Below are 54,493 nucleotides of genomic sequence, written 5' to 3'. Positions count from 1 at the left end.
TGGCCAAGTCCCTCGCCGGCGGCCGCGGCCACCGGATCCTGTTCACCGACCTCGACCTCACGGTGTCCCCGGGAGAGGTCGTCGGGGTGGTCGGGGCGAACGGCGCGGGGAAGTCTACGCTGCTGCGGTTGCTGGCCGGCGCCGACGCTCCCGCCGCCGGTTCGGTGCGCACGGCCCCCGCTGACGCGTTCGTCGGCTGGCTGCCCCAGGAGCACGAGCGGATCCCCGGGGAGACCGTCACTGCCTATCTGGCCCGCCGGACCGGGGCGACCGCCGCGACGGCGGCCATGGAGGAGGCGGCGGAGGCGCTGGGCTCGGGAACCCGCCAGGTGGAGGACACCTATGCGGCCGCGCTCGATCACTGGCTGGCCTCCGGCGCCGCGGACCTCGAGGAGCGCATCCCGCCGGTGCTGGCCGACCTCGCGGTGGGTGTGGCCCCGGACGCCCTCATGACCTCCCTGTCGGGCGGCCAGCTTGCCCGCGTCGCCCTGGCGGCACTGCTGCTCAGCCGCTTTGATCTAGTGCTGCTCGATGAGCCGACCAATGACCTTGACCTCGACGGCCTCGCCCGCCTTGAGTCCTTCATTCAGAACCTCCGCGGCGGTGTCGTGCTTGTCTCCCATGACCGAGAGTTCCTGGCCCGCTGCGTCACCACGGTGGTCGAACTCGATCTGGCCCAGAACCAGGTGGCCGTGTACGACGGCGGGTACGACGCCTTCCTCGAGGAGCGGGCCGTGGCCCGGCGCCACGCCCGGGAGGCCTACGAGGAGTTCGCCGACCGGAAGTCGGACCTCCTGGCCCGGGCCCGGACCCAGCGGGAGTGGAGCTCCCAGGGTGTGCGCAACGCCATGAAGAAGAACCCCGACAATGACAAGATCCGCCGCCGGGCCAGCATGGAGTCCTCCGAGAAGCAGGCCCAGAAGGTCCGGCAGATGGAGTCGCGCATCGCCCGCCTCGATGAGGTGGAGGAACCCCGCAAGGAGTGGCAGCTGCAGTTCAGCATCGGCGCCGCCCCGCGGTCCAGTTCGGTCGCGGCGACCCTGAACCAGGCGACCGTCCGGCGGGGCGCTTTCACGCTCGGCCCGGTGTCCCTGCAGGTCAACGGGGGCGAGCGCATCGGCATCACCGGGCCCAACGGTGCCGGGAAGTCCACCCTGCTGCGCCTCCTGCTCGGCCACGAGGCCCCCGCGGAGGGCACGGCGGCCCTGGGCGCCAGCGTGGCCGTGGGCGAGATCGACCAGGCCCGCCGTCTGCTGGACGAGGAGGCGCCCCTGGGGGACGCGTTCGAACGCCTGATGCCGCAGCTGAGCCAGGCCGAGGTGCGTACCCTTCTGGCGAAGTTCGGCCTGAAGGCTGACCAGACCGGGGCCCGGGTGGGCTCACTCTCGCCCGGCGAACGGACCCGGGCGGGGCTGGCGCTGCTTCAGGCCCGCGGGGTCAACCTCCTGGTCCTCGACGAACCGACGAACCACCTCGACCTTCCGGCCATCGAACAGCTCGAATCGGCCCTCGAGGGCTACACCGGGGCCCTTCTCCTTGTCTCACACGACCGCAGGCTGCTGGAGAACGTCCGCCTTGACACCCGGTGGGAGGTCGACGGCGGCCAGGTGCGGGTCCGCCCCGCCTGAGCCGGCCCCGGGACACCTCCGAGCGCGGGGTCCGGCTAGCTCTCCGGGTCGTACCCGAACTCGCGGAGCTCCTGCGGGCAACGGCAGACCACCGCGATCCTTCGAGCCCACTCGAGCGCGTCCCCGCGCGTCGGCAGTTCGAGCACGAGGAACCCGCCCGTGAGCTGAGAGCCCGGATAGAGTTCGGTGCCCACCGAGCCGTCGGCGGAGACCAGTACCGGATCGACCTGCTCGTTGATCCCCCCGCCGAAGACGTAGACTCCGGCATCCTTCGCCTCCTGGATCACGGCGTGGGATTCGGCGGAGACGATCGGGAAATCCTCGGCGCTGACCACCATGGCTTCGCTCGGGAAGGAGATGAGGTACTTGGTCATGTCCCGATGGTGCCCCGCCGGCGGGCCGCCCGCAACTGGTGGAGGCGCATCGAGGACCGGCGTCCGATGAGCCGTCCCTCTCCGCGTCGCGGGTACCGCTAGCGGCCGGGCTCGCGGGCGAGGGCCTTGTCATGCTCGGCGTGCGCCCTGCCGATGAGCTCGAGGAACTCGGTCTCGTTGCGGATCAGGCGCTTGTACTTCTCCGGAAGCCGCTTCAGGTCCGCCTCCTCGGCGCACAGCTTCGCGTAGATCCGTTCGCGCTCAACAATGTCCGTCTCGTAGTTGAGGTCGAGGTAGTCGGTGGCATGGCGCCGGGCGCCGGAGACGGCGTTCTTGGCCTTGCCCTTGGGGCTGTAGACCGAGGCCAGGACCGTCACCAGGAGGACTCCGAGGATCACGGTCAGGGACACCCCGGTGCCGACCTCCACCACAGGCACCTCCTCGCCGTCGTTGATGAAGGGGAGGTTGTTCTCGTGCAGCGCGTGCAGGATCAGCTTGACGCCGATGAACCCCAGGATCACGGCCAGGCCGTAGGAAAGGTAGATCAGGCGGTCAAGCAACCCGTCGATGAGGAAGAACAGCTGGCGCAGGCCCATCAGGGAGAACGCCGTGGCGGTGAAGACAATGAACACGTTCTGCGTGAGCCCGAAGATCGCCGGGATGGAGTCCAGCGCGAACAGGATGTCCGTTCCGCCGATGGCGATCATGACCAGCAGCATTGGGGTGAGGACCCGCTTGCCGTTCTCGATGGTGAACAGCTTGTCGCCGTCGTAGTGCTTGGACGCGGGGAGGAACCGCCGGGCCAGGCGCACCATCGCCGGCTCGGTGTCGTCGTCGTGTCCGCCGGGCTTCAGCAGGTTCCCGGCGGTGAGGAGCAGGATCAATCCGAAGATGTAGAACACCCAGGCGAACGAGTTGATCAGTGCCGCACCGAGGAAGATGAAGCCGGTGCGTGCGATGAGGGAGAAGACGATGCCGAACAGCAGCACCTTCTGCTGGTCGGCCCGCGGTACGCGGAAACTGGACATGATGATCAGGAACACGAACAGGTTGTCCACGGACAGCGCTTTTTCGGTGATGTAACCGGCGAAGTACTCGGTGCCCGCGGTGGGACCGCCGAACACCAGGACCCCCAACCCGAAAAGGACGGCGATTCCCACATAGATGGACGACCAGATCGCCGATTCCCGCAGCGTCGGCGTGTGGGCCTTGCGGACGTGGAAGAAGAAGTCGAAGGCCAGCAGGCCCACGATTCCGATGCCCGTGACGACCCAGACGAAAAACGGAACATCCATCCGTACGTGTTTCCTTCCCAGAGGCTGAGCGCCGGCTCACGGCCGGCAGGCTTCAACGATACTGGGACGGACTTACCCGGCGCCTCCGGATCGGGAAACATGACGGAGCCCGCAGGGGTGCGGGCACCGCTGCGGGCTCTGTTGGATGCCGGGTCCGGATGGGCCACCTGGGTGGAGCCGGAGGCGGATCACCGCCCCCGGCCGAACCCCGGTGCTACCACCGGTGGGCCACGTCGACCACGAGCCGTGAGCCGGTCCCCGGCGTGTCAAGGGTGAACACGCGGTAGGGAAGCCGGGCGCGCACGCCCAGCCCGAAGGTGGTCTCCCCTTCGAAGCTGCCCACGTAGGCGATCTGCCGGAAGGTGCTGTACCCGGCCGTGCTCACCACATCACTGCGGTTGAAGGGCCGGTAGGTTGCATTACCACGGGCGTCATAGGCGGGAGCCTTGACGCGGACCGAGAGGTCCGCCGCACCGCGGAGCGGTACGTGCGCACCGGACCCGGGCGCATGGACGCTCCGGGCATAGCGGACGTCGTAGCCGACCCGCTCCCCGCGCAGGTCGATCACCATCCGGTCAAAGCACGCGTGCCGGCCGGCACGCACGTTCGTGATCGGCGCCGTCGGTTGAGCAGCGGCCGTCTTGGGCAGTGAACCCCAAGTGATGCCGCAGTAGGCAGCCGACGCCGGCCCAGGAGCCGCGATCCCCAGCCCCGCCGCGAGTGCAAGCACTGCAAGCGCGGAGGACGATTTCTTCTTGAGATTTTTCATTACACACCATCTAAGGTTGCGGAATAGGTGCAATTATGGTATCTCCGCTCTGAAAGGAAGGATCTGCTGCCCGGCAGGTTGGCGCCGGATTGTTATTGTGGCTCAATGACCGAACTCCCCGTCGCCCTCGTCACGGGCGCCTCCCGCGGCATTGGCCGCGCCATCGCCGCCGAACTCGCCCCTACCCACCACCTCCTGCTGGGCGGGCGCGACTCCCGCGCCCTGACGGAACTGGCCGCCGACCTTCCCTCCGCAGGCATCTTCGCCGCGGATCTTCAGCATCCAGGGGAGGTGGAGCGGGCCTGCGCGGCAATCGGGCGGCTCGACCTGCTTGTGCACTCGGCAGGCGTCCTGCGGGTGGGCGCCATCGCAGACCTTCCCGACGACGCGTGGCAGGAAAGCTTCGCGGTCAACCTCTTCGCCGTGGTCGGCCTGACCCGGCGGCTTCTTCCGGCCCTGCGCGCATCGCGCGGCCAGGTCATTGCCATCAATTCAGGCTCCGGCTACTCCTCGGGGGCCGGATCGGCTGCTTACAGCGGCACCAAGTTCGCCCTGCGCGCCTTTACCGATGCCCTCCGCGAGGAGGAGCGCCGGCACGGGGTGCGGGTCAGTTCGATCCACCCGGGCCGGGTGGCCACCGACATGCAGGAGGAACTGCACCGGTTCGAGGGCAAGGAGTACTCCCCCGAGGCCTGGATCCAGCCGGCTCAGGTGGCCAAGGCCGTGCGGCTCGCCGCCGATGCCTCCCGGGAGGCGACCATCGAGACGCTGAGCATCCGTCCGTCCGGGATGGTCTGAGGCCTCGGCACCTGCGGCCCGCGTCGGTCCCGGCCGGCCCGGGCCGGCCGGGCGACTACTGCTCAGGCGCGCGCGGGTTCGGCCAGGAGGGCGTCGATCTGGCCCATCCCTTCCCGGACCCCCTCCTCCATGCCCATCTCCAGCATCTGCTGGAGCTGTTCGGCACTCTCGAAAACGGTCACCGTGGTCATCCGGGTGCGGCCCTCGACGGTCTCGAGGGTCATGACGCTGTGGGTGGCCCCCATCTTGTCGTCCGGCACGCCGTTCTCGTCGGCGAATCCGTCGTCGTACTCGAGGCGGCGGGGTGCGTCGATGGCCGTGATCTTCCACCAGCCGTGGAACTTCTCACCCTCGGGGCTGGTCATGTAGTAGTTGGCGGAGCCCCCAGGCACAAACTCATGCCGCTGGAAGGTGGCGGGGTAGGTGGGCGGACCCCACCAGCGTTCGAGCTGGCGCGGGTCCTCCCAGACCTGCCATACCCGTTCGACGCTGGCATCGAACTCGGCGACGAAGGTGAGGCTGAGCGCCTCCGGGTCCTGGTGCGAAGAGATGAATGTCATGGGACTACTCCTTTTCCTCAGCGAGAATGTCAGCGATCCGGTCCACACGCTGCCGCCAGATCAGCTCGTACTCTTCGAGCAGCCGCCGCGCCTTTTGCACACCCTCAAGATCAGGCCGCACGATCTGCTCCCTTCCGCGCTTCTCCTTCGTGACGAGGGAGGCACGCTCCATTACCGCGACATGCTTTTGTACTGCGGCGAAACTCATGGCGTAGTGGGCGGCCAACCCGGACACCGAGTACTCCCCCGTGATGACCCGGGCGAGGATATCGCGGCGGGTGGCATCGGCGAACGCCTGGAAGAGGCGGTCCAGCCTGGCATCGTCAACTTGATCTACAACCATTTGGTTGTAACTTACGCCGGCATCCATCCGGCGTCAAGGGTTTTTCCGGCACGGGGAACCCGGCCCCTCTCCGGGCCCGCCGCCGGAACTCCCGGCCTCCCGAACTGGGTCTGCACCCCTGGCGAAAAGAGCACGGACTCGGGCGGTCCCGACACCTCCAAGCCCGCCGCCGCCACCAGGGAATCCCGGAGGTGGACCACTTCGGCGGGAAAGAGGCGCCAGGGTTCATGCGTGTTGGGGACATACAGCGTGCGGCCGCCGAGCCCGGTATGCAGCCCGTACCGGGCGGTCAGTTCCAGCGAAAGGGGATCAGCCGCAGCCGCGGTCCGGTCGGGGCGCACCGAGAACGAGGAGGACGCACGGCCCCTGAACCGCCGGACGTCGTAGCCGAACCGCTCCCCGCCCACGGCACCGGCCTTCTCCCCTGTCGGGCGGCAGCGTGACCACACGTAGTTGATCCCGAAGGCCCTGGCGGCCAGCACCACGGCCAGACGCGACGCGTCGAGGGTGACGAAGACGACGCCTCGCACGCCGTCGGGCCCCCGTGAATACAGGCGGACATTGATTTCGGTGAACGACCCAAGGTAGGGAACGGGCATCCCCTGCCCCAGCCCGGCGCCGACCATGCGGAAGCCGATCAGGCCGACCCAGGTGGAGCCGTCGATCTCATCGGGTTCCACCCCCGGCGGCATGTAACGCGCGGCGGCTGCTACCGGGATCCTCCAGTGCAGGAAGACCGCGTCGGCCCAGAACTGGTCCATAATGAGCGGGCGCGGAAGGGGCGGCGGATCCGGCCAGGCGCTGGTGGGTCGGGAATGCTTGGAGGTCACCGCGCCGCCCTTCCGCCCGCTGACTGCCTGCCCGCCGCCTGCTCCCGGGGAGTTCCCGCGGAGCTGGCGCGGATCCGTCTCAGGTGGACGGAGGGGGTGTACGGTGGTTCGCCCGCGCCCGGTTGGTCAGGCTCTGCATCGCCTGGTGGCGCCGCGCCGAAAGGTCGCGCAGCAGCTTGTTCGACTCGGGGTTCCGCAGTGCCGTGGGCGAGGGTCGCTGGTACCTGCGCCGCCCAGGGGTTTCGGAGCCGCCCGACTCGGGCCGGATCATCATGGAAACGTCCTCTCCCTGAAAATGCCCACCGAGCCGCGCGAGTCGGCCGTTGCGGGGTGAATCGATTGTAGGGCCGGGGGGATACGCGGACAAGGAAAAATCCAACCGTCGTATGTGACCGGACTAGAAGGCGTAGCGGATGCGGCAGTACGGAAGGTGGCGCCCCATCAGTGCCCGGAAGTCGTCGAGGTAGCCGCGCTTTTCGGCGGCGGTGTACCGGACGTTGATGAATCCGTTCGACGAGCGCTTCTGTTCCTGGAGCTCGGGCCGCCACAGGATCTCCTCGGCGCGGGGGTGCCAGCCGAGGTTGACCTCGTGGAGCTGCTGGTTGTGGGTGAGGAAAATGACCTCCGCCGCGAGCTGCTCCTTGGCCCGCGGAGTCAGGACGGCGTCGATCTGCGCGAAAAGCGAGCGCCACTCCTCCTGCCATCCGGGCGTGACAATCACCGGGGAGAAGTTGAGGTGGACCTCGTACCCGGCCTCCACGAAGTCATTGACCCCGGCAAGGCGCTCAGAGATGGGCGAGGTGCGGACGTCGACGATCCGCGCCAGCCGCTCGGGCATGAGGGAGAACCGTACCCGGGTCCGGCCACGCGGGTCCCAGCCGAGCAGGTCCCGGTTGACGTATTTGGTGGCGAAGGACAGTTTGGCCGTCGGCAGGCTCCCGAAGAGATCGACGAGGTCCCGGACGTTGTCGCTGACCATCGCGTCGACCGAACAGTCGCTGTTCTCGCCGATGTCGTAGACCCAGGCGGTGTCATCGCACTGGTTGGGCTCGAGCTTCATGCCCTGGCGCGCCACGTGCCGCTCGAGATAGCCGCTGATCTGCTCGATGTTCGCGAAGACCGTGATGGGGTTGCTGTAGCCCTTGTGCCGCGGGACGTAGCAGTAGGCGCAGGCCATCGCGCAGCCGTTCGCCGTGGACGGCGCGATGAAGTCGGCGGAGCGCCCGTTGGGCTTTGCCGCCAGCGACTTCTTGACGCCCACGACGAGAGCCTCGGTCTTGATCCGCACCCAGCGCCGGACGTTCGCCTCGTCGCCGCTGAGCTCGGGGATACGCCAGTGGCTCGCCACTTCGACCACCTCGGCCTCCGGCCAGCGTGCCAGCACCTGCTGGCCCCGGGGAAGCGCGGCCGCCTCCGGTTCGATGTAGATACGGCTGACCTGCAGGAGTTTGCTCGCCTCAATCATGAATGCCTGGCTCCGGTTCGTGGGGGAATTCCACGCTATCGCGGCGCACCGACACTCTGGGGATGGCCCGGGCTGCGGCGATCCGGGCAACGAACGGCCCCGGCCCGGCGCGGCCTAGATGGTCTGGCGCACCCGGATGCCGGCGCGGCCCATGGCGTCGGTGTAGGCCGCATGGATCTCCTTGAGCCAGATCTCCTGGTTCGCCGGCGTCCCCTTGAAGGCCCGCTCGCTGGTGGAGCGCACCTCATAGATCTTGAAGCCGCGCTTGTAGATGGCCCGGTTCTCGAGTTTCATGAGCCGGCGGGCCGCCTTATGGGCGTCGGCGCCGTGGGCGATCAGGGCTGAGGCGCGCGGAACCTGCTGGAGGAAACTCAGGAGCGGTTTCACACCGTCGGCGATCTGATCCATCGACAGCGCCCGCTCCTTGCCCTCCTCGAGGAACCACGGGTACGCGTTCCACGGCATGACCTGCTCGGGGCGCAGGCCGGCGGACTCGTAGATCTCGGCGATCCGCACGGAGGCCGGATCGTCGTTTTCGAACGAGACGAACCCCGAGGGCAGCGATGAACCGGGACTCGAGAAAAGACTGACAATCTTACAGCCATCGACGTCGTGCACCGGATCGATGTACGGAACGGATGACCCGGGCTTGAGGGCCCCGAGCGAATCGCACAGCCGGTTCACGTCTTCAATGTTGGGATCGTAGCGCCGCTCCCATTGCTGGGCCTGATAGGTGGGGTCCGCCATACGTTGTGCCAATTCAACCTCCTAGCGGACATCGCCTGGAGTGGCACAAACTTGTCCGCAGATCTCCAGTTTACGCCGCAGGGGGCTTCGCCCCGGCGCAGGGGCCATAATCCCCGCCCCTCCGCGCCTCAGAAGGCCGACCGGGCCCGCCTTCACGGGGAAGTGCGGCGGCGTGTCGCAGCGGACACGCCGCCGTCCCGGAACTCATACGGAGGGAGCCGGGCGGAGTGCCATGCGATAGCATGGAGTGCGCTGTTCTCACGTTTATCGATTACTGTTATCATGAGAAGATGCCCATGACATATGAGGGCGGAGCTCCGGTCATCCGGGACTCTCCGGCCCTGGACCTCGCGAACACCTACTTCGCGGTACGCGGGAAGCCCCGGGAGGGACTTTCGACGCCGGCCGATGTGGCGGCCTGGGTCCTCGAAGTGGCCCCGCAGCTCGACGGGATCGAACTGCCCGCCGAGGAGCTCGCCGAGGCCGGGGAGGCCGACCTCGCACTGTTCCTCGAACTGCGGAGCGCGGTGCGGACCCTCGCCTCGGACCTCACCAAGGGTCTCAGCCCGGCCGACGGGCCCGTCGCGGTCCTGAACCGCGCCGCCGCGCTGGCCCCGGCATCACCGGTCCTGACCCTCACCCCGCAGGGTGCGCTGTCGAAGTCCACCCGGGCCCGGAGCACCGCTCCCCGGTCCGCGCTGTCGGCCCTGGCCCGGGACGCCGCCGACCTGTTCTCCGGGGAGCGGCTGCACCAGCTGCGCGACTGCCAGGCTCCGGGGTGTTTCCTGTTCTTCCTGAAGGATCATCCCCGCAGGGAATGGTGCACGCCGGCCTGCGGGATGCGCGTCCGCGCCTCGCGCGCCTATTACAAGCGCACCCATGCGGAGGAGGTGTCCCCGGGCTCGTAACCGCCCGGGGACACCGCCTCCAGCATCGGGAGCCGGCGCGCTCCCGCACTGGATCCGCCGCCGTACTGGCTTACAGCCCGTACTGTTCGAGGAGCCGCAGCCAGACCTCACTGACCGTCGGGAACGACGGGACCGCATGCCAGAGCCGCTCCAACGGCACCTCGCCGGCAATCGCGATCGTCGCCGCGTGGAGCATCTCAGCGACGTCCGGCCCGGCCAGGGTCGCACCGATGATGACCCTGCGGTCCTCGTCAACAATCATCTGCGCCCATCCGGTGTATCCCTCGGAGTGGAGGGCGGAACCGGCCACCGCGATCGGCAGCGAGACCTCCGACGCGTTGACGCCGTCGTTCTGCGCCTGCTCGAGCGTGCGTCCCACCATGGCGATCTCCGGATCGGTGAAGACCACCTGCGGCACCGCATACGAGTTCGCCGTCGCGGCATACTTGCTCCACGGCTCGACGTCATCACCGAGGGTACCGGCGGCCCGGGCGGTGATGGCATCACCGGCGGCACGGGCTTCGTACTTGCCCTGATGGGTCAGCATCACCTTGTCGGCGGCATCACCCAGGACATAGAGCCAGTCACCTGCGCTGCGGACCCGCCCCGTGTCATCCGAGGGAAGGCCTTGGGGGCTGAGGCCAAGATCCTCGAGCCCGAGCCCGTCCAGCGCCGGCCGGCGGCCTGTGGCCACGAGCAGCTTGTCGGACTCGATGGTGTCACCGCTGTCCAGGGTGACGGCCACCGAGTTTTCACCGTTCTTGGCAACGGTCCGGATGCCGGTGTCGGTCAGGACCCGGATTCCTTCCTTTTCCAGTGCGTTCTTCACAAGGTCGGCCGCCGGCGCCGGGAATCCCCGAAGGATTCCACTGCGGGCAATAATCGTCACCTTCGCCCCGAGCCGGGAGAAGGCCTGGGCCAGCTCGGTGCCGGCCACGCCTGCGCCGATCACTGTGATCGACTGCGGAACGTCCTCGGCGGAGACAAGCTCGCGGGTGCCCCAGAACGGAGTCTCATCGAGCCCCTCGATGGCGGGGACAACCGGCACGGACCCGGTGGCGATCACGACGGCCTGGCGGGCCTGGATCGTGGTGACCGTCCCATCCTGGGCGGTGACCTCAACCTCGCGCTCCCCGGAGATGCGCCCCAGGCCGCGGACCAGGGTGATCCCCTGCTGGGCCACCCACTTGACCTGGCCGGCATCGTCCCAGTTGGCCGCCATCGCGTCCCGGCGGGCGAACACCTGGGCGGCGTCGAGACTGCCGGTCACCGCTTCGCGCGCCCCCGGCAGGGACAGTGCGGCGGAAAGGGCGGCGCCGGAACGGATGAGCGCCTTGGACGGCATGCAGGCCCAGTACGAGCACTCGCCGCCGACCAGTTCGGATTCGACCAGCACCGCCGTCAGTCCGCCCCGGACCGCCCGATCGGCCACGTTCTCTCCAACCGGGCCGCCGCCGATAACGACAACGTCGGCTGTCTTTACTTCAGTCACAATTTTTACCTTCCACCATGTGGGGCCGGGAAAGCCGGCCCACCGGGCCCGGAAACAGACCCTGATCTTTATGCTGCCGCCCGGGAGGTCGACTCCCTGCCGCGTTGGTACAAGCGCGGATCCTCAGCGCCCCTGGCACGGCAGGCCGCACAGAGCCTGCCCGTCAGGATGGAAAGGCCCGCCCCGAACAATCCCGATGAGGGCTTGTTTCGTTGGGGTCTTCCGCATTCAGATTCTCTAACTGTTAGTACGCTAAGCTTTATTCCGCAGGAAGTCCTTTCACCTCAGGATGGAGCCATGGCCGCACCCGACGACGATCTGATGCTCGAGCGCCAGCTCTGCTTTGCGCTGTCCATTGCCTCACGGACGGTGGTCAACGCCTACCGTCCGGTCCTTGAGAGACTGAAGCTCACCCACCCCCAGTACCTGGTGATGCTCATCCTTTGGGAGCAGGACAACCGGTCGCTGCGGGAGATCAGCGAGATCCTCATGATGGAGCCGGCCACCCTCTCCCCGATGCTCAAACGCCTTGAGTCCCTGGGCTACATCACCCGGAACCGGGTGCCCGGGAACGAACGGACGCTGGCGGTGCGCCTGACGGAGACGGGAACCGCTTTGAGGGCGGAGGCCGTCGGGGTGCCGGGGACCATGCTGGAGCGGCTCGGGCTGACCCGGGAGCAGGTGGAAACGCTCAACGACTCAATGCGCGGAATTATCGCGGCAGCCACCCGGGCCGGCTCCGCCGCCGGCTAGAACCGGCGCCGGGCAGGGCTGCCGGGGTCAGCGCGACACCGGCTCCGTCGCTTCAAGCAGCGGGAGTTCGCTGCGCCTCGGCGTCCCCTCCCAGTCTCCGGGCACCAGACACGCGAAGGCTCCGGTGCGCACCGCCGTCAGCAGGCACTCCTGGGGCGGAAGCCCCCGCAGCCGTTCGGCGAGATATCCGGCGACGAAGGCATCACCGGCACCGACGGTGTCCACGGGCTGAACCGGAATGGCGGCCTGCTCGAAGTACTCTCCGTCCACCAGGGCCGCGCACCCCTGGGCGCCGCGCTTGACCACGACCTGCGAGGGCCCAAGCTCCGCGAGCGCGCCGGCGAGTTCCCGCGGCCCCTGGGCCGGGCCCACCAGCAGGGCGGCTTCGTCGTCGCCGGCGAACAGGATGTCGGCCCGGCCCGCAAGACCCCGGAGCACGGGTGAGGCGGCCTCGGGGCTCCACAGCGCCGCGCGGTAGTTGACGTCGAAGGAGACCGGGATGCCGGCTGCGCGCGCCGTCTGCACGGCGAGGTCGACGGCGTCGGCGGCCGACTCCGACAGCGCCGGGGTGATGCCCGTGACGTGCAGGAGCCCGGCGGCGGCAATCTCCTCCACCGGCACATCGGCGGGGCCGAGGCGGGAGCCGGCACTGCCTGCCCGGTAGTACCAGACCTTCTGGGTGTGCTGGGTGCGCCGCTCCTTGATCATCAGCCCGGTGGGCGCGGCCGGGTCCCGGATCGCGCGCACCTCGAGGCCTTCTGCACGCAGCTCGCGGACCACGAGGTCACCGAGGCTGTCCGCACCCACCCGGCCGAACCACGACACCGGGGCGCCGAGCCGGGCCAGGGCGATGGCGACATTGGACTCGGCACCGCCGATGCCCAGGCCCAGCTCGGAGGCGTGGGCCAGCGGCCCGGGCGTCTGCGCCCTCATCAGGGCCATGGTTTCACCGAAGGTGACCACCCCGGCGGGCCCGGCGGGGCTCCCGCCGGGCACCGCAGTCATTCCTCTGCTCCCCTCGGTGCGGGCACCGGACGTGACCGTGCCACCAGTTCGGAGACCTCGCGGGCCCGCCGGATCAGGCCCGCCGGGCTTCCGCCGGCGAAGGCGTCCTGCAGGAGCGGTCCGCCGAGGCTGACGGCGAGCGCACCGGCCTCGATCCAGCCGGGCGCGTCGGCGATGCCGATGCCGCCGCTGGGAATGACGGCGATGTCCGGGAAGGGCCCGCGCAGCTGGCCGATATACCCGGGACCCACGGTGGAGGCGGGGAACAGCTTGACCGCCGTCGCCCCCGCGTTCCAGCCGGCGAGCAGCTCGGTGGGGGTCAGGCCGCCGGGGTAGACCGGGATGCCCCGCTCAACGCACAGGCCCACCGTGGGAAGGTCCATCACCGGGGTGACGATGTAGGCCGCTCCGGCGTCGATGGCCTGGTGCGCCTGCTGGACCCTGGTGACCGTACCCACGCCGATTTCGGCTTCGGTCCCGAACCGTTCGAGGAGCCGCGGCAGCTGCTCGAGCGCGCCGGGGGTGCTGAGGGTCAGCTCGATCGAGGTGACCCCTCCGGCGAGGAGCGCGTCAATCACCGGGGCGTACTGGTCCGCGTGGCCCGCGCGGAGCACCGCGATCACGGGGTTTCGGAGCAGGGCCTCGCCCGCGGCCGGACGCTGGAGGGAGGCGGGAGAAGTCATCGGCCCAGCCACCCGCCGTCGATCGGAAGGATGGTGCCGTGGATGTAGTCGGCGGCACGCGAGGAAAGGAACACGACTCCTCCTGTCAGGTCGTCCGGTTTCCCCCAGCGTCCTGCGGGGATGCGCTCGAGGATCTGCGCCGAGCGGTTCCCGTCGGCCAGGAGGGCCTCGTTCATGTCGGTGGCGAAGTAGCCGGGCGCGACGGCGTTGACGTTGACGCCCCGGCCCGCCCATTCGTTGCTCAGCGCCTTGGTCAGCTGTCCGACGGCGCCCTTCGACGCCGCGTACGCCGGCACCCGGAACCCGCCCTGGAAGGTGAGCATCGAGGCGAGGTTCACGATCTTCCCCTCGCCGCGCTCCAGCATGGGGGCACCGAAGCCCTGGCACAGCTGGAAGACGGCGCGGGTGTTGACCTGCATCACGGTGTCGAAGTCCGCCAGCGGGAACTCAACGGCGTCGTGCCGGATCTGCGTCCCGGCGTTGTTGACGAGGATGTGCACCTCGGAGGCGGCCAGGGCGGCGGCGATCGCCCGGGCAATCGACTCCTCGCTGGTGAGGTCCACCGGGACAGTGTCGATCCGGCGGCCCAGCCGCGCGGCGGTCTCCTCGAGTTCGATGGAAACCGCGCTGCGCTGCAGGGCGATCACGTCCGCTCCCGCCTCGAGCAGGGCCCGGGCAGTGGCCCGGCCGATGCCGCGGGAGGCCCCGGTGATGGCGGCGGTGCGCCCGGTGAGGTCAAAGGGATTAGACATCGGCCGCCCCGCTCTCTTCGCCCGCTGACCCGACGAGGACCTTCAGGACCCCGCCGGCCGACATGGCCTTCGTGAAGGCCTCGGGCACCTCGCCGAGGCCGAAGACCTCGATGGGCAGCCGGTCCAGCTGCAGCACGTCGGCCTCGATCAGCCCGACGGCCCGTTCCATGTCCTGCCGCGTGTAGACCCGCACACCGATGAGTGTCTGCTCGGAGAAGGTGATTCCCTGGAGGTCGAGCTTCGCCGGTTCCTTGTACACCCCGACGAGCACGATGGTCCCCTGCACGCGGGCGGCCCCGGAGAGGGCGGCGGCGACGGAAGGGTGGGCCGCGGAGTCGAAGACAATATCGGCGCCCGCGCCTGCGGTCCTTGAGCGGACGGTGCCGGCGGGGTCCTCTCCCGGCGCGAGGACGGAGAAACCGAACCGCCCGGCCGCCTCCCGGCGGTCCTCGCTCGGCTCGATCAGGAACACCTCCCCGGCGCCGGCCTCCCGGGCGACAAGGGCCGTGAGCAGCCCGATCGGGCCGGCGCCGAAGACGGCGACGCGCTCGCCCCCCGACAGCCCGGACCGGGCGACGGCGTGCACCGCGACGGCCAGGGGCTCGGCGAGGGCGGCCTGCCGAGCAGGCACCTTCGGATCGACGGGCAGGAGCGCCCGCGCCGGGAGGGCGACATATTCGGCCAGCGAGCCCGGCGCGTCGATGCCGTAGAGGTTGAGGCGAGAGCACACGTGGGAATTCCCACTGGTGCAGGGGCCGCAGGTGCCGCAGGTGATCAGCGGCTCTACAACGACCCGGGTCCCCTCGGCCGGGCCGTCCGGTGCGGCGACGGCAACCGTGCCGGTGATTTCGTGGCCCAGGATCAGCGGCGGCGCGGCCCGCGGGTGGGTGCCGTGGTAGATGGAGAAGTCGGTGCCGCACAGGCCCGTGTACTCGACCCGGATCAGCGCCCAGCCGTCGGGCACCTCGGGCAGGGGAACCTGCTGCACCGCGACGGTCTCCGGCGCGGTGAGCACGGCGGCCTTCATTGTCGAATCGGAGGGGGTCATGAGAGCACTTTCGGGTTGAGGATATTGCGCGGAACGGTTCCGGAGCACACATCGAGCACGTTCTCAAGGGTCCGGCTCTTCAGTTCGCCGTAGGACTCCTCGCTGTACCAGGCGGCGTGGGGGGTGAGGACCGCGTTCCCGAGACCCAGGAGGGGGTGGCCCTCCGGCAGCGGTTCCTGTTCGAAGACATCGAGGCCCGCCCCGGCGAGCTGCCCCGACTCCAGGGCACCAACCACCGCCGCGGTATCCACGACCCCGCCGCGGCACGTGTTGACCAGCACCGCTCCGGGTTTCATGGCCGCGAGGGTTCCGGCGTCGATGAGGTGGTGCGTATCGGCGTTCAGCGGCACGTGGAGGGAGACGACGTCGGCGCGGGCAAGGAGTTCCTCGAACGCTACGACTTCAACGCCGTCGGGAGTGACCGAGCCCGGGGTGAGGCGGGGTTCGTAACCGATCACCGTGTACCCAATACCCCGGGCCTTGCGGGCCGTGGCCGAGCCGATGAGTCCGAGCCCGACGATGCCGAAGACCCGGGTGGCGGTCCGGTGCAGCGGCCGCACCGCGGCCAGGCTGTGTTCGCCGGCGCGCATGCGCCGGTCGAGCTGGGTCACTCCGCGGGCCAGGGTCAGGGCCAGCGCAATCGCGTGGTCGCTGACGTCTTCGGTCCCGTAGTCGGGCACGTTGCACACCGCGACGCCGCGGGCCGTGGCGGCGTCGACGTCGACCGTGTCGACGCCCACCCCGTAGCGCCCGATGGCCTTGAGCCCCGGAAGGGCGTCGAGCACCCGGGCCGTGATGGGCGCGTACTGCACCAGGATCCCGTCGGCTCCCGCGGCGGCGGCGATGACGTCATCCTCCGTGAGGCAGGAGGCCAGGGTGAGGGCGGCCCCGCGCCTGCGGGCGAGCTCCTCCTCAATGGCAATGGAGTCGTGGTCGCAGTCGGTGATGACGATTTTCAGCTGATCGGACATCTCATCCCTCCGTGAACTGGAATGCTAGTGCTTTTCCACCGGGTCCGAACCTCCGCGACCGTCATCCACGCACCCGTTCGAGGGACGCGAAGTCCAGCTCGACGCCGTGGCCGGGAAGTTCGGGCGCCACGGCGAAGCCGTCCTCAATGCGCAGCGGCGCGGCAAGGTAGGCGTCGAGCCCGAATCCGTGGGCCTCCATGTAGGTGCGGTTGGGCGCCGCGGCCAGGGCGTGGACGGTGAGGTCGTGCACCCCGTGCGAGGTGACCGGGAGGTTGTGCGCCTCGGCCAAGGCGCTGACCTTCCGGAAGGTGGTGTAGCCGCCGCAGTTGCTGACGTCCGGTTCAGGGAAGGTGATGGCGCCGGCGGTGATGGCCTGCTGGAACTCATACAGGGTGTGGAGGTTCTCGCCTCCGGCGATCGGCTGGCGGCCTTCGCGGACGATGCGGGCGTACCCGGCGAAATCGTCGGGGATTGTGGGCTCCTCGATCCAGACCAGGTTGAAGTCGGCGAGCGCGTGGGCGGCGCGGATCGACTCGTCGACACTCCACTTCATGTTCGCGTCGACCATCAGGGGGAAGTCCTCTCCGAGGTGCTCGCGCATCCGGGCCACCCGGGCGACGTCCTCACGCAGCTGCGGCCGTCCGACCTTCATCTTGATGGCACGGAACCCGTGCTCCTGGTAGCCGTCGGCCTGGGCGAGCAGGTCCTCGATCGGCAGCTGAAGGTCGATCCCGCCGGCGTACACGGGCACCTTGGGGTCAAACCCGCCGAAGAGGCGCCACAAAGGCTGCTGGGCCTTCTTGCCCTTGAGGTCCCACAGCGCGATGTCGATTGCGGAGATCGCCGAGGTCACATGTCCGCCGCGGCCCGCGTAGTGGAGGGCCCACCACATCTGCTGCCAGAGCGATTCGATGCGGTCGGCGTCCTGGCCCTGCAGCAGCGGCGCGAGGTAGCGGTCGATCATCACGGCCACGGCCGCGCCGCCGTGGTTGACGGTGTAGGTGTAGCCCAGGCCCACGGCCCCGTCGCTGTCGGTCACCCGTACGGTGATGAGTTCAAAATCCAGCATCACCCCGTGCATGCTGTCGGTCAGCGTCTGCTGCAGGGGGATCCGGTAAAGGTCCGTCTGCATTGTTTCGACTTTGGCCATGGTCACTCCTTTGGACGTGGGTACCGAGGAGCCGGCCATTCCCCGGAGGGCCGTCCGACGCCTAGAAAACCGGTTTTCCCCGGCGGCGTCCACCCTACGGCGATTCCAGGGTGAGGTCAACATCACATCTGCTGCTATGGCAGAATCAGACTGCCGCATGCATCGAAGGGAGGTCCAGTGCGCGACGCCGACGCTCCGCTCCACCCGAAACAGCGGTCCCGCCTCATTGACGTGGCAAACCATGCCGGTGTCACAAAATCGGTCGTTTCCCGGGTCCTGAACAACGACCGCACCCTCTCCATCCGGGAGGAGACCCGCACGCGCATCCTCGACGCGGTGCGGGACCTCGGCTACCAGCCGCACACCGGCGCCCGCGCCCTGGCCGGCGCCAGTACCCGCGCCCTTGCCCTGCTCATCCCGGACCTCACCAACCCGGTCTACTCCCGCATCACCCGCGGCGCCGTCCAGCAGGCGCGGGTCCGCGGCTTCGCCATGCTGCTGGCGGAGGACTCCGCCGATTCCGGCGTGGACCGGCAGTTCGCCGACCTCGTGGCGAGCCACCGGGTGGACGGGCTCCTCATCGCCTCGGCGCGCCCCGACCACCCGCTGTTGGGCATGCTGCCCGACTCCCGGATTCCGCACGTGTTCGTGAACCGGGTCGTCGCGGGCTCCGGGCGGAACATTTCGCTGCAGATCGAGGCGGCCAGCCAGGCCGCCCTCGACCACCTGCTCGCGCTGGGGCACCGTCGGATCGGCCATGTCTCGGGTCCGGAGCAGCTCGCGCCGACCGTCAGCAGGCGGGCCGGGCTGCTCGGCGCCGCGGTGGCGGCAGGGATTCCGGAACCCTCGATCGAATCAGGGGAGTTCAACGAGCAGGGCGGCTATGCCGCAGCCACCCGGCTCCTGGCGGACCATCCCGACCTGACCGCGATCTACGCCAGCACCCTGAACCAGGCGATCGGCGTCCTCTCGGCCGTCCATGCCGCCGGGCTGCGCATTCCCGAGGACATCTCGGTCATCTCCTATGACGACCTCCCCCTCGCCGGGTTCCTCCACCCTCCCCTGACGGCCATCGCCATGCCGCTGATGGAGCTGGGGCAGGCCGCCGTCGACGCACTCTGCGCCCAGCTCGAAGGAGCACCCCCCGAGGATGTGCTGGTGCCGGGCGCCCCCGAGGTGGTGGTGCGCGGGTCCACCGGGCCGCCGCGTTCGGGACCGTCCGCCGGCGCCGCAAACGTGCCGTCTTAAAGCGGATCCCTCCTTCGGGGGCGGCCCTTCGGCGGCCCCCAGGCGCTAGTCTTAGCGCACCGGACCGAAGGGACCCGCACCATGACGAAAACGATCTACAGAGCCGCCTCCTCCCTCAACGGATTCCTCGCCGACGGGGAGGGTTCGATGGACTGGCTCTTCGCCGTGGATCAGCCCGAGCCCTACCACCAGGGGCACTTCCTGGACGGCATCACGGTCCTGGTCCAGGGGTCGAAGACCTATGAGTGGATGCTTGAGGCCGAAGGCGTCCTCGAGCGCCCCGGACGGTGGCGGGAGTTCTACGGGAACCGCCCCGCGTTCGTCTTCACCAACCGGGACCTTCCCCGGCCGGACGGCGCCGATGTGCGGTTCGTCTGCGGCGAGCCCGGCGCCGTCTACCCGCAGCTCGTCGAGGCTGCGGGGGACAAGGACATCTGGCTGATGGGCGGCGGTGACCTCGCCGGCCAGTTCTTCGACGCCAACCTGCTCGATGAGGTGCAGGTGGCGATCGCCCCGGTCACCCTCGACGCCGGGGCGCCGCTGCTGCCACGCTTTATCCAGTCGGACCGGCTCAACCTGCGCAGCGCGGAGCAGCTCGCCCAGTTCGCCCACCTGACCTACGAAGTCACCCGCTGGCAGCCCAATCCCGCCTAGGCACCCGCCCAGGCCCGGATGCCGCGCTTTTCCTGTGCCTTTCCTGCGGATAATCCTCTGGTGCCGCTCTCCCGGCGGTTCGAGAATGGAGGGGAGGGCGGCAGCGAACCTGCCCTCCAGCGGCGGCTGCGGCCCCGCTTTCGACAAGGGCAAAACCGGTGCGAGCCGGTGACGCAAAGCCACGGGGCCTTTCCGGTCAGCCGGGCTTCCGAACAGCAAAGGTCTCTCATGCACGATGCCTCCCCGGGCACCGCCCTGCCCGCCCCCCGCCGGTTGGCGGCACGCCTGCTCCGCACCGCGCTCGCCCTCTGCCTTGCCGCCGTCGTTGCGGCGCTCGGACCCGGGGCGCTCCAGCCGGCGCACGCCGCCACGGCGTCCATCTCCCTCAGCGCCTCCAGCGGACCCGCCGGGACCCTGGTCACCGTCTCCGGAACCGGATTCCCCAAAAAGTCGAAGGGCACCCTCACCGCCGGTACTGCCTCCGTGCCCTTCACCGCCAACGCGTCCGGATCCTTCACCGCCGGCATTGTCATTCCCGACGCCGGCAGCCCGGTGCTCATCGAGGCACGGGCAGGCTCGGGCCTCGCCTCGGCGACCTTCACCCTGACCTACGCCCCGCCCGCCGGACCCGCCCCCGTGCCGGGGATCCGCACGGCGCCGCTGCGTTTCGGCACCGGGACCCCCGGCGGTCCGATGGCCGCCGGTGAGCTGGACGAGGTGGCCGTGCTCGCCGGTGAGGCGCCGTCGGTCGTCCTGTCCTACAAGGACTTCGCCCAGGCCCCGCCGCTGGCCGAGCTTGACGCCGTCCGGTCCCGCGGGGCCGTGACCCTGCTGACCTGGGAACCCTGGCTCTGGGGCGGCGGCACCGCCCAGCCCGCCTACTCCTCGGACCGCATCACCGCCGGGGACTTCGACCCGTACCTGCGCCAGTGGGGCTCCGCCCTGGCCCAGTGGGGCCACCCGGTGATGCTGCGCTTCGGCCACGAGATGAACGGCAACTGGTACCCCTGGGCGGAAGGGATCAACGGCAACGAGGCCGGCGACTACGCGGCGGCGTGGCGCCATGTGCACGACGTCGTGGCCTCCACGGGCGCCTCCAATATCTCCTGGGTATGGAATCCGAACGTGCCGTACTGGGGGTCGACGCCCCTGGATCAGCTCTACCCCGGAGCCCAGTACGTCGACGCCGTCGCGCTCGACGGCTACAACTGGGGCGCCTCCGCCTCGTGGAGCACCTGGGTGGAGCCCGATGCCCTGTTCGGAGAAGGGCTTGCGGAGCTGCGCCGGCTCGCCCCGGGGAAGCAGATCCTGATCGCCGAGACCGCATCGGCGGAGGCGGGCGGCTCGAAGTCCGCCTGGATCACGTCCCTGGTGCGCTACCTCGCGGCCCAGCCCGACGTCACGGCCCTGGTCTGGTTCCACTTCGCCAAGGAAGCCGACTGGCGCATCAACAGCAGCGCCGGTTCGGCGTCTGCGCTGGCACAGGCGCTCGCCGCCCGGCCTCCCGCGGGCTGAGCCGTCCCCGGGGCGGACCCGCCTTCCGCTCCGGGCGGTCGACCGGAGTGGAAAGCCCGGAATTTCCGCAATGTGGGGACTTCTAGTTCTCGACCCGCTCCGGGGCCAGCCGGTATCCCACGCCCCGGACGGTCACCAGCCAGGCGGGCTGGCGGGGATCTTCCCGGAGCTTCTTTCGAAGATTTCCGATATGCACTTCGACAGCCCGCTCGTCCACATCGCTAACGTAAGCCGCATCGCGGTACTGCTCGCCGCGCACGACACGGACTAAATCGGCTTTAGTGCGGACCGACCCGCCGCTGCGCATAAGGTCATGAAGTAAATCGAACTCGCTCCGCGTTAAACTGATTTCGGCGTCGAACAGTTTGGCCGTGCGGGTCTCCTGGTGGAGCACGAGGCCGTTGTGGCGCAGCACCGGCTGCTGCGGAGCCGCCCCCGCCTCGGGGGATGCGCCGGCCGGCCCTCCGGCCTCCCGCGGACGCCGGAGCATGGCAGCGACCCGGGCCCTCAGCTCGCGGGGCCGGAAGGGCTTGGTGAGGAAATCGTCGGCGCCGGACTGAAGGGCCATGAGGGTGTCCAGTTCATCGGCGCGTGCGGTCAGCATAATGACATAGCAGTCGCTGAACGCCCGGATGCGCCGGAGCACCTCGAAACCGTCGATATCGGGCAGTCCGACGTCCAGGGTCACCACCGTGGGGCTGTTGCCGCGCACCGCGAGGACCCCGTCACGCCCCGTCGCCCCTGAGTGAACCTCGAACCCCGACTGCTGGAGGACAGCGCTCAAGAGATTGCGCACATCTTCGTCGTCTTCAATAACGACGGCAGTCCCCTGCTCACCCATATTTTTCCCTTACGCCGGAGGCCGGGAGTGGTGAAACGTATTCACCCTCGTGCACCTTGAGACCCGTGATTGTTTTACAGGCTACAAGGGAAGTTCGTGTTAAGTAAGTTACGCAAGATTGCCGCAGTTTCTTTACCGAATTTCTGCACCTCATTGCCCGTACGGGAGCAATAATAGAGAAATGTCCTCTCTTCATACGGAACCCGCGCGTCCAGCCTTTCTGTATGAGCCTCCGCCCGTCGAGTCCACCCCGACCACAAAGACGAACCTCTACTTCCGGCGGCTCGGTCCGCGGGTCCGGATCGGCCTGTGCCAGCTGCCCCTGACGGTCATCGTCATCGGCATCGTGCTGGCCGCGCCGAGCATCTGGCCGGGACTGCTCAGCCTCCCCTGGTTCCAGCTCGGACTCGCCATCCACGCGGCGCTGTTCCTGGTCTGCTGGCTGATCCCCTGGGAGAGACTGCCCCAGGCCGCCCCCCTGCTGATCCCGGTCGGTGACCTGCTGGCGATTGCCGTGACCCGCAACAGCGGGCTGGAAATTCTTCCCGGCCTCGGTGCGCTCGCAGTTTTCCCGGTCATCTGGCTGGCCGCCGCGGGCATCCTCGGCTGGCTGGCGGTGCTCATGAGCTTCGTCGGGCCCCTGCTGATCGTAGGGTTTCCGCTGCTGGCCAAGCTCCCGGATGTCACCGCGGCCGAGCTGAGCGGCACGGTCTTCCTCCCCGTGACACTGCTCGCGGTCGCGCTCGCGGTCCGCTTCGCGACCGCCAATGTAGCCCTGCAGCAGCGGCAACTGATGAAGAAGGATGCCATCCTGCGTGAGCTGCTCAAGTCGAGCAAGGAGCGCGAGCGGCTCCTGCACACGGTGCTGGACACCATTGACGTCGGCGTCGTAGCGGTCAATGCCGAGGGCGAGACGATCCTCACCAACCACCAGCAGAACCTCCTCCACCGGCTCGCCCTGCCCTCCGGAAGCTCCGGCACCGACGAGTCGGCGCTCGCACTGTTCGGCCAGGATCAGCGGACGGTCCTGCCGGAGGCCAAGCGCCCGGTGCGCCGGGCGGTCGACGGGGAGTCCTTCGCGGACTACCTGATCTGGATCGGGCAGGGCAGCGACCAGCGGGCCCTCTCCACGGCGGCGCGGGCCATGAAGAGCGACTCCGGCGAGTTCAGCGGCGCCGTCATCGCCTCGAGCGACGTCACCGGCCTGGTTGAGGCGATCGCAGCAAAGGACGATCTGATCGCCAATGTCTCCCACGAGCTGCGGACGCCGCTGACCTCGATCCTCGGCAACCTCGAACTGGCGCAGGACTCCGGCGACGAGGTGCCGCCGCGCACCGCCTACTACCTGGACATCGCCCACAGCAATGCCGAGCGCCTGCTCGAGATCGTCTCGGACCTGCTGCTGTCGGCCTCCGCCGCGCTGAGCATCCACCCCCGCCGCACCGACATCGCGGGCCTTGTGGATTCCAGCGTCGGCTCTCTGAGCGCCCAGGCCCGCACCGGGGGGATCACCATCCGGGTGGATGTGCCCTCCCCGCTGTGGGCGCACACCGACCCGCAGCGGATCTCCCAGGCGATCGACAATCTTCTGTCGAACGCGATCAAGTACTCCCCGGAGGGCGGCACGGTCACCATCACGGCCCGGCCCGACGGCGACGAGGTGGTCCTGTCGGTCGAGGACACCGGCTCCGGAATGACCCCGGCGGACGCCGCGAGGGTCTTCGACAAGTTCTTCCGCGCCCGCTCGGCCCGGGAATCGGAAATTCCCGGCACGGGCCTCGGTCTCTCCATCACCAAGGCCATCGTCGAGGGCCACGGCGGAACGATCTCCTGCAGCAGCGATTTCGGCCGGGGCACCCGCTTCACCGTCACCCTTCCGGACCACCCGGCGCCGGCCGACCTTCCGGCCTAGCGGGGAGTCCCGGCCGGCGCCGGTGGCGGACGGCCCGCCGGAGCGCTCCGGCACTGCCTGGTGATTGACGCCGGTTCCCGGTTTTGCAGTAGAAATGAGGGATGCAGTCCTCCCCCGTTCTTCACCTTTCGCGTTCGGGCACAAGCGTTGTGCTCGACACCACCACCAACGGTCTCCCGGCGGTTCTCTACTGGGGCGAGGCCCTGGGGGACATCGCCGAGGACCAGCTTGTTGCCCTCGCAGCGGCCCTCCGCCCGCAGCGGGTATCGGGCGGGATCGACATCCCGGCCCGTCTGACCCTGGTTCCACAGGAGTCGTTCGGCTGGCAGGGAACCGCCGGCTTCACCGGGCACCGCGGCGGGTCGTTCATCTCCGCGGCGTTTACCACCACCGACCTGCAGTCCACGGCGCACGACGTGCGGCTCACCGCCGTCGACGCCGTCGCGGGCCTGACCCTCGAGGCCGAGCTGACGGTCACCGAAGCGGGCCTGTTCCGCCAGCGCCTCGGCGTCGTCAACACTGCCGACATCGCCTACGAGGTCCGCTCCCTGCTGGCCATCTTCCCCCTTCCGGCCAGTGCGCAGGAGGTCCTGGACACCACCGGCCGGCACCTGCGCGAGCGCAGCCCCCAGCGCCATGCCCTCACGGCGGGCAGCTACCGCAGGGAGAGCAGGAAGGGCCGCCCCGGTGCCGACGCGACCCTGCTGCTGGGCGCCGGTGAACCGGCCTTCGGGTTCCAGCGCGGCCTGGTCCACGCCGTCCACACCGCCTGGAGCGGGAACCACCAGCTGCTCGTCGAGAAGACGCCGACCGGCGAGGCCTTCCTCGGCGCCGGGGAGCTGCTGCTCCCCGGCGAGATCGTCCTCGCACCCGGGCACCGGTACGACGCGCCCGAGGCCCTCGGGTCCTGGGGCCACGGGCTCAATGCGCTCGCCGCCCGCTTCCACCAGGAACTGCGGCTCCGCGACAACCACCCGCGGCGCCCGCGCCCGGTCACGCTGAACACCTGGGAAGCGGTCTACTTCGATCACAACCTTGAGCGCCTGACCCACCTCGCCGACAAGGCCGCCGCCGTCGGCATCGAGCGTTTCGTGCTGGACGACGGCTGGTTTTCCGGCCGCCGGGACGACACAGCCGGGCTCGGCGACTGGTTCGTGGACCCCGCGGTCTGGCCCGAGGGGCTGACCCCGCTGATCGACCACGTCAAATCGCGCGGGATGGAGTTCGGGCTGTGGTTCGAACCCGAGATGGTCAACCCCGACTCCGACCTGGCGCGCAGCCATCCGGACTGGATCATCCAGGCCGAGGGCCGCCTGCCCGTGCCCGGACGCCAGCAGCAGGTGCTCAACCTGGCGAACCCCGAGGCCTACGACTACATCCTTAAGTCAATCGACGCGGTGCTCACCGAAAACGACATCTCCTATGTCAAGTGGGACCACAACCGCGAGGTGCTCGACGGCGCTGACGCGCGCACCGGCCACGCGGTCATCCACGAGAATGTCCTGGCGCTGTACCGCCTGCTCGACGAGCTGAAGCAGCGCCACCCGGGCCTCGAGATTGAAAGCTGCGCTTCCGGCGGAGCCCGGGTGGACCTCGGCATCCTCGCTCGAACCGACCGCATCTGGACGAGTGACTGCATCGACCCCATCGAACGCCTGCCCAACCAGAAGTACACGGGGCTCCTGGTGCCGCCGGAGCTGATGGGCATGCACGTCGGCGGGCCCGTCTCCCACTCCACCGGCCGCGCGCACGGCCTGACCTTCCGCGCCGCCACAGCCGTCTTCGGCCACTTCGGTGTGGAATGGGACATTTCGGACCTTAGCGCCGAGGACACCGCCGCACTGGCGGAGTGGGTCAAGGTCCACAAGGCGTGGCGGGATGTGCTCCACACCGGGCACGCCGTCTACGCGGACCTTCCCGACCCGGCGATGGACGTGCGCGGCGTCGTCGCCCGCGACGGCTCATCGGCCCTGTTCGGCTACTCACTGACCGCCTCCAGCGCCAGCTACCCTCCGGGACGGATCGTCCTTCCCGGGCTCGACCCTGAGGGCACCTACAGCATCTCGCTCGCAGCGCCCCACCGCGAGCTTCCGGGGAACGGGCAGTCGGCCCTGTCCTGGGTGCAGGCGGCGGCCGAGGGCTCCCCGCTGTCGCTTAGCGGGCGTCTGCTGGGCTCGGTGGGCCTTGAAGCGCCGGTGCTGTTCCCGGAGCAGTCGGTCCTGATCGAGCTGAGGCGGGCCGAGGGCTAGTCGCTCCGGAGTTCCTCCCGTTCACCGGGTCCTGATGCGTCGGGGTCGGCCCGGTGGGCGGGCGCGGTCTGCGGTCAGGCGCGGTCTGCGGTCAGGCGCGGTCTGCGGTCAGGCGCGGTCTGCGGTCAGGCGCGGTCTGCGGTCAGGCCGAACCGCGCCACATGACGACAGTCTCGAGCACACGCGGCGAGCTGGGCAGGCCCATCAGCTGGGCGAGCACCAGTTCGGCCGCGGTGGTGCCGAGGAGCCCTGCCGGCTGGCGCACGGTGGAGAGCTGGGGCCGGCACCGCAGGGCCCAGCTGCTGTCGTCGAAGCCGACAATGCCGACGTCCTCGGGCACCCGCCGTCCGGCCTCCTGCAGCGCGGTCATGGCGCCGGCGGCCACCGCGTCCGAGGCGGCGAACACGCCGTCGATCGACGGGTCGCGGCGGAGCAGCTTCTGCATGCCCTCGAAGCCGGCCGCGTAGGTGTAGAGGGGGTACTCAACCACCAGGCGGGGGTTGTACCGCTCCCCCATCGCGGCCCGGAACCCGGCGAGGCGGTCCTGGCCCGAGTCGCGGTCCAGGGCGCTGGCGATCATGCCGACGCGCTGGCGGCCGGTGCCGAGCAGCCTGCTCGTGATCGTGCGTGCCGCCTCGACATTGTCGATCGCCGCGTACGGCAGGTCCGGGGTGCCGTCGGGATGCCCGACGAAGGCGGCCGGCAGCCCGATGTCGGCGACGGCGGCGGCAATGGGATCCGAGGCGCGGGCCGACACGATGACGGCGCCGTCGATCAGGCCCCCACGCAGGTGGTCGGCGACCCGGTGGCTGTCGCGGTCGGAGTCGATAATGAGGGTGACCAGCTGGTAGTCGGCCTTGGAGAGAGCCTCATTGGCACCCAGCAGGATCGAGCCGATGTTCGGGTCCTCGAACAGGAGCGAATGCGGCTCGTGGATGATCAGGCCGATCGCGCGGGACTCCTGGGTGACCAGGTTCCGGGCCGCCGTATTGCGCACGTAACCCACTTGGGCGATCGCCGCCTCGACGGCCATCCGCGCCTCCGCCGAGACATATTTCTCCCCGTTGACCACCCGGGAGACGGTGCCCCGGGACAGCCCCGCAGCGTCGGCGACGTCGTTGATCGTGGCGCGCCGTGCTCGCATTCGGGTGAGGGACATATCTGTACTGTAGCCGAGCCTCCGGCTGCCCGGAGGCCGCTCAGCCGTTGACAGCCTCCAGGGCCATTGCTACGCTGTGAACGCTCCCAGAGATTGCAGAGGACTTCGGTTCCGCGGTTTCTGGGAGCGTTCACAGAGCGTTCAAGGCAACGAGGCCCCTTCTCGTCTTGCACGTGCAGAGCAAGCCGAAGGAGCAGGGTTGAACCTGAACAAATATCCAGTCACGGAGCTGTCCGGAAACGGAAAGCTCGTCTACGGCTGCGACTACAACCCCGAGCAGTGGGGCCGTGAGGTCTGGCAGGAAGACGTCCAGCTGATGAAGCAGGCCGGCGTGAACCTCGTGGCCATCAATATCTTCGGCTGGGCCGAGCTCGAAAGCTCGCCCGGGATCTACTCGTTCGAACGCCTCGACGAAATCCTCGACCTGCTCCACGAGCACGGAATCGGCGTCAACCTCGGCACCGGCACCTCCTCCACCCCGGCCTGGCTGACCACCCTGCACCCCGAGATCCTCCCCCAGTCCGCCGATGGAGTCCGGGCGTGGCCCGGCGGACGGCAGGCCTGGTGTTCAAGCTCCCCGGTCTACCGCGAGCACGCCCTGCGCCTCGTCGAGCAGGTCTCCCGCCGCTACGGCGCCCACCCCGCCGTCCGGCTCTGGCACGTCTCCAACGAACTCGGCTGCCACAACGCCCTGTGCTACTGCGACGTCTCCGCGTCCGCTTTCCGCGGCTGGCTCCGCAACCGCTATGAAACCCTCGACGCGCTCAACGCCGCCTGGGGTACCACCTTCTGGTCGCAGCGCTACTCCGGGTGGGACCAGATCCTTCCTCCGCGCACCACCATCTCCGCGTACAACCCCACCCAGGTCCTGGACTTCCACCGCTTCAGCTCCGACGAACTGCTCGGCTACTACTCGGCCGAGGCGGAGATCCTGCGGCAGCACAGCACCGTGCCGGTCACCACCAACTTCATGATCACGGCCCACATCCGCACCCAGGACTACTGGTCCTGGGCGCCGCACGTGGACGTCATCGCCAACGACCACTACCTCGACCACCGGCTCGAGGCACCGACCATGGAACTGGCCTTCGCCGCCGATGCCACGCGCGGACTCGCCCAGGGCTCGCCCTGGCTGCTGATGGAACACTCCACCTCGGCCGTGAACTGGCAGCCGCGCAACATCGCCAAGGCACCCGGGGAAATGATCCGGAACTCCCTTACCCACCTCGCCCGCGGGGCCGACGGCCTGTGCTTCTTCCAGTGGCGCGCCTCCGTCCAGGGCAGCGAGAAATTCCACTCCGCGATGCTCCCCCACGCCGGCACCGACTCTCGGGTCTGGAAGGAAGTCGTCGAACTGGGCGGCATCCTCGAACGCCTCACCGAGGTTGGCGGCAGCACCGTGACCGCCGAGGCCGCCCTGGTCTTCAGCTGGGAAGCCTGGTGGGCCTACGACCGGGAGTCCCACCCGTCCTCCGACGTCGCCTACCTCGATCAGGTCCACGCCGCCTACAAGGCCCTGTGGGAGGCAGGCATCACCGTCGACATCGTCGCCCCGGGTGCCGACCTCTCCGCCTACAAGCTCGCCGTCGTGCCCGGCCTGTACCTGGTGCGGGACAGCGACGCCGCGGCGCTGGCCGACTACGTTGCCGGCGGCGGCCACGCGCTCGTGACCTTCTTCAGCGGCATTGTCGACGAGAACGAGAAGGTCCGCACCGGCGGCTACCCCGGCGCGTACCGCGAACTGCTCGGCATCCGCACCGAGGAATTCCTTCCCCGGGCCCCCGGCGACGCACCGGCCCTGGACAACGGCACCGCGGCGTCGCTGTGGAGCGAGGCGCTGCGCCTCGAGGGAGCCGAGGCCATGGTCTCCTTCACCGGCGGCCACCTTGCCGGCACCGCCGCCGTCACCCGCAACCGGCACGGCGCCGGCACCGCCTGGTACCTCGCCACCGCGCTCGAGCCGGCGGCGCTGCGCGACACGCTCGCCCAGGCCGCCGCCGACGCCGGGATCACCGTCGCGTCCGCCCCCGAGGGCCTGGAGACGGTCGTCCGCTCCAACGGGGACCGGAGCTACGTCTTCCTGATCAACCACTCGCACGAAGAACACAAACACGCAATCCAGGGCCAGGAACTGATTGTCGGTGAGGAAGTTGCCGACGTCGTCGTGGTCCCCGCAGGCGCCGTACGGGTTGTCCGCACCTCCACCCCCGCCCACCCAACCAATGGCCTCCCCACAGGCTCAAAGGATGTTGAAAGTGACTAGTTCAAGCATTTCTCCGGCACTGGCCAAGGGGGCGCAGAAACCCCGGAGAACCAAGACCTTCGCGGCCCAGCGCCGCGCCGTGCTCCTCTTCATCGCGCCGTTCGCCGTCCTGTTCCTGGCGTTCTACGCCATCCCGATCGTCTTCGCCGTGGTGCAGTCGCTCCTGACGGTGGAGCGGGAGGGCACCTTCGGGGCACCGCAGGAGGTCTTCGGCGGTTTCGTCCAGTACCAGCAGGTGTTCCAGAACACCGAGTTCTGGCGGTCCGTGGGACGGGTGGTCCTCTTCGGCGTCGTCCAGGTTCCGATCATGCTCGGCCTGGCCCTGCTGTTCGCCCTGCTGCTGGACTCCCCGCTGCTGAAGGGCAAGAAGTTCTTCCGCCTCGCGTTCTTCGCCCCCTACGCCGTTCCCGGCGTCATCGCCGCGATCATGTGGGGCTTCCTTTACTCGCCGACGCTCTCGCCGTTCGGGCTGATCACCTCGGAGGTCAACGTCCTCTCCGCGGAGCTCGTCCTGTGGGCCATCGCCAACGTCGTGACGTGGGTGTACGTGGGCTACAACATGCTGATCATCTACTCGTCGCTGCTGGCCATCCCCACCGAGATCTATGAGGCCGCCAAGCTCGACGGCGCCAGCAACATCCAGATCGCCTGGCGCATCAAGATCCCCCTGGTCGTGCCGGCCATCATCCTCACCGGAGTGTTCTCGATCATCGGTACGCTCCAGCTCCTCGCCGAACCCCAGACGCTTCGCAGCTTCAGCTCGGCCATCAGCAGCACCTTCACCCCGAACCTCGCGGTGTACACCACGGCGTCGGTGCCCAACTACCACCTTGCCGCAGCGTTCTCCGTAGTGCTGGCCCTGGCAACGTTTATCCTCTCCTTCGTCTTCCTCAAGGCAACCCAGCGGAAGGTCAGCCAGTGAGCGTAGCAGCAGCGGCCCCAGTTTCAACCCGAAAGTCAATGCGCAGGGGAAGCGCCCCCCGCGGCCCCCGCGGCCCCCGGCACAGCATCATGTCCCGCACCGGGGCGATGCTCATCATGGGTGTCTTCACCCTGTACTTCCTCACCCCCATCTGGTGGCTGCTGGTCTCCTCGACGAAGACCGGCGGCCAGATCACCGGCACGGCGCCGCTGTGGTTCACCATGGAGTCGATCCCGACGTTCTTCAGCAACATCGGCAGGCTCTTCACCTACAGCGACGGCGTGTTCGGGCGCTGGCTGCTCAACAGCGCGATCTACGCCGGCCTGGGCGCGCTCCTTGGCACCATCATCGCCGCCATGTGCGGCTATGCCCTGGCCAAGTACGAGTTCAAGGGCCGCGAGGCCATCTTCAACATCGTGCTCAGCGGTGTGCTGGTGCCGGCCACGGCCCTGGCCCTGCCCCTGTTCCTGATCTTCAGCGAGGTCAAGCTCACCAACACCCTGTGGGCCGTGTTCCTCCCGAGCCTGGTCAGCCCGTTCGGCGTGTACCTCGCCCGCATCTACGCGGCGGCCAGCGTCCCCGGCGAACTGCTCGAAGCCGCCCGGCTCGACGGCTCCGGGGAGATCCGGACGTTCTTCACCGTGTCCACCCGCCTGATGGCGCCGGCGCTGGTGACAATCTTCCTGTTCCAGTTCGTGGCGATCTGGAACAACTTCTTCCTGCCCCTGATCATGCTCCGCGACCAGACCCTGTTCCCGGTGACCCTGGGCCTCTACGCGTGGAACAGCCAGATCAGCCAGATTCCCGAATTGAGGGTCCTCGTGATCGTTGGAGCCCTCGTCTCGATCCTCCCGCTCATCGCAGCTTTCCTTGCGCTTCAGCGCTTCTGGAGCAGCGGGCTGGGCGCTGGAAGCGTCAAGTAGCTTCCAGCACCAACACCTCCACTAACCTGCTCCGCGGCAACCGCCGCGGAGCACCCCCCACCGATAGGAAAAGAAAATGCGCGCGCATTACGGAAAAGCCACCGCAGCCTTTGCCATGGTCTCTGCGCTCACCCTCGCCGGCTGCGCAGGCGGCGGCGGAGGCGACTCCACGGCCGGCGGTGAAGGCGGCAGCTCGTGCGAGCCGTCGTCCGGTCCCGTCGACCTGACCTTCACCACCTGGGTTCCGGGCATGGACAAGGTTGTCGACCTGTGGAACGAGGAAAACCCCGACATTCAGGTCGAGGTGCAGACCGGACCGAACGGCAACTCGGGCACCTACCAGAACTTCTTCAACCAGCTGCAGGCCGGCAACGCGCCGGACCTCGGCCAGATCGAATACGACGCCCTGCCGAACTTCCGCGTCCAGGACGGCCTCGAGAACATCGCGGCCTGCGAGAACGTCTCCGACGCCGAGGACCAGTTCGTTGACTGGACCTGGGGCCAGGTGACCTTCGGCGAGGACGACGCCGTCTACGCGGTGCCTCAGGACAGCGGCCCGATGGCCATGTTCTACCGCAAGGATCTCTTCGAGCAGGCCGGCATCGAGGTTCCCACCACGTGGGAGGAATACGCTGCCGCAGCGGAGGAGATCAAGGCCCAGGGTTCCTACATCACCAACTTCCCCCGCGGCGACGTGAACTGGTTCGCCGGCAATGTGTGGCAGGCCGGCGGTCAGTGGTTCTCCAACGACGACGAGGGCTGGGATGTGAACCTCACCGGTGAGGAGTCCGAGCAGGTCGCCAACTACTGGCAGGGACTGCTCGAGAAGGACCAGGTTTCGACCCTGCCCTCCTTCTCGGACGAGTGGAACGCTTCGTTCAACGAGGGTGACCAGTGGACCTGGATCTCGGCGGTGTGGGGTGCCTCGACACTGGCCACCGGCGCCCCCGACACCTCGGGCAAGTGGGCCGTGGCGCCCATGCCGCAGTGGGAAGACGGCGGAACGGCCGCAGGCAACTGGGGCGGTTCCTCCACCGCGGTCCTGAAGGGTTCGGAGCACCCGTACGAGGCGGCGCAGTTCGCCCTGTGGCTCAACACCGACCCCGAAGCCCTGGCCCTGGCGAACGAACTCGGCGGGCTCTACCCCGCCGCGAAGTCGGCCACGGACCTCGAGGCCTTCAGCGGTGGCGTCGAGTACTTCGGCGGACAGAAGATCTACGATGTGTTCGCAGAGGCCTCCTCGAACGTCGACCCCAACTTCACCTGGGGCCCGACGATGACCCAGACCTACACCGACGTCTCGGACGGGTTCGGCAAGGCCATCGGCGGCGACGGCACCCTCATGGATGCCCTTGCCTCCGGCGAGGAAGCGACCGTCGAGTCCCTGAAGTCGCAGTCCATCCCCGTCAAGGAGTAACGACCGGCCGCCCCGCGGCCATCTCCACAGGGAGGCCCCGCCCCGGGGCCTCCCGCTTACCCGGATCACCACCTCCGCCGCACCGGCGGGGGTGGTGATCTGTTTTACCGGCAGGTTCCCTGCCGAAACCTTCTCCCGCGGCCCTGCCCTAACGGCATCACCTCCCCTAAACTGACATCTGTGGTGACGCGCCGCGATTTTCTTCTGGGGGCCGGCCAGTGTGCGCTGCTGACAGCGGTTTTTGGATGCGGACCTCCGGGAGGAAGCGTGCAGAATCAGGAAAACCCGGCGCTGCTCTCGGCGCGGCCCGACCCGGATGCGCAGCACGACCGGACGATGAAGGGGGTCCACCCCCTGGGGCTCGAGGCGCGGCGTGATCCCCTCGTGTACGTGCCCGAAGGCCTGCAGGCCGACCGGCCCGCTCCGCTGCTTCTCGCCCTGCACGGCGCGGGGGGCGACGCCGCCGGCGGGCTGGCGCTGCTGCGCCGCATCGCGGACCAGTACAACATCGTCATCCTCTCCCCCGCCTCCCGGGGCTCCACCTGGGACGCCATCCGGGAGACCTACGGGCCCGACGTCGATGTGATCAACCGGTCCCTTACAGAGGTCTTCGATCTGGTCGCCATCGATCCGTCGATGGTCGGGATCGGCGGCTTTTCCGACGGCGCCTCCTACGCCCTGGGGCTGGGCCTTGCCAACGGCGACCTGTTCCGGCGCATCGTCGCCTTCTCCCCCGGCTTCATCCCGCCGGCCCCGCGCAGCGGCGAACCGGCGATGTTCATTTCGCACGGCACGGGCGATACGGTGCTGCCGATCTCATCGACGAGCCGCAAGGTCGTCCCCGCGCTCGAGCAGGAGGGATACGAGGTGGTGTACCGCGAGTTCGACGGACCCCACACCGTCCCGGCCGGCATCGCTCAGGAGGCCGCCTCCTGGCTCAACTGGCACCAGCGCGTCTAGTGGGATCAGGGACGTGCTCAGGTTCTACTGCGGCAGGGAGGGAAGGCCATGAGCGGGCACCAGCGGCTCGAAGCTGTCGTTTCCGGTGAGGTACAGGCGGTGGGCTTCCGCTACTGGACACGGCTCCAGGCGGAGCAGCTCGGCCTCGTCGGCACCGCAGTGAACCGCGACGACGGCTCTGTGGACATTGTCGCCGAAGGACCGGAACCGGCGCTCCGCGAGCTGCTGAGCCGGCTGCGCTCCGGGAGCACCCCAGGCCGGGTGGCCGGCGTCGACGCGGTGATCACCGCCCCCTCCGGGGGACTGACCGGATTCCGGGGATCCTGACCGGCAGCTGCCGTCCGCCCGCGCCGTCGTTCTCTGCCGGCCCGATCAGCCTTCCGCCGGGCCCCCCGGCCTAGCTGCCTGCCCGGCCACGGGAGCGGGCCGGTGCAGCGCCCGCACCAGGGACAGGAAACGCGGGTTCTCGGCCAGTTCATCGAGCAGGACGGCCCGGCCCCCGGCGTCGGCCAGCGGGATGCGCCAGTTGGGGTATTCATTGTTGGTTCCCGGCTGGTTCTGCGTGCGGCGTTCCCCGACAGCGTCGGCGAGCGCAACACCGAGCAGCGCCGACGGTGACTGCGCGATAAACGCGTGGAGCGCCTCGACGGTCTCCTGGACCGACGCCTCCCCGCGGGACAGCAGTCCCCGCTCGCGGAGCAGCGCCAGGAAGCTCTCCTGGACCGCCCGATCCGCTGCGCGCTCCTCTTCGACGGGGCGGCTGAGCAGCCCGAGGGACTCGCGCAGCACGACGTGCTCGCCGACCAGGTAACCGGCCGACGGTGGGAGGTCGTGGGTGGTCACGGTGGTGAGGCAGGCCCTTCGGTACTCCTCGGGGGGCCGCGGTCCACTGCCGGTCTGCTCGAACCACAGGATGGAGGTGCCAAAAATTCCGCGCTCGGCCAGATACTCCTGGACGCCTGGCTCGAACACGCCGAGGTCCTCGCCGACAACGAGCGCCCCCGCCCGCTCCGCCTCCAGGGCGAGGATCCCGATCAGGGCCTCGTGGTCGTAATACACGTAGGCTCCGCCGCCGGGTGCGGCTCCGGCCGGGATCCACCAGAGGCGGAACAGGCCGAGAATGTGGTCGACCCGGATCCCTCCGGCATGCCGGAGAATATTGCGCAGCATGTCTCGGAACGCGGCATATCCGGATTCGGCCAGCCGCTCGGGGTGCCACGGCGGCTGGCTCCAGTCCTGCCCGTGCTGGTTGAACATGTCCGGCGGGGCCCCGACGCTGATCCCCTGGGCCAGCACGTCCCGCAGCGCCCACGCATCGGCGCCGCTGGGGTGAACCCCGACTGCGAGGTCGTGAACAATACCGATTGCCATTCCGGCATCGGTGGCTTCCAGCTGGGCCTCCTGCAGTTGCTCGTCGCACAGCCACTGGAGCCATTGATGGAACTCCACCCGCGCCGCGAACCGCTCCCGGGCCCGGCGGGCCGCCGGGGTGCCCGGCCTGCCTGCCTCGTCCCACTCCGGTGCCCCGGGTTCGAGGGTCTCGGCCAGGGCGGACCAGAGCGCGAAGTCCTCGAGCCCCTGCCCCTGCCCGGCACAGTAGTCTTCCAAGTCGGACTGCCGCTGCGCCGGCCGTTCCACGGCGAAGATCAGCTCGAGGGCCGTGAGCTTCGCCGCGAAGGACGCATCGCGGTCCAGCAGGTCAGTGGTGGTGTTCGCGTCGCGGAATCCGGCCGCGAGCCCGTCCACGATCCGGCGCGATTCCGCGTCCAGCCGCGCGTACTCGGGGATGGCCTCGATGCGCAGGTACATCGGATGGAAGAACCGCCGGGTGGTCGGCAGGTAGGGCGAGGGTTCGACCGGCGGCGCGGGCTCGGCGGCGTGCAGCGGGTTCACCAGCACGAAGCCGGCGCCCTGTTCGGCAGCCACCCCGGCGAGCTGGCCCAGGTCCGCCAGGTCTCCGATCCCCCACGAGGTCGAGGACCGAACAGAATACAGCTGCGCCATCAGGCCCCAGTTCCGTGAATTCAGCAGCTCGGCGGTTGTCGACAGCCGGTCGGGAGTGACCACCAGCGTGCAGGTTCCGGTGCGTTCGCCGGCCCGGGCATGGAGGGTGTGCCAGCCGAGCGGCAGCGAGTGCGGAAGGGTGGCGTTGACCCGCTCGAGGGGAGCGCCGTCGAGGGTGCGGAACCCGGCAGGCCCCCCGTCCACGCTGCCGGTGTAACGGAGCCCGTCCTCGGCATCGACCCACACCTCGACGTCGGCCCCGGCCGGGATGGAGAGGGGAACAGGCTCGACGGCGCTGGCGCGGACGACGACGACCGGCGGCAGGAGCCTGCGCCAGGGCGCGTCCTCAGCCTCGGCGAGCGAGGCGTCGACGGCCCCGGGGGTGTCGGCAGCAACGCCGAGCGCGGCAAGAACCGCGACGAGGGTTTCGGGCTGGACCTGCTGAAGCGACCCGTCCCAGCCCTGGAACGTCGATCCCACCCGGTGCACTTCGGCCAGCCGCTGCAGTGGGGTGGGTGAAGGCAGGGGGACCGTTTCGGATGGACTCATTGTCCCAATGTAGGCGGGCGGACCCGGACTGCTCCACCCGACACAGGAGTTTCATCAGCCGACTTAGCATTTTCCAATACACTTCCCTAGTGACCACTTCTGAGCTACGCAGCGACACCCGACTCAAGCGCACCGTGACCGGGCGGCTCCTCTTCTTTTTCATCCTGGGCGACATCCTCGGCGCCGGGGTGTATGCCCTCGTGGGAGTGATCTCCGAGGAGGTGGGTGGAGCCCTCTGGGTGCCGCTGATGGCCGCACTGGGACTTGCACTGCTCACGGCCGGCTCCTATGCGGAGCTTGTGACCAAGTACCCCCGAGCCGGCGGAGCGGCCGTATTCGCCGAGCGGGCTTTCCGCCGGCCGCTCATCTCCTACCTGGTCGGATTCTGCATGCTCGCGGCGGGGGTGACGAGCGCGGCCGGCCTCGCCCTGGCGTTCACGGGGGACTACCTCGCCGCCTTCGTGGATGTTCCGGCGACGCCGGCTGCCCTCGTGTTCCTCGCGCTCCTGGGGTTGCTGAACGCTCGCGGGATTCGGGAATCGGTGAGGAGCAACCTCGTCATGACCGTCATCGAGGTGTCCGGGCTCCTCCTGGTGATCGGCCTGGTGGCGTTCTACGTCCTGAACGGCGGCGGCGATGTCTCCCGCGTGAGCGAGTTCACCCCGGGTGTCAATCCGGCCGCAGCGGTGCTTGGGGCCTCGCTCATTGCGTACTACTCGTTCGTCGGGTTCGAAGTGTCGGCCAACGTGGCCGAGGAGGTGCGCGGGATCAGCCGCGTGTATCCCCGGGCCCTCTTCGGCGCCCTGCTCACGGCCGGGGTGGTCTACCTCCTGATTGGCCTTGCGGCCTCCGCCGCCCTGCCGTCGAAGGACCTTGCAGGGTCCTCCTCGCCCCTGCTCGACGTCGTCGCCGCCACCGGGGCGGGCATCCCGCCATGGCTCTTCGGCCTCGTGGCACTCGTCGCGGTCACCAACGGGGCGCTGCTCGCCCTTGTCATGGCCAGCCGCCTCACCTACGGAATGGCCGGACAGGGCCTGCTTCCTTCCGCGCTGGGACGGATCCTGCCGAACCGGCGGACCCCTTGGGTGGCGATCGTCGTCACCACGGGCGCTGCCATGGCGCTCACGCTCACGGGAGACCTTGCCTCCCTTGCCGAGACGGTGGTGCTGCTCCTCCTGTTCGTCTTCCTCTCCACCAATATCGCCGTCCTGGTGCTCAAACGCGACCGGGTGGAGCACGCCCATTTCAGCATCCCCGCCGTCATCCCCTACCTCGCCATCGGCTCCTGCCTCCTGCTGCTGAGCCAGCAGGACGGCGCGATCTGGCTGCGCGCGGCCATTCTGCTGGCAGTCGGGCTGGTGCTGTACGCCGCCGGGCGCTTCGTGCGAAGCCGCCGCAGCCTGCCCGCCTGACGGCTTGGCAGATGCAGGGGCAGGGGCAGGAGTGCGCCGCCCGCGCCGACCCGTCGAGCCGCCGACGAGGCGGCGGCACGGCCGGTTCCGGCGTCCAGCCCCTTCCTCAGGCCGCCCAGGAGTGGGGTGCCGGACGCCGGCTCCCCGGCAGGGCATTGTTCAGCCTCCACTGGTGGATCCATTCCGGGAGCACCAGGTCGGCCGGCGGGTGCCCGAACTCCTTGAGGATCTCCTCGTTCTCGACCGGCCCGCCGGCCGACACCAGCCGGGTGGCGATGAAGGCCCGGGCATAGATTTCACCGTCCGCCACCATCCGCTGCTCGAAGTAGACGGCCCGGTCGTCAAGGCCGATGATCCTCGTCTCGATCGAGTACCGCTGTCCCAGCCGGAGCGACTTGCGGAAGCTGATGGTCTCCCCTGCCGCCACCGGACTCCAGCCCCTGCGCCGCATCCTTGACCAGACCCCGCTGCGGACCATCAGATCGAAGCGGCCGAGGTCCATGAGGGAGAAGTACATGCCGTTGTTGACATGCATCGCGATGTCGATGTCCGTCGGCAGGACGCGCAGCGGAAGGGAGGACTGCCCCCAGACATCCAGTGCGGGCCGGCGGCGTGAGGTCAGGAGCAGGAGGAGGGTGCGGAGGAGTAAGTGCATCGGCTCAGATTACTAGCCGGTAACATCGGGTGCCACTGGTCCGGCGGAGGCACCTTTGAGCCCAGCCGGCTCCAAGAGACGGAACAAACCGCCGTCTCCTTCAGTTGCCGCCAGAGTCGACCCGTCCATCCCAGGGAGCCCATCCATGACCACCAGTACCCAGATCCAGCTGATTGCACGGCCGGTGGGAACCCCCACCCCGGACGATTTCCGAACCGTCACGGAGGAACTGCCCGCCCTCACGGAGGGCGAGGTGCGGGTCGGCAACGAGTTCATCTCCGTCGACCCGTACATGCGGGGCCGGATGAATGACACCCCCTCCTACATACCGCCCTTCCAGCTTGGAGCGGCGATGACCGGTGGCGCGGTCGGACGGGTCATCGAGTCGACGGCGGACTCGCTCCCGGTGGGCACGCCCGTCCTGTCCTTCCTCGGCTGGCGGGACGTCGCCCAGGGCCAGGCGGACCAGTTCACTCCTGTGCCCGAGACCGCCCTTCCCCTCTCCGCTTACCTCGGCGCCGCGGGCATGACGGGGCTGACGGCCTATGCCGGCCTGCTGCGGATTGCGGGGCTGCGGAGTGGGGAAACGGTGTTCATTTCCGGGGCGGCGGGGGCTGTTGGTTCCGTGGCCGGGCAGCTCGCCCGCCTCCTGGGCGCCTCGAAGGTCATCGGATCCGCGGGTTCGGCGGAGAAGGTGGCCCTGCTCAAGGAGAGGTACGGATTCGACGAGGCGTTCAATTACCGGGACGGAGCCGTCGGCGACCAGCTCCGTGCCGCGGCCCCGGACGGCATCGACGTGTACTTCGACAATGTGGGCGGGGAACACCTGGAGGCGGCACTTGACGTTCTCAACCGAGACGGCCGGGCCGCGCTGTGCGGGGCCATCTCCGCCTACAACACGGAGAGTGAGCCGACGGGGCCGCGCAATATGGGAAACATCGTGACCCGGACCCTCCGCCTCGAGGGGTTCCTTGTCGGGCAGCACCAGGATCTCCAGCCCGAATTCACCCAGCGGATGGCCGGCTGGCTCAGCGATGGGAGCGTCGTCTTCGATGAGACCGTTGTCGATGGCATTGAGAACTCGGTCGAGGCCTTCCTGGGAATGATGCAGGGCGCCAACACGGGCAAGATGGTGGTGCGGGTCTAGCCGGACTCAGGGCCACAGCCGGTCGGTCCGCCAGGAATCCCCCGTGCGGGTGTAGCGGAGCCGGGTGTGCCGCCGTTCGGGGTCCGCCTGCCAGAACTCCACGGCCGCCGGTTCCACGGTGAACACCGCCCAGGTCTCCGATCCCAGCCCGGGCTGGGCCTCGAGCTGCTCCAGCCGCCGCCCGACGGCGGCCTCGACCTCACCGGGGCTCCCGAGCACCTGGCTCTGGCGTCCGGCAAGCACCAAAGCCCGGGCCGAGGGGTGCCGGCGCTGGAAGTCCTTGTCGTTGTCCTCAGGGCCGGCGACGCTGACAGCCCCGCGCACCCGGACCTGCCGCCCCAGTTCGGGCCAGAAAAAGGTCAGCGCCGCCGACGGATTGGTGGCAAGCTGGCGGCCCTTGGGGCTGTCGGTGCTCGAGGCGACCGACCACCCCGAAGCGTCAACGTCCTTGAGGATCACGATCCGCGCGTCCGGGAGCCCGTCCTCGCCGACGGTGGCAAGGTTGACGGCGTGCGGGGCAAGAATTCCGGACCGCACGGCCGCCTCGAGCCACTCCAAAAAGAGCGGCAGGGGCGACGCCGGCGCCGACGCGGGCTCGAAGGACGGCATGTCCTGGGGGAAAACAGGGGCGGAGCGGAGAAGGTCGGCAGCGGGGGTCGAGTCGGTCATGCGGTCAGCCTAGCGGCACCGGCGGCGCCCGGGGCAGGAGTTCACCCTGCGGAATCCAGCGTGCGAATCCTCCCGTACCGTCGCTAGAGTCGAACCATGACCCCGGAGGAAAACCAGTACGTCGGCCCGAGGGATGTGACCCGCTGGGTCACTCCGGCGGGCCGATGGCTCGTGCGGATGATCTCACCGCTGGTGCGCTGGGTCGGACCGCACTGGGCCCTGCTGCTGATTCTGCTCATCGGCGGGGGCCTGGCCGCCGCCCTGACGGCGGCCTCCTCAGAGGTGTACGAATCCGTCGTGGAGTCCGATGGTGTGGCGGCCCTCGATCAGCCGGCCCTTGACCTCGCCCTCTCGCTCCGCGAGCCCTGGCTCAACGCGTTCATCACCGGGTATACGTATATCGGCGGCCCGGTCGGCATGCCGATCCTCACGGTGGCGGTCATGGCGCTGCTGGCGCTGCGCCGCCGGTCTTGGACCCCGGTCATCATCATCGCCGCGGCGGCCTTCGGGTCGCTGTTGATGACCATCGCCGGAAAGGAAGCCGTAGGCCGGCTTCGGCCACCCCTGGACGCGGCGGTCCCACCTTTCGAAAGCTCCCCGTCCTTCCCCAGCGGACACTCACTCAATGCCATCGTCATTGCCGGGGTGGTGGCCTACCTCCTCGTCCTGCGCCGGTCCCGGGGACGGCGCGCCCCCGTTCTGACCGTCGCCGCGGCCACCCTCTTCGCCGTCACCATGGGTCTGAGCCGCGTCTACCTCGGCCATCACTGGCTCACCGACGTCGTCGTTGCCTGGACCCTCGGCCTGGCCTGGCTCGCAGTGGTGATCACCATGCACCGCCTGCTGTTGACGGTGCGCCGCCGGCGGGCGCCGGCAGAGTCGTGACCGGCCCGGGCGACTCCCTCTTCCCACGGGAGCGCAAGGAAATCGCCCCCGGAGCGGTGCACGTCCCGGACTGGCTCACGCTCGCGCAGCAGCAGGAACTCGTGGCCGCCTGCCGCGGCTGGGCGGCAGGTCCGGTCCCCATGCGCGCGGCACGGATGCCCACCGGCAGCGCAATGTCGGTGCGGACAGTGTGCCTCGGCTGGCACTGGCAGCCCTACCGGTACAGCCGCACGGCCGACGACGCCGGCGGCGGCCGGGTCGCTCCATTTCCGGATGACCTCGGCGCGCTGGGGCGGGCGGCGCTCGACGCCGCCTACGGCCCGGGCAGCGGGGACGCCTACTCCCCGGACGCCGCACTCATCAACTTCTACGACGCCGCGGCGAAGATGGGAATGCACCAGGACAGGGATGAGCGCTCCGACGCCCCCGTGGTGTCCCTCAGCCTGGGCGATGAATGCCTCTTCCGTTTCGGCAACAGCGAGAACCGGAACCGGCCGTGGCAGGATCTGGTGCTGGCATCGGGCGACCTGTTCGTCTTCGGCGGACCATCACGGTTCGCCTACCACGGGGTGCTCGGGACCCGCGCCGGCACCGCCGATCCCCTCCTCGGACTCACCGGCCGGCTGAACATCACCCTGCGGGCCACGGGACTCTAGCGCCGCTGCGGGCAGACCCCGAGAGGTGCCGGCGCAGCCGCCGCGCTTGCCGAGGGGTTACCGCCTGCCTTCCTGCGCAGCTGACTTGGCGGCAGAAATGACCTTGAAACGGCGGCGCTGCCTCGGCGGAAGCAGTGCGAGATAGTGGGGGTTCGCCCGAAGGAATTCCTGGGCCTCGGGACAGTACGGCGTGATGGCCAGGCGGCGCCGGTGGGCGTTGAGCAGGACCGACTGCATGAGGAAGGGCTCAAGGCCCAGCTTGCGGAAGCGGGGATCGACAACGGCGTGAAGCAGCAGGACATCACCGCCCCTCATCTCATACTGGACGTAGCCGGCCATCACCCCATTGCGGTAGAGCTCGAACCGGGAGAAGAGCACATTGTCCCGGAAGACCTCCCGCAGCCCGGCGGGTTCGACCTGCGCTTCGACGGCGGACTCCCTCCGCTCCAGTTCCTCGACAAGTTCTTCGTACCGGTCCCGTGTCTCCATGGTCGGGTATTCGCAGTCAAGGAGCTGGTAGATCCGGTTGCACAGCGCACGGAGCTGGCGTGTGGGAACTTCGGAAAGATCGGCAGGGTACTCCGCATCGTCCACCTGGCGGGTCGCACCGAGCGCGAGTCTTGAAATTCGCGGAAGCGACGCGGGGTCCGTGACAGCGGGACGAGCGCTGCCGGGGTGATCCAGTACTTGGGCGTTTTCATCCATGGTTGGGCTCCACTGTGGTGGTTCCATGGCCTCCTGCTTGACCAGTCCGTGCAGTCTAGTAGACAACCGGGAAAAGGGAAACCTCAGGCCACTGACCGTCTTTTCGCGGCCTGAGCGGCCTTTCGCCGGGCACGGACCGACCCTTGGACCTTCGTTGCGCGGGCTCAGATTCCCCACGTAGTCTCTGGTGCCCAGCAGACGGCCCGGCACCAGCAAAGGCACCTCCCATGCAGTCGAACACTCCCCCCGCACTCCGACGCCGCATCCCCCGCACCGCCGACCTCGCGCCGCTCCTGCAGTTCCGCCGGCCGCAGTTCGGCACCGCGGCCCGGCTCCGTCGCGCCAACACTATTGAAGACCTGCGCGCACTCGCCAAGCGCCGCACCCCCACCGCGCCGTTCGACTACACGGACGGAGCGGCGGAGGGGGAAATCTCCCTGGCCCGGGCCCGCGACGCATTCCGCAACCTTGAGTTCCGCCCCTCCATCCTGCGCAATGTAGGAACGGTCAGCACCACCACCCGGATCCTGGGCGGCACGGCCGCCCTGCCCTTCGGCATCGCGCCGACCGGCTTCACACGCATGATGCAGTCCGAGGGCGAGTACGCCGGCTCCCGCGCCGCCGAAGCCGCCGGCATCCCCTACACGCTCTCCACCATGGGCACCGCCTCGATCGAGGACGTCGCGGCGGCCGCCCCCGCAGGACGCAACTGGTTCCAGCTCTACCTGTGGACCGACCGGGGACGCTCGCTGGAACTGATCGACCGGGCGGCCGCCGCCGGCAATGACACCCTGATGGTCACGGTCGATACCGCCGTCGCGGGAGCACGCCTGCGGGATGTCAGGAACGGACTGACCATCCCTCCGGCACTGACTCTTCGAACGGTCGCCGACGCCTCCTACCGGCCCGGCTGGTGGTTCAACTTCCTCACCCACGAGCCGTTGTCCTTCGCCTCGCTGTCCCACTATCCGGGAACCGTCGCTGAGCTGATCAACTCGATGTTCGACCCGACCCTGACGTACGACGACCTCGACTGGCTGCGCGGGGTGTGGAAGGGAAATCTCGTGGTGAAGGGCATTCAGACCCTTGAGGACGCCCGCCGGGTGGTCGACCACGGCGCCGATGGCATTGTCCTGTCCAACCATGGCGGACGGCAGCTCGACCGGGCGCCGGTCCCCCTCCAGCTGCTCCCGCAGGTGGCAGGCGAGCTGCGGGGCAGGACGGCCATCATCCTTGACACCGGAATCATGAGCGGTGGTGACATCGTTGCCGCGCTCGCCCTCGGTGCGGACTTCACCCTGATCGGCAGGGCCTACCTCTACGGCCTGATGGCCGGGGGCCGCGCGGGGGTGGACCGGGCCATCGAAATTCTTGCCGCCCAGACCGTGCGGACGCTGCAGCTGCTCGGCGTGAACCGGGTTGAGGATCTCGGTCCCGAGCACGTGATGCTGCCGGCCGGAACCTCCACCGGGCAGGAAGGTCTCAATTCCATCTCGAACCTCCGAAACCGGGGAGGAGGCCGCTAGTATTCGGAGGGTGGCCCGTGGGGGTGCGGGCCACACCAAAAGTCTGGGGAGACACAATGCAGCGTGAACGGGTGCGGTATCCGTTGAGCTACCGTCGTGCCCGCACCGCGCTCTTCGCCGTCGGACTGTTCTGGCTGTGGCTGGGGCTGTGCAGCGCGGACTTCATCGCGGGCCTCTCCGAGTCCCCGATCCATGCCTTTATTGCCATCTACGCCCTCGCGGTGGCCGCCCTGGTCTCGCTTCCGGCGGCGCTGCTGGCCGGCGCGCGGATGCTGCTCACCCGGACCCGGCGGGCCGGTGAAGTTCTCCACCTTCCGGTGCGCGGCGAGGCCTCCGAAACGGCCCCTGCCCACTGGTGGTACGGCTCCAAGGCCTCCTAGAAGCGGGGCTCGCCTGCGACCCGGCCGCTAGCCTTCACATTCGTTGCAGTAGGCCAGGCCGTTCTTCTCGAGTGCGATCTGGCTGCGGTGCCGGACCAGGAAACACGAGGCGCAGGTGAACTCATCATCCTGCGGCGGAATCACCTGGATGAGGAGTTCCTCGCCGGAGAGATCCGCCCCCGGCAGGTCGATGCCCTCCGCCGTGTCGCCGTCCTCAATGTCAACGGATGAGGACTGCGCACTGCTTCCACGGTTCGCCTGAAGCGCTTCGAGGGACTCCGCTTCCTTGTCCTCGTCGTTATTGCGGGGTGCGTCGTAATCCGTTGCCATGGTGGAGCCGTTCTGATGGGGGTGTCGGAGCTGGGAAGCCTGTTGCAGCAACCGAGTCTAACGGGAAATCGGGATGGCTTTGACATGCTAGGTGGTTTATGCCGGGAGCCTTGTCATATTCACGGAGAACGCGCCAAGACAGTTCCGCAAGGCACGCTGCTGAAGGGGCGAGCAGCGCCCTCCCCAGGGGCGATTCCAGGACGCGCGCCCACGGACTGGACGCCTCGGCCCCCTCACTACCAGATGGTCTAGCATTGCGCTATGGCACAGCAGCGTTCCAGACCTTCATCCGGCTACTGGTACGCCCCGGAGCCGGACCGGGAGCGCGGATTGAACGTCCTCAACGCGCTCAGGGACTACCGCAGTGCGGAGACCGCGATGCGGCGGCGGACCCGGGACTCCATGGGGATGAACGAAACCGACCTGCTCGCCGTCCGGTTCCTCCTTCAGGCCGAGCAGGCCGGTGAGCGGATCGGCCCCAAGGACCTCGGAACGAAGCTTGGCATTTCCTCTGCCTCCACAACCACCCTCATCGACCGGCTGGTAGCCAGCGGGCACGCCCGCCGGGAGGACCACCCTACCGACCGCAGGGCCCTGGTGATCCGGCCGACAACGGGCTCCGATGCCGAAGTCCGCGCCACCCTGGGTGGAATGCACGCCCGCATGATGGCGGTGGCCGCCTCACTCAGCGACGGTGACGCCCGCGCGGTCATCGACTTCCTCACCAGGATGCGCGAGGTCCTCGATCAGGACGAGCACCCGACGCCTGTGGCCGGGACCAGTCAGGACGCCACGGGGGGCACCGGCCCCTCGGCCTGACTCGCCGCTGCACCGGAATCGGGCCCTGCCGCCGTCCGGCGCTGTGCCGGAAGCTGACAGCCGGCCCGGCTGCCGGACCGCGTAGGCTTAATGAGGAGCCCGGCTGCCACCACCTGAGCGGGCGGCCGAATGCATCAGCAAGGGGGCATATGGAATCCGAGACGACCTACGACGTCGAACCGGGCGAAGGTTTCTACACCTGGCCCCGGCCGCTGCCGCCGCCGACGCTGCGGGTCCTCAAGAAGGGGTTGCTGCTGGCGGCCGCCCTGCTCACCGTCCATCAGTTCATCCCGGCCGGCAGCGCCGGTTCCCTGGTCAGCGAGGTTTTCACGATCGCGCTCGTGATGTCATGGCTGGCCCCCCTGGGGCGGATGTACACCCGGCTGGCCGGACGCCGCGGCGACCGTTCCGGCTAAGCGGGACAGCGCGCCGCGCGCACTGGCCGGCATGGACCGCGCCCCGGGGCCGGCTCAGCCGGGATCCGCCACCACCAGCAGCTCGCCCACCTGGCAGTCAAGCGCCTCGCACACCGCGGCCAGGGTCGAAAAGCGGATCGCCCTGGCCCTGTCGTTCTTGAGGATCGACAGGTTGACCAGGCTTACTCCGACCCGGCGGCTGAGCTCGGTCAGGGTCATACCCCTTGCCTCGAGCAGCTCGTCGAGGCGGCAATGGATGCGTTCCTCGGACTCGGCAGGCATCAGACCAGCCCGACGACGTCGTCCTGGAGCCGCCGGCCGCGGTGCACGATGGCCGCGAAGAGCGCCATCACCAGCCCGATGACCACCGGGGTGGGACTGAACTCAAGAAAGAAGACGGTCCTGAGGTCTGCCCCGGGGAACAAGCCCGAATACCCGACAAGCCGGTCCCTTCCGGCGGAGCCGAGTGCCTGGGCCAGCGTGCCGGCGACCGCCACGAGGATGCCCACGACGCCGATGGCCCCTTCCGCGCCCCGGGTGAAGGTCCGGTCCGCCACGATCCGCCGGCACAGGACCCACACCAGCACGCACACGGCCACGACGATCAGGGCCTGAAGCCCCGCCGAGACGGCGAGCAGCAGCCCCTCGGTGGCGGGCACCGACTCGAAGGCCACCTCGACACTGCTGTAGCGTGCCCCCCGCACTTCCTCGACGACGCCGTCGACCCGGGGCGCGGCAACATTCCGGAGGGGAAGGTCCAGCGTCACCGGCCCCCTGAGGAGGGCCCGGATCTCGGAAACGGCGAGGGCTGTGGCCACCACTCCGACAACGGCCGCCACGACCATCAGGAACACGGCCTCGGCGCGGGACATGACCGGCGCAGAAGCCCGCTTGAGCTTCGATGGAGATTTTCCGCTTCTGGGTCCCATAGCGTCGTCCTTTATTGAAAATCGTTGTTAATGATTTTCGATAACCTATCTCCACCCGCCCGGACGGTCAAGGGCGGCGCTCCCGCTTCGGTCAGGGCTTGGCCAGGTACTCGTTGCGGACATCGATGAGCTTCTGAAGGTAGGCGGCAAGGAAGATCCGCTCGGCCACGCGCCCCAGAGGGCCCAGCGGCGCCGAGAACTCGATGCGGTCGATCATCACCGACCCGCCGTGTTCCCCGCGGAATTCGTGCTCGTGCCGGAAGCTGCGGAACGGACCCCGGACCTGCTCGTCAACGAACCGGTGAGGCGGCTCCATTTCGGTGATGCGGCTGGTCATGGAAAAGGGGAGGCCGAAGTGCCACGCCCGCCAGGTCACCTGCTCGCCGAGGGAAATTGTCCCTGAGGTCACCCCTGCCACGGCCCGCTCGCGGGAGTGCGCCATCGATTCCCGGTGCGCGTCGATGCTGCGGGACCGTTCAAACAGCTCCCGCACGGGCAGCGGGGAGAGGGTGGTGCGCTCGAAGTAGACGCTCATTCCCCGAGTATTGCATTCCAACCCGGCACGCCCCGGCGTGTCCCAGCACCGGGTGCCCTGAGGGTGCCGGCGCGTAACAGCGCGCAACGCATCCCGGCTGCCACCAACCCGGCGAAATGGCAAGAGCCGTCCCCCGGTAAATTGTTGGTGTGTTCCTCGGATCCTCCGGATAAGGTAACGTCCGCAGGGCGGAGGCCCCTGCAGTCTGGGGAGTATTCGGTGCGTAAGGCTGAGAGCTGGCTGAAATCGGCGGCGGGAGCGGTCGCGCTGAGCACGGTGATCCTCCTGGGATCACCCGGTGTGAGCGCGTACGCCGTCCAGGTGACTGCGGAAAAGGACGGACACGTCCCACCCGGACAGCAGAAGGGCCAGCAGGAGCCCCCGCCGGGCGAGCCGGCGCCGCCCACCGATCCGGGGCCGCCGGAGCCCGAGCCCCTGCCCACGACGGACCCTCCGCCCACCGTGCCGGTGGAACCGACGACTCCACCGCCGCCGGAAGTCCCCACCCCGGAGCCGACGCCCGAGCCAACGCCCGAACCGACGCCCGCGCCGCCCGCTCCGCCCGCTCCGCCCGCGCCGCCCGCGCCCGCCCCGGTGGCCCCGGTGGCCCCGGTGGCACCGGTGCTGCAGCAACCGCCGGTCTCCGTACCCGTGGTTCCCGCGCCCCAGGTCCTCCCGGCAGCACCCCCCGCGCCGAAGGTGGTCGTTCCGCCCAAGCTCAAGCCCAGCGTGCCCAAGTTCGCAACCGCACCCTTTGCGACGGCACCTTTCGCCAGCCAGCTTCCCGAAGGATCAGCGGCCCCGGCGGAGGAAGAGGCCGCCGAAGCGGCTGCGCCCGACACTGCGGCCGCCAGCACGGCGAAGGTCAGCCGGGTGGCGGGGATCGCAGGGACGCTCATCCTGCTTGCGGGCGCCGTCGTCGCCTTTGCCCGGCACCGGCCCCAGGACTAGCGCCGCGCGCATCCGCAGGCGGTAAGGCGCTGGGCCTATGCGTCGATTTCCTGCTGCGCGAGCACCGCGAGGGATTCCAGGTTGGCTGCGTCAGTGTCGCTGAATGCCCGCGGTTTGTCGTCGATGACGCACAGGCTTCCGATCCTCCAGCCGCCCGGACCGGTCAGCGGGTGGCCAGCGTAGAAGCGGATATGCGGCTCCCCCTGGACCAGCGGACTTGAGCTGAAGACAGCGTCCTTGAGCGTATCCGGAACAATGAGCATTCTGTCGGCGCGAATGGTCTGGTTGCAGAACGCGACGTCGCGGGGCAGGTTCTGGCCGATAGGTCCCGCGAGAGACTTGATGAACTGGCTGTCCGCGGTGATCAGGGCGATGGAGGACGAACTGACACCGAACTGGCGTTGGGCGCGCCGGGTGATCTGGTCGAACCGCGATTCCCCCGCGGTGTTGAGAAGCCCGGTCCTGCTCAGTGACTCAAGCCGCCGCAGCTCCGCTTCGCGTTGAATGGCCTGGATTGCGCCGACGGCACCGAGCGTACTGAGAGCTGGGTCGAGCCAGCCACCGAGCTGGCCGGAGTAACCGGCGGCCGCCGACACCTCACCCGTGCTGTAGGGCGCGGGCTGGACGGTGGACCCGCGGTCCTCGAGCATCTCATTGATGGCGTGGGCGACCAGGTCCCGCTCAAGGGAGGGCAGCACCAGGAGCCCGTAGAGGTAGGCCTCGACGTCGAGCGGATCGAGACGGCCACCCATCCCGGCGTAGTTGAGCCATAGGTCATAGGCGTCGAGCCCGGCGGCCGAGGCGCTTTCGATACTCAGCCACTGCTGGGCATACCTGTCCATTGCAGGCACCCGCCACCCCACCTCTCACTCCAGTAACGTTTTGTCTATCCGTCAACCGTAACTGAAAGAGCGCGGACGGAGGAGAGAACGTGAGAACGCGTTGTGGCCGGTTCCGCCGACTCGGGGCCATTTCCGCGGAGACGCCCCGGAGACAACGGAACCGTCAACTCTAGGGCTCCTGCCCGGAGCGGTCCATGACTTTCCTTCACAGGTCCGGCATGTACTCTGGTGCAGCGTCCATTCCTAGAAGAAAGCAATTCCCCCATGGCAACCGATTACGACGCCCCCCGCGTCGCGCAGGAAGACCAGCCGGCCAACGAATCGCTCGAAGCGATTCAGGCCCAACGCAGCGCCACCACGCAGACCGCGTTGATCGATGTCGAGGACGGCGACACCGCCGAAGGCTTCGATCTTCCGGGAGCTGTCGTCGATGACGAACTGCTCGTGGAAGTCGTTCCCGTGCAGGAGGACGAGTTCACCTGCATGTCCTGTTTCCTCGTCCACCACCGCAGCCAGCTGGCGCTGGATAAGAACGGCGCCAAGTACTGCAGGGAGTGCGAAGGCTAAAAGCGGAGCTTCCCCGACCGGCCTCTTTCGGCGTCGGACCCGCGCCCATCCGGGGGCGGGTTCGGCGCCGAATTGTCAGTGGCAGCACATAGTCTGACTACGACGTTTAGGCCGGGCCACCGAGGAAAACCATGAACACCGCCGTCCTTCCCGCACCGCAAATCTTCGATCGTCCCTGGACCCGCGAGCAGCTTCTTGGTGCCGCCGAGGCTTCCCGGGAGTCCGAGGAACACACCGACTACCACGGGGCCGCCCGGGCAATGGCCAGCCGGGGCCGGGCCGTGGACCTGCCCCGGATCAGGGCTCTGGTCAGCACCGTCATGGGCGGCACCGATGGGATCTACTACATCTGCTGCTCCCTCTACGGCGCCCACCTGGCCATCAGCTTCCCCGAACTTTTCACGGACCGCCAACGCCAGCTGCTCCTGGCGCCGCTTGCGGCTGCCGAGGCACCCGCCTGCGCAGGCGCACGCGAGCGTGCGGCTTAGTGGGGTACGACCCCTTCCGGGTTTGAGGCCTGCTCCGTTTCCGGCGCCGTTTTCCCTACCTTGTCTTTGACCTTTCCCCGGGCCCGGACCGTCAGGTCCGCTGCGACCCCTTCGAGGGGCGGGCGCCGAAGCTTTCGGCCAGGTCGAAGGTGAAGTCGATGAGCAAGCCGATCACATAGGCACAGTCCCGCCGGTCCTCAAGCTCACCCTTCATTCTGGTCAGCGCGGCCAGCAGGTCCTCATTGGACCGGCCGTCCTCAAGGTAGCGGTCGACAGCCGCGGCGAGGGCGTCCGCGCCGCCACCCTCTTCGAGGAAGCGGTAGGGCTCCCAGTTGAGATGGTCCCACTGTGACACCAGCTCCTCGGACATCCACGGCACCCCGGCCTCCTCAGCCCGCGGCCTGACAGCCGTTTCGAGGACGTCCCGGGTGCTGCTGACCTCGGCCATGATGCGTTCCGGATCCGCCGGCGTGAACGCTTCGAAGCGGTCGAGCGCCGTCCTGGCCTCCCCCACCGCGAGGCGCAGCCTCTCCTCGAAGGTGGGACCCTCATAAGGAGCCCGCCCCGCCCCGCCGAGGTCCAGCACCAGAGCGGAGACATCGGCGTAGGCGCGGTCAAGCCGGTGATGCACTCCGGCGACGTCCTGGTCGCCCCCGGCAAGCTTCCAGGCCTTCTCGTGAAGCGTGACGGCGGTGTCGATAGCCAGCATCCTGGCACTCGCGGCGACGGCCTTCTTCACCCTGCGCCCGGCCAGCAGCCGCACGCCGACCAGCCCGGTCGAAACCACCACTGTGAGGACCGACAGGGCTAGGACAGCGGGATCGCTGTCCTGCTCCCGCACTGCACTTCGGGTTCCGCTCAACCTTGTCTCGGCCACGATGCCTCCTCGGGGTTTGATTGCACATTCTTTCACGCAATTCCATTACCCGGGAGGTTCCGGCCCGCATTCCGAACCGCCGGACGGCTCGAAGGAATAGGTGGCCGACGTCGTTCTCCGCTCGGTATCGTGACGCTCAATGGTCCGACGAAAGGAGATCCCATGCCGAGGGGAGACATCGAAACGTTCCACGAGGTGGGCTTGTGGATGAATCGGCGCCAGGCGGTCGATGACAAGCCCTGGGGCCTTTCTGCCACCAAGGAAGAGGCCGCCGGAATCGGCCGGAGTGTCGCCAAGGCTGAAAAAGTGGAGCACATTATCAGGAATATTGACGGGACCATCGGGGAACGGAACTCCTACGGGAACGACCCTAGCAGCGTCAGCGGCTGACCGCTGCCGGCCTCGTGCCGCACGGCCAATGGTGACGGGGCGGACACCGCCCGTCACCCGAGGGTCAGCTCCTTCGGCATCGCCATTTCCTGCCGGAACTTGTTGACGTACTGCGGGCAGAAGGAGGCGACACCGGCCCCCGAAATAGTCCTCAGTTCCCCAGTCTTGTACATACCCCATGCGTCCCCCGCGCGGATCAGGCTGCTCGCATCCTGCGCTGCCCCGCCCTGGTCGTACATCCTGCAGAAGCTCATGGCGATGGTGATGATCTGGTCGCCCTTCGTGAACTGCAGGTCCGGATGTTCCCGGCGGACGTAGTCGAGGAACGCCTTCTCGTGCAGTTCCTCGTCCGTCAACGCCGAGACGGCCACCTTCACCCCCGGGGTGAGGTAGTCGGCAGTCGCGTCCGCCCGGGCATCAGTGCCGCACCCGGCGAGGAGAAGTCCCGCGATGCCGAGCACTACAACGGCAGGGTGTTTCAAGGGTCCCTCCTAGGAAGTATTCGACTCTGATTCTAGTGCCCGGTCAGCACGCTCCCGCTGCGGTGGATCCGTCCAGCAGGCATCCCGGCATCGTCCGGTTTCTACACACTGGACCGGACGTCACTGAAGGCAAAGGTGTCCTGCGGACCGTTCCGGCCGGGCGGGCGCTCAGCTTCGCCGTCCATACAGGCGACGGATGACACCCAGGGCGAGAATCGCAGCCGGCAAGAGGGCGAACAACGTTGCCAGAACAAAGTACTCAGTGACGATGATCGTTTCGACCGTGCCTACTTCCCAGAAACGGCATTCGATGCCAAGCGGAAAAACCAGCTCGTCGCCGCTACCTTCGTACGGGCCCGCCAAGCCTGGGTCCCACCCCTCGGGCAAGAAAAATTCAAGGCAGTAGAGTCGGGATTCAATGAAAGCTTGGCGGATGAATATTTGGACAAGCTCTTTGACCAACAGGTACCACACTGCGCATCCCGCGAGTCCAAGAACGACGAGCTTACGCAAGCCTGTCCCGCGTGCCTCCTCGGCGATGTTCGTCATTGGTCCCCCAGTTCTTCGAACGAGAGTGACACATCTCCCCACGCACAATGAGAGAATGCGGCGTTCGTTACCCTTCCGTTGTACGTCGCAGGATGATCGGGACGGCGAGTCCGGGAATGTGGCCTCGCCGCGGCCGGCCCGGGGGAAGTCCTCGACGATCAGTGCAGGGCGCCGGATTCCGCGGGAACAGTGGAGCTTAGAGGAATCGAACCCCTGACCTTTCTCAGGGGACGGCTTATTTCAATACTTGCCAAAGCCTGTCATGGCGCCAATGATCCGCGGAATTTAGACATTGCTGGCGACACGAAAAGGCCATGACATGTGATCGTATTTCACCATTTCCGTGTGGTGAACGTGTGACGGACTACGTACTTCTCACCAGACTCACCGGGGAAGGCAAGAGCAAAAGGGAGATCATGCGTGGTCTTAGACGGTGCGTCGACCGTGAGATCTACCGACCAATCGCCAACCCCGTCCCGGCGCCGACTGTTACGGATCTATGACCTCTCTGACATGAGCTGCGCATCACGTTGCAGGAAACAACGAAGGACCTTCACCAGTGGCCATCTACACTGTCGGCGTGATGCTGGGATGCAGCCGGTCCCGTCCGGCGGCGGTTCGACTTATGAGCCGGCGCCGGGCGGGGGTTTAGTTGCTTACCGGGGTGGGGATGTGGTTCGCTCGTCGGCGGAGGCTGGTGAGGACCAGTCCGCCGAGGAGGGCGAGGATACCGCCGATGATGAGGGTTGCGCTGGCCGATACGCTGTCGACCAGCACGCCCCCGATGATTGCGCCGACCGCGATTGCGGTATTGGCGACGGTGACGATGAGGCCGCCGATTTGTTCCAGGCGTGCCGGTTCGGTGTGTGCTCCCCAACTCAGGACGGTCGTCGGGACGCCGCCGAAGCCGAAGCCCCATAGGGCGACGGCGATGAACAGGCCGGCGGTCGATCCGCTGGTCAGGACCATGGTCAGCATGCTGGCGGCCACCAGGAGGGGGAACAGGAAGACCGCGGCGCGGAGGGACCGGTCGGCGATGGGCCCGCTCAGGGCGGTGCCCAGGACATTGGCGATGCCGAAGACCAGGAGCATGACAGCCAGGCCCCCGGCGTCGATGTTCGAGACGCTTTCCGCTGCCGGGCGGATGTAGGTGAAGCCGCTGAAGTGGCCGCCGAAGATCAGCAGGATGGCGGTGAGGCCGGCGATGACGAGGCCCGAGCGCAGCGTGGCTCCAAGGGCGCGCAGGCCGCTGACGGCCGTTGGGATGAGGTGCGGCAGGGTGGCCGTCTGCGCGATGAGCGCGACGAGCCCGGCGCCGGCGCCGAGGAAGAACACCCCGCGCCAGCCCCAGATTTCTCCCAGCCACGCGCCAAGGGGAACAGCGACGACGGTCGCGACGGACACGCCGGCGTTGATGATGGTCAGGGCCCGGCCGAGGTGGTCGCCGGGAACCAGCCTGGCCGCCATCGCGGTGGCCATGGCCCAGAAACCGCCCAGCGCGATGCCGAGGAGGACCCGTGCCAGAAGCAGCACGGTCAGGCTGGGTGCCAGGGCCACGATGACATTGGACAGGATGGCCAGAGCGGTCAGGCCGATCATGACGAAGCGGCGGTCCATCCGTGGGAGCACCACGGCGATGAGCAGCGCCGCGAACGCGCCGGCGATGGCGGTCACGGTGACGCTTTGGCCCGCGGCACCGATGGATACCTCCAGGTCATCCGCGATCCGCGGCAGCAGGCTCGCCGGAAGGAATTCGGACATCACGATGGCGAAAATTCCGATGCCCAGGGAAATGACGCCTCCCCAGGAGGCAGGCCGGTGGTGTGGGGATTCTCGGGCGGATTCGTGTGTGGTGGTGCTGGTCAAGATGTCATCTCTCTGATGCGGAAGGGCGTGGGCGTGGGAGAACATTCGGAGCCGATGGCAGGCCCAACGTGCTGAGGTGAGCGCGGGCGCTCACCTCAGCACTTTGGGCCGGCTGCTACCAGGAAACGTTGCCGTTCTCGTCCTGCAGCGTTCCGGTGGGGCCGTCCGCACCAAGGGTCGCAAGGCGGACCACGACGCGGGCGGACTCCTCCACCGGCCGGCCCACTCCG

57 protein-coding genes, 1 pseudogene and 1 riboswitch (1 of these 59 cut by a window edge) are annotated in these 54,493 nt (G+C 68.5%); of the genes and pseudogenes, 27 read left to right on the top strand and 31 right to left on the bottom strand.

Annotated features, from left to right (window positions below; genetic code table 11):
- On the top strand, positions 1–1,628 hold the 3' portion of the coding sequence (locus GVV86_RS14805; RefSeq protein WP_159803203.1) for an ABC-F family ATP-binding cassette domain-containing protein. It extends 16 nt beyond the left edge of the window; the window shows 1,628 of its 1,644 coding nt (coding positions 17–1,644); the start codon falls outside the window, past its left edge; it ends in the stop codon at positions 1,626–1,628.
- Positions 1,629–1,663: 35 nt separating this feature from the next.
- Here GVV86_RS14805 and GVV86_RS14800 read toward each other — a convergent pair whose 3' ends face one another.
- The 3 genes from GVV86_RS14800 to GVV86_RS14790 form a co-directional block, all read right to left on the bottom strand.
- A complete protein-coding gene (locus GVV86_RS14800) occupies positions 1,664–2,002 on the bottom strand; it encodes a YciI family protein (protein ID WP_159803202.1) in 339 nt (112 codons plus the stop codon).
- Between the two features lie 98 nt (positions 2,003–2,100).
- Entirely contained in the window at positions 2,101–3,297 is a 1,197-nt protein-coding gene (locus GVV86_RS14795) for a TerC family protein (RefSeq protein ID WP_159619672.1), read from the bottom strand.
- A 214-nt stretch (positions 3,298–3,511) separates the two neighbouring features.
- A complete protein-coding gene (locus tag GVV86_RS14790; protein WP_159803201.1) occupies positions 3,512–4,066 on the bottom strand; it encodes an AMIN-like domain-containing (lipo)protein in 555 nt (184 codons plus the stop codon).
- A gap of 105 nt (positions 4,067–4,171) precedes the next feature.
- Here GVV86_RS14790 and GVV86_RS14785 point away from each other — a divergent pair, with 105 nt between their 5' ends.
- The gene (locus GVV86_RS14785) at positions 4,172–4,864 is read left to right on the top strand and encodes an SDR family oxidoreductase (RefSeq protein WP_159803200.1); all 693 of its coding nucleotides are present in this window, start codon (positions 4,172–4,174) and stop codon (positions 4,862–4,864) included.
- A gap of 62 nt (positions 4,865–4,926) precedes the next feature.
- On the opposite strand, the gene GVV86_RS14780 is transcribed toward GVV86_RS14785, so the two are convergent.
- The 6 genes from GVV86_RS14780 to GVV86_RS14755 all read right to left on the bottom strand — a co-directional run bounded on the left by GVV86_RS14780 (position 4,927) and on the right by GVV86_RS14755 (position 8,821).
- Positions 4,927–5,424, bottom strand: a complete 498-nt coding sequence (locus GVV86_RS14780; protein ID WP_120167526.1) for an SRPBCC family protein — start codon at positions 5,422–5,424, stop codon at positions 4,927–4,929.
- A 4-nt stretch (positions 5,425–5,428) separates the two neighbouring features.
- Positions 5,429–5,767 carry an ArsR/SmtB family transcription factor gene (locus tag GVV86_RS14775; RefSeq protein WP_120167524.1) on the bottom strand — a complete coding sequence of 113 codons (339 nt, stop codon included), beginning with the start codon at positions 5,765–5,767 and terminating at the stop codon, positions 5,429–5,431.
- A gap of 11 nt (positions 5,768–5,778) precedes the next feature.
- Complete coding sequence (locus GVV86_RS14770; RefSeq protein WP_159803232.1) at positions 5,779–6,528, bottom strand: YqjF family protein; 750 nt, start codon at positions 6,526–6,528, stop codon at positions 5,779–5,781.
- A 148-nt stretch (positions 6,529–6,676) separates the two neighbouring features.
- Positions 6,677–6,871 carry a hypothetical protein gene (locus GVV86_RS14765; protein WP_159803199.1) on the bottom strand — a complete coding sequence of 65 codons (195 nt, stop codon included), beginning with the start codon at positions 6,869–6,871 and terminating at the stop codon, positions 6,677–6,679.
- A 123-nt stretch (positions 6,872–6,994) separates the two neighbouring features.
- On the bottom strand, positions 6,995–8,059 hold the full coding sequence (locus GVV86_RS14760) for a spore photoproduct lyase family protein (RefSeq protein WP_159619757.1): 1,065 nt from the start codon (positions 8,057–8,059) through the stop codon (positions 6,995–6,997).
- A gap of 117 nt (positions 8,060–8,176) precedes the next feature.
- Positions 8,177–8,821 (bottom strand): uracil-DNA glycosylase family protein, encoded by a 645-nt coding sequence (locus GVV86_RS14755; protein ID WP_246199854.1) that lies wholly within the window; start codon positions 8,819–8,821, stop codon positions 8,177–8,179.
- Between the two features lie 278 nt (positions 8,822–9,099).
- Between GVV86_RS14755 and GVV86_RS14750 the strand changes: the two genes are divergently transcribed.
- Positions 9,100–9,717 carry an ABATE domain-containing protein gene (locus GVV86_RS14750; protein WP_159803198.1) on the top strand — a complete coding sequence of 206 codons (618 nt, stop codon included), beginning with the start codon at positions 9,100–9,102 and terminating at the stop codon, positions 9,715–9,717.
- A gap of 70 nt (positions 9,718–9,787) precedes the next feature.
- Here the strand turns inward: GVV86_RS14750 and GVV86_RS14745 are convergent, their stop codons facing one another.
- Positions 9,788–11,209: a dihydrolipoyl dehydrogenase family protein gene (locus tag GVV86_RS14745; RefSeq protein ID WP_159803197.1), complete on the bottom strand. Its 1,422-nt coding sequence runs from the start codon at positions 11,207–11,209 to the stop codon at positions 9,788–9,790.
- A gap of 297 nt (positions 11,210–11,506) precedes the next feature.
- Here GVV86_RS14745 and GVV86_RS14740 point away from each other — a divergent pair, with 297 nt between their 5' ends.
- A complete protein-coding gene (locus GVV86_RS14740; protein WP_159803196.1) occupies positions 11,507–11,962 on the top strand; it encodes a MarR family winged helix-turn-helix transcriptional regulator in 456 nt (151 codons plus the stop codon).
- Between the two features lie 27 nt (positions 11,963–11,989).
- Here the strand turns inward: GVV86_RS14740 and GVV86_RS14735 are convergent, their stop codons facing one another.
- The 6 genes from GVV86_RS14735 to GVV86_RS14710 form a co-directional block, all read right to left on the bottom strand.
- The gene (locus tag GVV86_RS14735; RefSeq protein ID WP_159803195.1) at positions 11,990–12,967 is read right to left on the bottom strand and encodes a sugar kinase; all 978 of its coding nucleotides are present in this window, start codon (positions 12,965–12,967) and stop codon (positions 11,990–11,992) included.
- Positions 12,964–13,650: a bifunctional 4-hydroxy-2-oxoglutarate aldolase/2-dehydro-3-deoxy-phosphogluconate aldolase gene (locus GVV86_RS14730; protein WP_159803194.1), complete on the bottom strand. Its 687-nt coding sequence runs from the start codon at positions 13,648–13,650 to the stop codon at positions 12,964–12,966. The genes GVV86_RS14735 and GVV86_RS14730 overlap by 4 nt, the downstream gene beginning before the upstream one ends.
- Positions 13,647–14,402 carry an SDR family oxidoreductase gene (locus tag GVV86_RS14725; protein ID WP_159803193.1) on the bottom strand — a complete coding sequence of 252 codons (756 nt, stop codon included), beginning with the start codon at positions 14,400–14,402 and terminating at the stop codon, positions 13,647–13,649. The genes GVV86_RS14730 and GVV86_RS14725 overlap by 4 nt, the downstream gene beginning before the upstream one ends.
- Positions 14,395–15,450 (bottom strand): zinc-dependent alcohol dehydrogenase, encoded by a 1,056-nt coding sequence (locus GVV86_RS14720; protein ID WP_159803192.1) that lies wholly within the window; start codon positions 15,448–15,450, stop codon positions 14,395–14,397. The genes GVV86_RS14725 and GVV86_RS14720 overlap by 8 nt, the downstream gene beginning before the upstream one ends.
- Positions 15,447–16,421: a C-terminal binding protein gene (locus GVV86_RS14715; protein ID WP_159803191.1), complete on the bottom strand. Its 975-nt coding sequence runs from the start codon at positions 16,419–16,421 to the stop codon at positions 15,447–15,449. The genes GVV86_RS14720 and GVV86_RS14715 overlap by 4 nt, the downstream gene beginning before the upstream one ends.
- 61 nt (positions 16,422–16,482) lie before the next feature.
- Positions 16,483–17,571: a mandelate racemase/muconate lactonizing enzyme family protein gene (locus GVV86_RS14710; protein WP_159803190.1), complete on the bottom strand. Its 1,089-nt coding sequence runs from the start codon at positions 17,569–17,571 to the stop codon at positions 16,483–16,485.
- Between the two features lie 177 nt (positions 17,572–17,748).
- Between GVV86_RS14710 and GVV86_RS14705 the strand changes: the two genes are divergently transcribed.
- From GVV86_RS14705 to GVV86_RS14695, 3 genes are all read left to right on the top strand, one after another.
- Positions 17,749–18,819 (top strand): LacI family DNA-binding transcriptional regulator, encoded by a 1,071-nt coding sequence (locus tag GVV86_RS14705; RefSeq protein WP_201291467.1) that lies wholly within the window; start codon positions 17,749–17,751, stop codon positions 18,817–18,819.
- An 81-nt stretch (positions 18,820–18,900) separates the two neighbouring features.
- The gene (locus tag GVV86_RS14700) at positions 18,901–19,473 is read left to right on the top strand and encodes a dihydrofolate reductase family protein (RefSeq protein ID WP_159803189.1); all 573 of its coding nucleotides are present in this window, start codon (positions 18,901–18,903) and stop codon (positions 19,471–19,473) included.
- A 138-nt stretch (positions 19,474–19,611) separates the two neighbouring features.
- Positions 19,612–19,686: riboswitch (cyclic di-GMP riboswitch) on the top strand.
- A 15-nt stretch (positions 19,687–19,701) separates the two neighbouring features.
- A complete protein-coding gene (locus tag GVV86_RS14695; protein ID WP_159803188.1) occupies positions 19,702–20,988 on the top strand; it encodes a glycoside hydrolase family 26 protein in 1,287 nt (428 codons plus the stop codon).
- An 82-nt stretch (positions 20,989–21,070) separates the two neighbouring features.
- Here the strand turns inward: GVV86_RS14695 and GVV86_RS14690 are convergent, their stop codons facing one another.
- The gene (locus tag GVV86_RS14690) at positions 21,071–21,829 is read right to left on the bottom strand and encodes a response regulator transcription factor (RefSeq protein ID WP_159619704.1); all 759 of its coding nucleotides are present in this window, start codon (positions 21,827–21,829) and stop codon (positions 21,071–21,073) included.
- A 181-nt stretch (positions 21,830–22,010) separates the two neighbouring features.
- On the opposite strand from GVV86_RS14690, the gene GVV86_RS14685 reads away from it, so the two are divergent.
- Both GVV86_RS14685 and GVV86_RS14680 read left to right on the top strand, forming a co-directional pair.
- Positions 22,011–23,741, top strand: coding sequence for a sensor histidine kinase (locus GVV86_RS14685; protein WP_159803187.1), 1,731 nt, complete (start codon positions 22,011–22,013; stop codon positions 23,739–23,741).
- A gap of 101 nt (positions 23,742–23,842) precedes the next feature.
- Complete coding sequence (locus tag GVV86_RS14680) at positions 23,843–25,990, top strand: alpha-galactosidase (protein ID WP_159803186.1); 2,148 nt, start codon at positions 23,843–23,845, stop codon at positions 25,988–25,990.
- Positions 25,991–26,132: 142 nt separating this feature from the next.
- Here the strand turns inward: GVV86_RS14680 and GVV86_RS14675 are convergent, their stop codons facing one another.
- On the bottom strand, positions 26,133–27,149 hold the full coding sequence (locus GVV86_RS14675) for a LacI family DNA-binding transcriptional regulator (protein WP_159619710.1): 1,017 nt from the start codon (positions 27,147–27,149) through the stop codon (positions 26,133–26,135).
- Between the two features lie 199 nt (positions 27,150–27,348).
- Here GVV86_RS14675 and GVV86_RS14670 point away from each other — a divergent pair, with 199 nt between their 5' ends.
- The 6 genes from GVV86_RS14670 to GVV86_RS14645 all read left to right on the top strand — a co-directional run bounded on the left by GVV86_RS14670 (position 27,349) and on the right by GVV86_RS14645 (position 33,961).
- On the top strand, positions 27,349–29,412 hold the full coding sequence (locus GVV86_RS14670; RefSeq protein ID WP_159803185.1) for a beta-galactosidase: 2,064 nt from the start codon (positions 27,349–27,351) through the stop codon (positions 29,410–29,412).
- Positions 29,396–30,334, top strand: a complete 939-nt coding sequence (locus GVV86_RS14665) for a carbohydrate ABC transporter permease (protein ID WP_133403618.1) — start codon at positions 29,396–29,398, stop codon at positions 30,332–30,334. The genes GVV86_RS14670 and GVV86_RS14665 overlap by 17 nt, the downstream gene beginning before the upstream one ends.
- Before the next feature lie 89 nt (positions 30,335–30,423).
- The gene (locus GVV86_RS14660; RefSeq protein WP_120167494.1) at positions 30,424–31,257 is read left to right on the top strand and encodes a carbohydrate ABC transporter permease; all 834 of its coding nucleotides are present in this window, start codon (positions 30,424–30,426) and stop codon (positions 31,255–31,257) included.
- A gap of 76 nt (positions 31,258–31,333) precedes the next feature.
- Entirely contained in the window at positions 31,334–32,674 is a 1,341-nt protein-coding gene (locus GVV86_RS14655) for an ABC transporter substrate-binding protein (RefSeq protein ID WP_159619714.1), read from the top strand.
- Positions 32,675–32,941: 267 nt separating this feature from the next.
- On the top strand, positions 32,942–33,634 hold the full coding sequence (locus tag GVV86_RS14650) for an alpha/beta hydrolase (protein WP_201291466.1): 693 nt from the start codon (positions 32,942–32,944) through the stop codon (positions 33,632–33,634).
- Positions 33,635–33,682: 48 nt separating this feature from the next.
- Positions 33,683–33,961, top strand: coding sequence for an acylphosphatase (locus GVV86_RS14645; protein ID WP_159619716.1), 279 nt, complete (start codon positions 33,683–33,685; stop codon positions 33,959–33,961).
- Positions 33,962–34,006: 45 nt separating this feature from the next.
- Here the strand turns inward: GVV86_RS14645 and malQ are convergent, their stop codons facing one another.
- A complete protein-coding gene (gene malQ / locus GVV86_RS14640; protein ID WP_159803184.1) occupies positions 34,007–36,187 on the bottom strand; it encodes a 4-alpha-glucanotransferase in 2,181 nt (726 codons plus the stop codon).
- A gap of 89 nt (positions 36,188–36,276) precedes the next feature.
- Between malQ and GVV86_RS14635 the strand changes: the two genes are divergently transcribed.
- On the top strand, positions 36,277–37,599 hold the full coding sequence (locus GVV86_RS14635; protein WP_246669999.1) for an APC family permease: 1,323 nt from the start codon (positions 36,277–36,279) through the stop codon (positions 37,597–37,599).
- Between the two features lie 106 nt (positions 37,600–37,705).
- Here the strand turns inward: GVV86_RS14635 and GVV86_RS14630 are convergent, their stop codons facing one another.
- Complete coding sequence (locus tag GVV86_RS14630) at positions 37,706–38,254, bottom strand: acyl-CoA thioesterase (protein WP_159803182.1); 549 nt, start codon at positions 38,252–38,254, stop codon at positions 37,706–37,708.
- A 145-nt stretch (positions 38,255–38,399) separates the two neighbouring features.
- On the opposite strand from GVV86_RS14630, the gene GVV86_RS14625 reads away from it, so the two are divergent.
- Positions 38,400–39,401: an NADP-dependent oxidoreductase gene (locus tag GVV86_RS14625; RefSeq protein ID WP_159803181.1), complete on the top strand. Its 1,002-nt coding sequence runs from the start codon at positions 38,400–38,402 to the stop codon at positions 39,399–39,401.
- Positions 39,402–39,407: 6 nt separating this feature from the next.
- Here GVV86_RS14625 and GVV86_RS14620 read toward each other — a convergent pair whose 3' ends face one another.
- Positions 39,408–40,070, bottom strand: a complete 663-nt coding sequence (locus GVV86_RS14620; RefSeq protein WP_159803180.1) for a pyridoxine/pyridoxamine 5'-phosphate oxidase — start codon at positions 40,068–40,070, stop codon at positions 39,408–39,410.
- 96 nt (positions 40,071–40,166) lie between these two features.
- Between GVV86_RS14620 and GVV86_RS14615 the strand changes: the two genes are divergently transcribed.
- Together GVV86_RS14615 and GVV86_RS14610 are read left to right on the top strand one after the other, a co-directional pair.
- Positions 40,167–40,955, top strand: coding sequence for a phosphatase PAP2 family protein (locus GVV86_RS14615; protein ID WP_159619728.1), 789 nt, complete (start codon positions 40,167–40,169; stop codon positions 40,953–40,955).
- Positions 40,952–41,611 carry an alpha-ketoglutarate-dependent dioxygenase AlkB family protein gene (locus GVV86_RS14610; RefSeq protein ID WP_159803179.1) on the top strand — a complete coding sequence of 220 codons (660 nt, stop codon included), beginning with the start codon at positions 40,952–40,954 and terminating at the stop codon, positions 41,609–41,611. The genes GVV86_RS14615 and GVV86_RS14610 overlap by 4 nt, the downstream gene beginning before the upstream one ends.
- Before the next feature lie 57 nt (positions 41,612–41,668).
- Here the strand turns inward: GVV86_RS14610 and GVV86_RS14605 are convergent, their stop codons facing one another.
- A complete protein-coding gene (locus GVV86_RS14605) occupies positions 41,669–42,316 on the bottom strand; it encodes a GNAT family N-acetyltransferase (protein ID WP_159803178.1) in 648 nt (215 codons plus the stop codon).
- A gap of 227 nt (positions 42,317–42,543) precedes the next feature.
- Between GVV86_RS14605 and GVV86_RS14600 the strand changes: the two are divergent.
- Positions 42,544–43,767: pseudogene (locus GVV86_RS14600) on the top strand (alpha-hydroxy acid oxidase); the annotation flags it as partial.
- Positions 43,768–43,898: 131 nt separating this feature from the next.
- The gene (locus GVV86_RS14595) at positions 43,899–44,222 is read left to right on the top strand and encodes a hypothetical protein (RefSeq protein WP_159803176.1); all 324 of its coding nucleotides are present in this window, start codon (positions 43,899–43,901) and stop codon (positions 44,220–44,222) included.
- Positions 44,223–44,249: 27 nt separating this feature from the next.
- Here GVV86_RS14595 and GVV86_RS14590 read toward each other — a convergent pair whose 3' ends face one another.
- Entirely contained in the window at positions 44,250–44,552 is a 303-nt protein-coding gene (locus GVV86_RS14590; RefSeq protein WP_133403603.1) for a DUF4193 domain-containing protein, read from the bottom strand.
- Between the two features lie 261 nt (positions 44,553–44,813).
- Between GVV86_RS14590 and GVV86_RS14585 the strand changes: the two genes are divergently transcribed.
- Both GVV86_RS14585 and GVV86_RS14580 read left to right on the top strand, forming a co-directional pair.
- On the top strand, positions 44,814–45,371 hold the full coding sequence (locus GVV86_RS14585; protein ID WP_159803175.1) for a MarR family winged helix-turn-helix transcriptional regulator: 558 nt from the start codon (positions 44,814–44,816) through the stop codon (positions 45,369–45,371).
- A gap of 149 nt (positions 45,372–45,520) precedes the next feature.
- Positions 45,521–45,787 (top strand): hypothetical protein, encoded by a 267-nt coding sequence (locus tag GVV86_RS14580; protein ID WP_159803174.1) that lies wholly within the window; start codon positions 45,521–45,523, stop codon positions 45,785–45,787.
- Positions 45,788–45,841: 54 nt separating this feature from the next.
- Here GVV86_RS14580 and GVV86_RS14575 read toward each other — a convergent pair whose 3' ends face one another.
- The 3 genes from GVV86_RS14575 to GVV86_RS14565 all read right to left on the bottom strand — a co-directional run bounded on the left by GVV86_RS14575 (position 45,842) and on the right by GVV86_RS14565 (position 47,251).
- Positions 45,842–46,069, bottom strand: a complete 228-nt coding sequence (locus GVV86_RS14575) for a helix-turn-helix domain-containing protein (protein ID WP_120167460.1) — start codon at positions 46,067–46,069, stop codon at positions 45,842–45,844.
- On the bottom strand, positions 46,069–46,716 hold the full coding sequence (locus GVV86_RS14570) for a DUF2975 domain-containing protein (RefSeq protein WP_159803173.1): 648 nt from the start codon (positions 46,714–46,716) through the stop codon (positions 46,069–46,071). The genes GVV86_RS14575 and GVV86_RS14570 overlap by 1 nt, the downstream gene beginning before the upstream one ends.
- A 91-nt stretch (positions 46,717–46,807) precedes the next feature.
- On the bottom strand, positions 46,808–47,251 hold the full coding sequence (locus GVV86_RS14565; protein ID WP_159619744.1) for an SRPBCC family protein: 444 nt from the start codon (positions 47,249–47,251) through the stop codon (positions 46,808–46,810).
- A 219-nt stretch (positions 47,252–47,470) separates the two neighbouring features.
- Between GVV86_RS14565 and GVV86_RS14560 the strand changes: the two genes are divergently transcribed.
- A complete protein-coding gene (locus GVV86_RS14560) occupies positions 47,471–48,202 on the top strand; it encodes a hypothetical protein (protein ID WP_159803172.1) in 732 nt (243 codons plus the stop codon).
- A 35-nt stretch (positions 48,203–48,237) separates the two neighbouring features.
- On the opposite strand, the gene GVV86_RS14555 is transcribed toward GVV86_RS14560, so the two are convergent.
- Positions 48,238–49,044: a GAF domain-containing protein gene (locus GVV86_RS14555; protein ID WP_159619748.1), complete on the bottom strand. Its 807-nt coding sequence runs from the start codon at positions 49,042–49,044 to the stop codon at positions 48,238–48,240.
- Positions 49,045–49,308: 264 nt separating this feature from the next.
- On the opposite strand from GVV86_RS14555, the gene GVV86_RS14550 reads away from it, so the two are divergent.
- Complete coding sequence (locus tag GVV86_RS14550; protein WP_120167448.1) at positions 49,309–49,611, top strand: DUF4193 domain-containing protein; 303 nt, start codon at positions 49,309–49,311, stop codon at positions 49,609–49,611.
- A 131-nt stretch (positions 49,612–49,742) separates the two neighbouring features.
- Positions 49,743–50,099, top strand: coding sequence for a hypothetical protein (locus GVV86_RS14545; RefSeq protein WP_159619750.1), 357 nt, complete (start codon positions 49,743–49,745; stop codon positions 50,097–50,099).
- A gap of 91 nt (positions 50,100–50,190) precedes the next feature.
- On the opposite strand, the gene GVV86_RS14540 is transcribed toward GVV86_RS14545, so the two are convergent.
- Positions 50,191–50,976 (bottom strand): hypothetical protein, encoded by a 786-nt coding sequence (locus tag GVV86_RS14540; RefSeq protein WP_159619751.1) that lies wholly within the window; start codon positions 50,974–50,976, stop codon positions 50,191–50,193.
- A 162-nt stretch (positions 50,977–51,138) separates the two neighbouring features.
- Between GVV86_RS14540 and GVV86_RS14535 the strand changes: the two genes are divergently transcribed.
- Positions 51,139–51,366 (top strand): DUF2188 domain-containing protein, encoded by a 228-nt coding sequence (locus GVV86_RS14535; RefSeq protein ID WP_120167438.1) that lies wholly within the window; start codon positions 51,139–51,141, stop codon positions 51,364–51,366.
- 53 nt (positions 51,367–51,419) lie between these two features.
- Here GVV86_RS14535 and GVV86_RS14530 read toward each other — a convergent pair whose 3' ends face one another.
- The 3 genes from GVV86_RS14530 to GVV86_RS14520 form a co-directional block, all read right to left on the bottom strand.
- Positions 51,420–51,848: a DUF732 domain-containing protein gene (locus GVV86_RS14530; protein ID WP_159619752.1), complete on the bottom strand. Its 429-nt coding sequence runs from the start codon at positions 51,846–51,848 to the stop codon at positions 51,420–51,422.
- 168 nt (positions 51,849–52,016) lie between these two features.
- Complete coding sequence (locus GVV86_RS14525; protein WP_159803171.1) at positions 52,017–52,397, bottom strand: hypothetical protein; 381 nt, start codon at positions 52,395–52,397, stop codon at positions 52,017–52,019.
- 648 nt (positions 52,398–53,045) lie between these two features.
- Complete coding sequence (locus GVV86_RS14520) at positions 53,046–54,263, bottom strand: MFS transporter (protein ID WP_201291465.1); 1,218 nt, start codon at positions 54,261–54,263, stop codon at positions 53,046–53,048.
- Between the last annotated feature and the right edge of the window lie 230 nt (positions 54,264–54,493).

The sequence above is a fragment of the Arthrobacter zhaoguopingii genome (genome assembly GCF_009828595.1).
Classification (GTDB): Bacteria; Actinomycetota; Actinomycetes; order Actinomycetales; family Micrococcaceae; genus Arthrobacter_D; species Arthrobacter_D zhaoguopingii.
The sequence above is the reverse complement of the archived record's forward strand: the minus strand, read 5'-3'. Positions and strand labels throughout refer to the sequence as shown.

Bases quoted from the DNA above. Each gene is read 5' to 3' on its own strand.
- GVV86_RS14550 (WP_120167448.1), top strand. From the start codon at position 49,309: ATGGCAACCGATTACGACGCCCCCCGCGTCGCGCAGGAAGACCAGCCG.
- GVV86_RS14695 (WP_159803188.1), top strand. From the start codon at position 19,702: ATGCACGATGCCTCCCCGGGCACCGCCCTGCCCGCCCCCCGCCGGTTG.
- GVV86_RS14590 (WP_133403603.1), bottom strand. From the start codon at position 44,552: ATGGCAACGGATTACGACGCACCCCGCAATAACGACGAGGACAAGGAA.
- GVV86_RS14620 (WP_159803180.1), bottom strand. From the start codon at position 40,070: ATGACCGACTCGACCCCCGCTGCCGACCTTCTCCGCTCCGCCCCTGTT.
- GVV86_RS14730 (WP_159803194.1), bottom strand. From the start codon at position 13,650: ATGACTTCTCCCGCCTCCCTCCAGCGTCCGGCCGCGGGCGAGGCCCTG.
- GVV86_RS14770 (WP_159803232.1), bottom strand. From the start codon at position 6,528: ATGGACCAGTTCTGGGCCGACGCGGTCTTCCTGCACTGGAGGATCCCG.
- GVV86_RS14605 (WP_159803178.1), bottom strand. From the start codon at position 42,316: ATGGATGAAAACGCCCAAGTACTGGATCACCCCGGCAGCGCTCGTCCC.
- GVV86_RS14710 (WP_159803190.1), bottom strand. From the start codon at position 17,571: ATGGCCAAAGTCGAAACAATGCAGACGGACCTTTACCGGATCCCCCTG.
- GVV86_RS14615 (WP_159619728.1), top strand. From the start codon at position 40,167: ATGACCCCGGAGGAAAACCAGTACGTCGGCCCGAGGGATGTGACCCGC.
- GVV86_RS14675 (WP_159619710.1), bottom strand. From the start codon at position 27,149: ATGTCCCTCACCCGAATGCGAGCACGGCGCGCCACGATCAACGACGTC.
- GVV86_RS14570 (WP_159803173.1), bottom strand. From the start codon at position 46,716: ATGGGACCCAGAAGCGGAAAATCTCCATCGAAGCTCAAGCGGGCTTCT.
- GVV86_RS14630 (WP_159803182.1), bottom strand. From the start codon at position 38,254: ATGCACTTACTCCTCCGCACCCTCCTCCTGCTCCTGACCTCACGCCGC.
- GVV86_RS14575 (WP_120167460.1), bottom strand. From the start codon at position 46,069: ATGCCTGCCGAGTCCGAGGAACGCATCCATTGCCGCCTCGACGAGCTG.
- malQ (WP_159803184.1), bottom strand. From the start codon at position 36,187: ATGAGTCCATCCGAAACGGTCCCCCTGCCTTCACCCACCCCACTGCAG.
- GVV86_RS14655 (WP_159619714.1), top strand. From the start codon at position 31,334: ATGCGCGCGCATTACGGAAAAGCCACCGCAGCCTTTGCCATGGTCTCT.
- GVV86_RS14680 (WP_159803186.1), top strand. From the start codon at position 23,843: ATGCAGTCCTCCCCCGTTCTTCACCTTTCGCGTTCGGGCACAAGCGTT.
- GVV86_RS14720 (WP_159803192.1), bottom strand. From the start codon at position 15,450: ATGACCCCCTCCGATTCGACAATGAAGGCCGCCGTGCTCACCGCGCCG.
- GVV86_RS14780 (WP_120167526.1), bottom strand. From the start codon at position 5,424: ATGACATTCATCTCTTCGCACCAGGACCCGGAGGCGCTCAGCCTCACC.
- GVV86_RS14685 (WP_159803187.1), top strand. From the start codon at position 22,011: ATGTCCTCTCTTCATACGGAACCCGCGCGTCCAGCCTTTCTGTATGAG.
- GVV86_RS14725 (WP_159803193.1), bottom strand. From the start codon at position 14,402: ATGTCTAATCCCTTTGACCTCACCGGGCGCACCGCCGCCATCACCGGG.
- GVV86_RS14535 (WP_120167438.1), top strand. From the start codon at position 51,139: ATGCCGAGGGGAGACATCGAAACGTTCCACGAGGTGGGCTTGTGGATG.
- GVV86_RS14800 (WP_159803202.1), bottom strand. From the start codon at position 2,002: ATGACCAAGTACCTCATCTCCTTCCCGAGCGAAGCCATGGTGGTCAGC.
- GVV86_RS14645 (WP_159619716.1), top strand. From the start codon at position 33,683: ATGAGCGGGCACCAGCGGCTCGAAGCTGTCGTTTCCGGTGAGGTACAG.
- GVV86_RS14595 (WP_159803176.1), top strand. From the start codon at position 43,899: ATGCAGCGTGAACGGGTGCGGTATCCGTTGAGCTACCGTCGTGCCCGC.
- GVV86_RS14660 (WP_120167494.1), top strand. From the start codon at position 30,424: ATGTCCCGCACCGGGGCGATGCTCATCATGGGTGTCTTCACCCTGTAC.
- GVV86_RS14740 (WP_159803196.1), top strand. From the start codon at position 11,507: ATGGCCGCACCCGACGACGATCTGATGCTCGAGCGCCAGCTCTGCTTT.
- GVV86_RS14690 (WP_159619704.1), bottom strand. From the start codon at position 21,829: ATGGGTGAGCAGGGGACTGCCGTCGTTATTGAAGACGACGAAGATGTG.
- GVV86_RS14715 (WP_159803191.1), bottom strand. From the start codon at position 16,421: ATGTCCGATCAGCTGAAAATCGTCATCACCGACTGCGACCACGACTCC.
- GVV86_RS14525 (WP_159803171.1), bottom strand. From the start codon at position 52,397: ATGACGAACATCGCCGAGGAGGCACGCGGGACAGGCTTGCGTAAGCTC.
- GVV86_RS14775 (WP_120167524.1), bottom strand. From the start codon at position 5,767: ATGGTTGTAGATCAAGTTGACGATGCCAGGCTGGACCGCCTCTTCCAG.
- GVV86_RS14545 (WP_159619750.1), top strand. From the start codon at position 49,743: ATGAACACCGCCGTCCTTCCCGCACCGCAAATCTTCGATCGTCCCTGG.
- GVV86_RS14580 (WP_159803174.1), top strand. From the start codon at position 45,521: ATGGAATCCGAGACGACCTACGACGTCGAACCGGGCGAAGGTTTCTAC.
- GVV86_RS14785 (WP_159803200.1), top strand. From the start codon at position 4,172: ATGACCGAACTCCCCGTCGCCCTCGTCACGGGCGCCTCCCGCGGCATT.
- GVV86_RS14790 (WP_159803201.1), bottom strand. From the start codon at position 4,066: ATGAAAAATCTCAAGAAGAAATCGTCCTCCGCGCTTGCAGTGCTTGCA.
- GVV86_RS14625 (WP_159803181.1), top strand. From the start codon at position 38,400: ATGACCACCAGTACCCAGATCCAGCTGATTGCACGGCCGGTGGGAACC.
- GVV86_RS14700 (WP_159803189.1), top strand. From the start codon at position 18,901: ATGACGAAAACGATCTACAGAGCCGCCTCCTCCCTCAACGGATTCCTC.
- GVV86_RS14750 (WP_159803198.1), top strand. From the start codon at position 9,100: ATGCCCATGACATATGAGGGCGGAGCTCCGGTCATCCGGGACTCTCCG.
- GVV86_RS14555 (WP_159619748.1), bottom strand. From the start codon at position 49,044: ATGGACAGGTATGCCCAGCAGTGGCTGAGTATCGAAAGCGCCTCGGCC.
- GVV86_RS14585 (WP_159803175.1), top strand. From the start codon at position 44,814: ATGGCACAGCAGCGTTCCAGACCTTCATCCGGCTACTGGTACGCCCCG.
- GVV86_RS14765 (WP_159803199.1), bottom strand. From the start codon at position 6,871: ATGATGATCCGGCCCGAGTCGGGCGGCTCCGAAACCCCTGGGCGGCGC.
- GVV86_RS14795 (WP_159619672.1), bottom strand. From the start codon at position 3,297: ATGGATGTTCCGTTTTTCGTCTGGGTCGTCACGGGCATCGGAATCGTG.
- GVV86_RS14665 (WP_133403618.1), top strand. From the start codon at position 29,396: ATGTTGAAAGTGACTAGTTCAAGCATTTCTCCGGCACTGGCCAAGGGG.
- GVV86_RS14735 (WP_159803195.1), bottom strand. From the start codon at position 12,967: ATGACTGCGGTGCCCGGCGGGAGCCCCGCCGGGCCCGCCGGGGTGGTC.
- GVV86_RS14565 (WP_159619744.1), bottom strand. From the start codon at position 47,251: ATGAGCGTCTACTTCGAGCGCACCACCCTCTCCCCGCTGCCCGTGCGG.